Below are 57,671 nucleotides of genomic sequence, written 5' to 3'. Positions count from 1 at the left end.
ATCGGCAAGCAATCGGTCAGCTGGATCGCATACGGGTATTATAATCCCGTTATTATAACAGCGACTCAGCGAACGCTTATTCCGCTTCGGGAAACAGCCGACGAATTCGGCGCAGAGCTTACTTACGATGCGAAGACGAAGAGCGTAGAGCTCTATGATGAAGCAACGGACACTACAATTCTAATAAAAAATAACAGTGATTCGGCGGTCGTTAACGGCAAAACCGTCAAATGGTCATTCCCGGTCACCGTCGTTGACGGCACAACTTATGTCCCTGCGCGCGACCTGGCCTCGGCTCTGGGCGCAAAGCTGAAATGGTCGGAAATTTATGAAGACGAGAAAGTATTTACGATCGAAAGGGAAATATAAGCAGGAGCACGAAAGCTTAGCAGAAGTGGTCCGGAACAATGCAAATGAGCAGAGGTGAACCAGCATGGAAAAATTAAGCACGGATGCCGAATTTCGAGAAGAGATTGCCGGCGATAAGCTGACGATCGCGGTATTCAAAGCAAACTGGTGCAAGGATTGCCACTTTATTGATCCGTTTATGCCGGATGTAGAGCGTAGGTACGAGGGACGGGTCCGGTTCGTTGAGCTTGACCGCGATGATCTGCCCGATCTATGCTCCGAGTTGAATATTTTAGGCATTCCGAGTTTTATTGCTTTCCGAAGCGGCAAAGAGCTGATCCGCTTCGTGAGCAAGCTGCGCAAGACGCGCGAGGAGATCGAACAATTCATCGAACGCGCCTTACAGGTCAGCGACGCGCTAAGCCAGTCTTAAACGAGAGGTCCGCGCTGCGGGAAGCATTTCGCTTCCGCGGCGCGGACTTTTCTTTACCGCGTAGACGTTTCTGATTGAGTTTGTTCACATGTTTGTTCCCACGGGCTATCCGCACGGAAGTTTCACATTTTCAACATGGCTTTTGCGATTTTTTATGGCTATAATTGATCTGTTATTAATTCGTGAAAATAGGTGATTTATGATGGTAACCGGCCGTTTTCGCGCGCTTGCTCTCGCTGCGTGCATCGGAATGCTTCTTGTACTGCTCGCCGGGGCGCTTGTTACGAATACGGAATCAGGACGCGGCTGCGGCGATGATTGGCCGCTGTGCCATGGTAAATTTATACCGGCTTATACGCTGGAATCCATGATCGAATATTCCCACCGTCTCGTTAGCGGCCTGGAAGGGCTTCTGGTTCTTGCCGTAAGCCTCTCCGTCTATTCCAAGTATAGAAAAAACCGCGAAGCGTTCAAGGAGCCGTTATTTTATTCGGGGACAGCCTTGCTCTTCACCGTTATCCAAGCGCTGATGGGCGCCGCAGCCGTCATGTGGCCGCAATCACCGCCCATATTGGCCATTCATTTCGGGATATCCTTAATCGCCTTTGCCGCGACGCTGCTGCTGGTCGTATGGTCATACCGTGTGCGCAGAGGCATGGAAGCCGTATACCGGGTGCCGAGCTCCATTTATCCGCGGGCATTGGCTACAGCCGTTTATTGCTATTTTGTCGTTTATCTGGGCGCCTACATCCGGCATACGGATTCGGCGGGAGGCTGCGAAGGCTGGCCGCTGTGCAACGGACAAGTTATACCGGAGCTTGAAGGCGCGACAGGCGCCGTATTCATTCACAGAGTTGCTGCACTCATTCTAGGCTTTGCCATTGCCGGTTTGTACTTTCATATTCGTAGAGTAAGCCATGGATCTGCCGGCTTGACGAAATCGTCGGCTTGGTCGCTGGCGCTGGTCGTTATTCAGGTGTTAAGCGGAGCCCTGCTTACCGCTACGATTGGAGACAAGGACTGGTTTGTGTTTACGAGTCTTCTGCATAACTTAATTATAACCGGCTTGTTCGGGATCCTGCTTGATATGGTCATTCGTTCATGGCGACTTAGGGAAGGGCGTGTACAATAGTGAGTTTTTCGAATTTACGTGAGTTTTTAAACATGTTGAAGCGCGAGAATGATCTGGCGATCATTGATGCTCCGGTTGATCCTCATTTAGAGGTTGCTGAAATCCATCGCCGCGTTATTGACGCTGGAGGACCGGCCCTGCTGTTCACGAATGTGAAAGGAAGCCTGTTCCCGATCGTCACGAATTTATTCGGAACGAGCCGCCGGGTCGACCTGGCGTTCGGTCCCCGCCCAGAAGCGCTCATGAAGCAAATTGTCGGAGCGGTTGACCGCGTTCTGCCGCCGACGCCAAAGGCGATATGGGGCGAGAGAAATTTAATATGGGACATGCTGAAGGTAGGGATTAAAGAAGTTCCTTCCGGAAATGCTCCGATACTGCAATCCTGCAAGCGGGATAATCCGCTTGCAGGATTGCCTGCGATTACAAGCTGGCAGGAGGACGGCGGACCGTTTATTACGCTGCCGCTTGTGTATACCGAGCATCCGGAGCACCGGAAACAGCATAATCTTGGCATGTACCGCATGCAAATTTTTGATGATTCGACAACGGGCATGCATTGGCAAATTCATAAAGGCGGCGGCTTCCATTATCATGAGGCGGAGAAGCGTAATGAAGCGCTTCCGGTATCCGTATTTCTCGGCGGGCCTCCCGCGTTGATCGCATCCGCCATCGCTCCCGTTCCTGAGCATTTGCCGGAGCTGCTGCTCGCATCATTGATCATCGGAGGAAAGCTCCCCGTTGTGAAAGACCCGAACGGCCCGCACCGCATCCCGTCGGAAGCGGAATTCGTGTTGAGCGGGCATGTGCCGCCGCATGCGAGAAAACCTGAGGGACCGTTCGGCGATCATTACGGCTATTATTCGCTTACACATGATTTCCCGGTCTTTAACGTCAGCCATATGTGGCATCGCAAGGATGCGATATACCCGGCGACCGTAGTCGGCAAGCCCCGGCAGGAAGATTACTACATGGGCGAGTTTCTGCAGAAGCTGCTGTCGCCTGCGTTCCCGATGGCGATGCCCGGAGTGAAAGATTTATGGACGTATGCCGAGACGGGCTTCCATGCGCTTGCCGCGGCTATCGTTAGGGAAAGCTATTCAAGAGAAGCGTTGGCATCGGCTTTCCGTATTCTTGGCGAAGGACAGCTGACATTAACCAAGTTCCTTATGGTAACCAATCAGCAAGTGCGGCTCGAGAACTTTGCTTCGCTGCTCGAAACGGTTCTGGAGCGGTTCCGTCCGGAGAGCGATTTATTTATTTTTGACAAAACGTCGCATGATACGCTTGATTATACGGGCGGCAAGCTTAATCACGGCAGCAAAGCGGTCATGCTCGGCGTAGGCGATCCGGTGCGCGAGCTTCCAAGCGAGTATGAGGAAGGGACGATTCCGGAAATAACGGCGGCAAAGCCTTATTGCCGCGGGTGCTTAGTCGTATCGGGCGCCTCCTATGAGGAAGAGCCTAAGCTGGCCGAGCGGCTGCTGGCGCGTCTGGCGGAGAAGCATACCGCATGGCCGCTCGTCATCCTGGCAGACGATGCCGAGATCGCTGCAGCGCAGACACCGTTTCTATGGACGGTGTTTACCCGATTTAATCCGGCGGATGATATGTATGCGAATTCGGATATCCGACGCCACCATTTCGGCTACAAGCTGCCGATCGTGATCGACGCGAGAATGAAGCCGGGTTATCCGGATGAGCTGTTCCCGCGCGAGGATATCGTAAAGCTCGTAGATAACCGTTGGAGCGAATATAAGCTGTAAACCCGGCGGCAATTTTCGATTAAGCGATATAACGAACTATTCAGCCTTTAAATTTCGATAGAAGGGGACGGTTCCTGTATGCTGCGATTCCTGTTTGGCGAGCCTCAAAGTGAAGCGAAAGGGAAGCTTGCGGAAACATTCCTTCAAATGGAACAATTTGTTTCCATCTTATCCAAGAAAGCGCAGGCGGGCGGCGACAGCGGCCATAAGCTGCGCAAGTTCGAGATCTGGACGCTTGGCTTGAAATCGTCGCTCGACGAGCTGGAGCAAAGCCATTACGCCGCACTGCATTTTCAACATCAAATCAGCTCTTCTTCCGTGAATCAAATGACAGAAGTGGAGAGGATGAATTATAATCGGTATATCTATTTTGACAAAAACGGTTTCATTCGCGTATTCTCCTTGCTGGACAAGCTTGGCACGCTGCTGAATGAGCTTCTCGACATGCGGACGGAAAGGATCAAGCCTCACTTCTCCTATTTCACCGTGCTGCGTCAGATGAGAGAGAAGAAGGTCCATCCGGAGCTGACATGGAAGCTGAATGAAGTGAAGGAGAAGTACAAGGAGCCGATGAACAGGCTGCGCAAACGGAGAAATACCGAAATTCATTACATGAATTCGGAGATGCAGGACGATCTGATTCAAAGTCACCGTATGTATGGAGAAGAGGTCCAGTTGGAAAATATCGCGGAGCAATCGGCGGATTTAACGCAGGGTCTGTATCTCGCGATGGAGTCTCTGCTGCTTACTTTTCAATACGCATGCGGACTTATGCGGAAAAAGCAACCATAATCCCGGTGGGGGAGGAAGGCTCGTGGAGCTGAAGGGCAGGACGGCATTAGTGACGGGCAGCGCTAAGGGACTTGGCAAAAAAACGGCGATTCAGCTTGCCGAACAGGGCTGCAATATCATCGTCAATTATTATGAGAGCGAGCTTGAAGCGCAGCAGGTGAAGCAGCATATTGAGCAGTTCGGCGTAAAGGCCATTACCGTGCAAGCGGACATTGCGACGACGGCAGGGGTAGACAAGCTCGCTGCGGAAGCGGAACGCTTCTCCGGCGGCGTGGACATCCTCGTGAACAATGCCGGCCCATTCATCCGGCAGAGAAGGCTGTTCAGCGAATATGACGAAGCGAGTATCATCCGATTATTACACGGCAATTTATTGGGAGTGATGCTGCTCGACCATCGCATGCTGGAAGGCATGCGCAAGAGAAGATGGGGAAGAGTCATTCATTTCGGCTTCGGCCATGCGGGAGAGGCGAGAGCGTGGCCGCACCGTGCGGTCTATGCAGCTGCGAAGACGGGGCTCGTGTCCTTCACGAAGTCGCTGGCCGTTGAGGAGGCGCCGTTCGGCATTACGGTGAACCTGATCGGTCCCGGAGACATTCGAGGCGCGAATAAGGAACGCTCCATTGACGAGGTGGAGAATGAATTTGATCCGGAATCGCCGATGGGCCGTCCGGGCGCCGGCGAGGACGTCTCGCGCGTCGTGCTGTTCTTGTGCGAGGAGAGATCGAACTTCCTGACAGGTAACGTGATCGATGTGACAGGCGGCTACGATCCGATCCGGGCCAATATAAAAGGGCTGTAAAAAGAGTCTTATCGCATGCAACCAGCACTGCCGGCTGCACCGATAAGACTCTTTACCATTCGAACGTACAATTAGAACACTTGAACGACTTCGACTACGCCTTCAACCTCTTCCAGAAGCGCGCGCTCGATACCCGCTTTAAGCGTGATCGTCGAGCTCGGACAGCTTCCGCAGGCGCCCATCAGGCGAAGCTTGATGATGCCGCCCTCGACATCAACCAATTCTACGTCGCCTCCGTCACGCTGCAGAAACGGGCGAAGCTTATCTAATACGTCCAAGACTTCATCGTACATCGTATCTTGTGTTTGTTCACTCATTGCAATCATCTCCTTTCTCCCCTATTATAGTACAAAGCGAAGCAATTGAAAATGGATAGTAACTAAGTAAAGTTAGGTGATGCAGCATGTTAAAACCAATGATCGAATTTTGCGCCAGCAATATGCATCATGGGACCGATAAAATCATGAAATTGCTACAGCAAAACGACGAATATGAAGTGACGGAATACGGTTGCCTCGGCAATTGCGGCGAATGCTACTTGTTTCCATTCGCGCTTGTCGACGGTACGATCGTGTCGGCTGAAACGGCGGATGAGCTGTACGATAACATATTGAAGGCTCTCGACCAGCAGCAAGCCGACCGCGACGCGCTCGACAAGCTGATGGACGATTTATGATATGAACAAGGTCAGCCGAGATGTCGCTTTGAGCGCCATAATACGCCGCTCTTGACGAGGCGCGGCACTCGGCCCATAATCGGCGTTCCGCCCATGATGCCGAACCCGCTTTTCTTGCCCAGCGAGCCGAGAACGCCCTTGAGTCTTATTTTTCCAAGACGGGGCGTTTTGTCCTGCCAGATAGCGTGAAGCACTTCTGCGATTTGCTTGCCTTGAGCGCCCGCGGCTTGGCCGCTGGGGGATAAGGGAAGCGCGGCGCAATCTCCGACAATATACACATCCCGATAAGCAGGCAATTGATGGAGTTCATTGACCATTAGTCTTCCCGTTTTATCCTTCGGCAAATCCAATCGCTGGACGAGAGGCACCGGTTGAATGCCTGCCGTCCATACGGTTACGTCGGTGTAGATGGGGGAAGCGGAATTCGCATCGTGCAGAATGCCGCCCTCGAGCCTTGTCAGCGACACATTTCCCCGCATCTCTACGTTATGCTCATAGAACCAATCCGCCACAAAAGACTGAAGCTTCCCCGGAAATGCCGATAACACGCTAGGTCCGCGGTCCAAAATACGAATATTCAGGTCCGGCCGGCTTTCACGCAATTCGGCGGCCACTTCTACGCCGCTCAATCCGCCGCCGACAATGGATACTTGACCGTACGGCTTTACATCGCCCAATAAAGAGTACGTTCTTCTCGCTGCCGAGAACGTTTGGATGCTTGTGGAGTATTGCTCCGCTCCTTCAATGCCGTGATATTTGTCCGTGCAGCCCAGTCCGATGACAAGCCAATCGTATTCCAGCGGGTCCTGATCTTCCAGGAAGACGAGCTTCCGTTCCATATCTACATCGTTAATCTCTCCGTAAGCATGCGATATTCTCGGGTCAACCGGAAATTTGACGCGCAGCTCCAGATCGGATACCGTTCCGGCCGCAAGCGCGTAATATTCCGTTTTTAACCCTTGAAACGGCATGCGGTCTACAAGGACGATCGCTACGTCATGCGGCATTTGATTTTCCAATAATTCATTCGCGATGGCGAGCCCGCCATAACCTCCGCCCAAAATAACAAGTTTTCTCATATGATTCCAACACTCCACGACTGTAGAAGATAACTTTATGTTGCGCTTCCGCCAAGCGGATTACTCACTCGTACACCTTAATTTCATTGTAAAAAGTATCGCGCTCGACAGGAATGCGGCCAGCGCCCTTGATCAGCCAGATCAGGTCTTCGCGCGTAATGCCTTCCGGCGTAAGCGCACCGGCGGCATGGCTGATTTTTTCCTTCACGATCGTTCCGTGCGCGTCCGATGCACCCATCGTTAAGGCCACCTGCGTCAATTGAACGCCGATGTTGATGAAATAGGCTTTAATATGCTGGAAGTTATCAAGCATCAAGCGGCTGATAGCGATCGTCTTCAGATCTTCGAACGCGGAATTGCGGCGGCGGATGCCTGCTCTCGGATTGATTGGCTGCATCGACAACGGGATAAACACAAGGAAACCGTTCGTTTCATCCTGCAGCTCGCGAAGCTGCATCAAGTGGCGGATCCGGTCCTCCTTCGATTCGATCGAACCGTACAGCATCGTCGTATGAGTACGAAGTCCAAGCTCATGCGCCGTCCGGTGCACCTGCAGGTATTGGGATACGTCCGCTTTGTCAACGCGCATTTTTTTGCGGTAATGGTCGGATAAAATTTCCGCGCCGCCGCCCGTCAGCGACTGCAGACCGGCTTTCATCAGCTCCTGCAGCACCTCCTTGTAGCTAAGGCCGCTTATGCGCGAGAAAAAGTCGATCTCTGCCGCCGTGTACGCTTTAAGCGTTACTTCCGGGAAGCGCTCCTTCAGCGCTTTGAGCGAATCGACATAGTATTGGAACGGAACATGGGGATTGTGGCCGCCGACGATGTGAAATTCACGAACGCCCGGGTGAAAATGCTTCTCAACGTATTCGATCATTTGCTGTCCGCTCAGCGTATACGAGCCTTCTTCGCCTTCATCCTTACGAAAGTTGCAGAAAGCGCAGTGGGCTTCGCATACATTGGTAAAGTACAGACTCATATTTTCGATAAAATAAACCTTTTTTCCGTTTTTGCGCAGCGCGACTTCATTTGCCAATTGTCCGATCGTAAGCAGATCATCCGATTGATATAAGAAAACGCCATCCTCCAGCGATAGACGCTGGCCATGACGCACTTTTTCAATGATTTGCTGCATTTGCTTATCTTCTGTCGGGATTACGACGTTCATGGCGGAGCCTCCTTGAGTAGATAGTTTGTGAAAAAAATAACTTGCGATTCCGATTAAGAAGCTGTAACTATTATAAACCTCCTAACTGGCATGGGCAATAAGAAAAGTTAAGGACAAGGAATATCATGGAAGAAAGCGCAGTTGGGCGCACCTCTCTTGAGCAGAAGAGTAAACTGGGGTATACTATAAACAAGTAAGTGAACGTCTTAGGGTTGATTAGAAGATAATGGAGGGATGTAGCATGATCACGATCAGTGAGCTTGCATCTGACAAAATAAAAGAAATGCTTGAGCAGGAAGAAACGCCGGATTTGTTTTTACGGATCGGCGTGAAGGAAGGCGGCTGCAGCGGCTTCTCCTACGGCATGGGGTTTGACGATGAAGAGCACGAGGGCGACCAGGCGATAGATATGCAAGGGCTGAAGGTCGTCGTCGATCAGGACAGCATCAAATATTTGAACGGCCTGGTCATCGACTTCAAAGAATCCGCGATGGGCGGCGGATTTACGATTGAGAATCCGAACGCGAGCGCGACATGCGGCTGCGGTTCGTCGTTCCGTACGGCAACCGATGCCGGCAAGCCTGCGGCCGCTGGCGAGTGCTGAGCAAATGCAAGAAGGGCTGTTCCGACAGGCGATATGCCTGCGGGACGGCCCGTTTTTATGTGCGGCGGGTAAAGGCGTCGAAGCCCGCCGCTTTGACCTGCTTGGGATTAAAGTATCTATCCTAACAGGTTAATGAATTTGACTTATGAATTGTAATCGGGGGGACGAATTACTATATGAAGAAGAAGCTGATGATCTCAGCGCTTTTGCTTTTCCCGGTTCTGGTTTGCCTTCCGTTTCTGTTGGGGTATTTGGAATATGACAGGCAGAAGGTCGATAACGCCCACGCGGAACCGTTTATCCGCAGCCTGACCGAGGCCGTTCAGCGGCAGGATACGATTTCAATGGCCGATATCGCTTCATTCGAATGGGATAAAATGTATATGTTTCCTCCTTATATGCCAAGGGATGAGATGGAGAAGGTGGTCGGCCGCAAGTGGACGCCGGATCATAGCTATTTGGGACATTTGCTGCACCGTTCGAGCTTTGGCGAACATCCGCTAACCGACGACAGTCTCCATAAGCTCGTTTTCGTTCATGGCCGAAAGGTCGTTCTGGATGTTACGCTGGACCGCATGACGGCGGACTTTACGGCGGCAAGTCGGGTGACGGAGCGCAGCGATTCCGAATTTACCGTCGTCCGGAACGAGGTTATTTTAATCGTACCGAAGGATTCGAATCAAGCGAAAACCAGTAATCGGGGGGAGAGACGCGGGACAGGCTGAGCTTACGGTCGGCGGACTGCGCCTGCAGCTCAGCCGTAACGAGCTGGAGAGGCTGGGCCGCAAAGTCGAGCAACTTTATATTTTCTTATCGCAAGCAGAAGTTATATGAAGAGCATGACTCGCGGCGCTTCCGCTTCATAATTATGTTCCGCCATATCACAAGGCTTTTAAGCTTTGTGGTTTTTGGCATGCGTATGTCCGCGGCTCCGCATAAAATCGCCAAAACAGTCCACATTAAAAGGGAATATTAAGAAGCGGGGCGAGGTGCGGCAGGACGATTTTTCGGCGACTAAATCGCGCAGGGATGATGAAGAAGCCAGCCCAAACGGGCAATGAACCGGAAGCTTTCGCAAAGCGGCACGAGGAGCCTTCGCTGCAGCACATTTTAGACGAATTTAAGGATTGTATCGATTTTGTTCATCAAACCATTCTTCCTGGAATATTCCGGCGAATTGGATATCAGTAAGGATAAGGACCGGCAAAAGCTCGAGCAGCAAATGACGGCATACGTTCTTGCAGATGCGGAAGCCATGGTTGCCTTGATGCAGAAGAACAAGGTGGACAGCCTCGGTCTGGGCAAGCAGATTAGAAACAGCATGAGCTATAAGGAATGGAGCAAGTTCAATTGGGATGAAGCGTATCCCGCCATGAAGGTGAAGGTCATGGGGAAGTGATCATTAAGGATTTCGGAAAATTTAAATAAAAATAAAGGACCTCCCCGGCGCTATTCCGGGTGAGGTCCTTCTTGCTTCGGCGTATTACTTCATACCTGAAATCGAATAGTTCTCGATAATATGCTTCTGGAAGAAGATGAAAATAATGATGATCGGCACAACCATGAACGTCGAGCCGGCCATCTGAAGCGCATAATTACCGCCGTATTGCCCCTTCAGCAGGGAGAGGCCGACCGACAGCGTATAAAGCTTCTCGTCATTGGCGATAATGAGCGGCCAAAGGAAGCTGTTCCAGCCTCCGATGAAGGCCAGAATGCCTTGAACGGCGAGAATCGGCTTAGAGATGGGAAGAACGATTTGCAGAAACGTTCTGAACTCGCCCGCTCCGTCCAGCCTTGTCGCTTCGAGCAGCTCGTCGGGGATCGTGGACATGAACTGCCGGAACAGGAAGATGCCGAATGCGCCGACCAGTCCGGGCAATACGACCCCGATCATCGTATTGGTCAGCTGCATTTCGTTCAATATCAAGTAGACCGGGATCATCGTGACCTGGCCTGGAATCATCATCGTGGCAAGCACGAGATAGAACAGCTTATCCTTCGCTTTGAACTTATATTTGGCAAAACCGAAGCCGGCCATTGCGTTCAGGAAAAGTCCGAAAAAGGAGAAAAGGACAATAATGAACGTGTTTTTTAAATAGACGCCAAAGTTCAGATTTTCGAACAGGTTTTTAAAGTTTTCCGTTGTAAACCGTTCCGGCCACAGCGTTGGGGGAATATTTTGTATTTCGCCTTCGTGCTTGAAAGAAGAGAGAATCATCCATATGAATGGCAAGATAACCAATATTCCGCCGACGGCAAGGGTGATGCCAAGAATCCACTTGAGCGCTTTCTCACCGCTTGCGGGTTTTGCGGGTTTTGCGGCTTTTGCTTGCGAGCTCATCCATTTCACCTCCATTCGGATTAAAGATCCGTTTCTTTGCTTTGGAATCGGAATTGAACCAGCGTGATGACAATAATTGCAATAAACAGAACAAAGGAACCTGCCGCCGCGTATCCGAAGTCGCTTAGCTGGAATCCGTTACGGTAAATGAACAGCGCGACGGAGGTCGTACTGTCCAGCGGACCGCCGTTCGTCATTATGAACGGCTCCTCGAAAAATTGCAGCCAGCCGATCATGGTCGTGATGGAAACGAAGAAAATGGCGAAACGGAGCATTGGAATCGTAATGTTCGTAAGCTGCTTCCAAGTACTGGCGCCGTCAAGCTGCGCCGCCTCGTAATACGTTTTGGGAATACCCTGCAGCGCAGCGATGAAGATAATCATGTTAAGCCCGATTCCTCTCCACAGCGCCATGAGAATCAATGAAATTTTGGCCATGATCGGGTCCTGAAGCCAAGGAACGGCGGGCAATTGAACCCATTCCAGCAAATAGTTAAATAAGCCGAAGATGGGGTTATAGAGAAAGCCCCATACGACGGCGACTGCCACGACGTTCGTTACCGAGGGCATATAAAAAATGACGCGGAATACTTTAAATATCCGATTCGCGCCGTAATTAATCATAATCGCGATGGCGAGCGAACATAGAATGACGAATGGAACACCGAATACGACGTAAAATAAAGTATTGAGTATGGCTTTTATAAAAATGGGATCGGTAATAACGTCCGCATAGTTTTTGAGTCCAACGAATGAAATAGTAGACCAGTCGGCAAGACCGGCCAGGTCCATATCCGTAAAACTGATTATTAATGCGACAAGTATGGGAAGCAGAGAAAATACGGTTAGCAAAATTAGCGTTGGAGCGATGAAAAAATAAGGTGCCTTGCTGTGAGTGATCCCTTTCATGAACGACCCTTCCTTTGCTATGAGCGCCAGCCGCTGAAGAACTAAGATGGAATAACCGGCAGCGTCTTCTTTCAAGAAGAACGCTACCGGCTTGCGGCGATCATTAGTTAGTCAAAATATCCTCGGACTTGGCGTTAAAGCTGTCCAATTCCTTCTGTACGTCTTCTTTGCCGCGATAAATTTTCTCGAATGTCGTAAGAACGTTTTGGGCGATTTCTTCCCACTCCTTAATGACCGGCATCGGCTCCGCATTTTTCATTTGCTCGCCGATTACTTTTACGTTCGGATCCGCGTTTAACGCTTCATCTTCCCAAGCTTTTTTCGTTGCCGGCATGGATGTCGTGAGCTCCATCCATTTCAGCTGCGTCTCCGGTTTACTCATGTAAGCCAGAAACTTCAAGGCTTCATCTTTATGCTTGGTATGCTGGAATACCGACAGGTTGGAGCCGCCCAGCGACGACAGGTTATTTTCTTTCTTCGGCAGAACGGCTGTCGCCCATTTGCCCTTCAATTCAGGCGCTTGATCGTTGATCAATTTAATCATCCAAGGTCCGCTAATGAACATCGGCAAAATCCCTTCGCCCTTGAACGCAGGAATAATATCCATTCCCAGATCGATCGGAGCCGAGCCTTCCTGGAAGAAGCTGTTCAAATAATTAACCGCTTCAACGAATTCCGGCTGGTTGAATTGCGGTTTGCCGTCCTCGATCAGCTTCGAACCATTCTGGCGGGCAAACATGAATAATAGCGATTGTTCATTGACATCAAGGCTGATTCCGTACTTGTTGCCGCCGCGGGCTCTAAGCTTCGCAGCCGCGTCCTTCAGCTCATCCCATGTTTGGGGCGCATCGTCATAACCTGCTTCTTGAAGAAGGTCTGTGCGGTAATAGAGGAAACGCGTATCGATATACCAAGGCACGCCTACTGTTTTATCTTCATATTTTGTCGTGGCGATCGAGCCTGGGTAGAAGTTTTCTTCGGCAAGCTCAGGGTATTGTTCTACGTAAGGTTTCAAATCCATAAGAGCGTTGGCAGAAGCGAATTCAGGAATCCAGGTCGTACCCATTTGAAGCACATCCGGCCCTTTCTTCGAAGCAACGGCCGTTAACAGCTTGTCATGCGCCGTATCCCATGGGAGCGCTTGTACGTTAATTTTAATATTCGGATTCTCGCTCTCGAACTGCTTGGCGATCTTCGGAAGCGATTTAGCTTCCTCGCCCATGCCCCATACGTTGAGGGTAACCTTCTCGTCCCCCGTTCCTTCCGCCGTGTCGTTCGTATTGGCGCCGCAGCCAGTCAGGACGCCTGCGAGTAGCATGGAGCCGGCAAGTGCGGTTGCTAATGATTTTTTAAGCATTTTATAATTCCTCCCGGGTGATGAAGTTCTTTTAAGTACTATGCAGTGATCGAGTACAAGTTATTCACATAACAGCTAAGAACCGGTGTATTTTATGAATATTTCCTTCGCCTATTCCGCTGCTTGCACCTCCAGTCTTCAAAAGCCGTTTATGCATCCGTTTCTCATTCAATGTATAGGATGAGAAACGTTTCGATTCATAAAATACAATGATCTTAAGACAATTAAAACCCAACCCTCTACCGGATTCGAAACGTTTCGAATTCATTATAGAGCATGTTGAAATCGTATTCAACCCCTTTTTATTTTCGGATCAAAATGTTATCCTCTCAAAATATAAACGTTTCGATTTATCGTTTTATACAATTGACGGTTCGTTTTTTATTGTTTATAATCCAAATCAGTTGATTTCGAAACGTTTCGACACCAAAAGCCGGATTTTAGAAATTTTTAGGTTGTAAAGTTAGCAGAAAAAGCAAACAGTAACGATAGAAGAAGCTCGGAATGCACGGGAGGACGTTTCTGATGAACAAACAGCTGGTTACTCTTCTGGAGAAGATGACATTGGACGAGAAGATCGGACAGCTGCTGCAGCTTGCGGCAAATAGAATGGGAGTGTTTGCATGAAAGCCTTAGCGGATTCGATGGAAAAAATGTTGCGGCTGGAGGCCGGTGATATCCGGTTTGATTTTCTGAACAGCGGCGATTTAGGCGCGGCCTTTCACAAAACGACGATGCTTAATCAGGTTATCGCTAACCCGGTTGACGGCTCGATGGGCAATATTTATATCCGTCTTCACAGCGATGACGGCATAGCCTATTCGCCTCTGCTCGGCGTCCGCTCTTCGAGCCGTTTGTCGGCGTGGGAAGGACGGATGATGTGGGAGGGCACCGTATTTGGCGGCATAGCTTACAAAGTAATCTTCAAGCTGGCGCAGGGCGGAATTTGGTTCTGGGATGTGCAGGTTGACCGGCATGACGAAGCGGTTATCGACGTGATATACGGCCAGGATATCGGGTTGGCTGATAAAGGAGCCGTTCGTACAAACGAAGCTTATATGTCCCAGTACGTCGACAACAAGGTTTTCCAGGCTGACGGAAAGGGTTGCGTCCTTTGCTTCCGGCAGAACCAGCCCCAGCAGCGGGGCGCGTTTCCGTATATGCAGCACGGTTCAATGACCGGGGCGGCAGGCTACTCGACGGACGGCTTTCAATTTTTTGGATTAACCTACAAAGAAACGGATGAGCCCGAAGCGCTGAAGCGGGAATCGCTTGCGAACGAAGTTTATCAATATGAATTTACTTATGCAGCGCTACAATCGCCTCGGGTAACGCTTGATGCGCAGCAGCGCTTCGTATTCTACGGAATATTTAAAGAGGATCATCCATCGACGATCGAATACTTGGAATATCAAGATGAAATAGAGGCGGCTTGGAAAGAAGTACAGGCGGAAAGCGCCGCAGCTGCTAAGCCCGTTCGGCAAACCGCGATAGCCGCCGCAATCGGCGCTCCGCTGCGTACGCTAGCGATGACGGACGAGGAGGTTGAAGCCGGCTTCTCTCAGCGCCGCCAGGAGGAACGGCGGAACGGCAAGCTGCTGTCATTTTTTACAAACACGCATGAGCATGTCGTGCTGAAGGAGAAGGAGCTCTTCGTAGAGCGTCCGCACGGCCATATTCTAATGTCAGGCGGCAATGACCGGATGACGGATAACGTCATGACGACCACTTCTTATATGTACGGTATATTTAATTCGCAGCTGCTTGCCGGAAATACGAATTTCCACAAAATGATGACGAATGCGCGCAATGCCTTGAATGTATTGAAAACCTCCGGACAGCGCATTTATGTTCAGATGGAAGGCAAATACCGGCTGCTGACGATGCCGTCTTTGTTTGAGATCGGGTTCAACTACGCGCGCTGGCATTATAAAACGGACGCCGACACCTTGATTATAACGAATTATACGACCGTCGATTCGCCGGAAGTCCGTCTTCACGTTCGTTCCGCAAGCGGCCGGACTTACCGTTATTTGGTAACCAATCAAGTATCTATGAACGTGAACGAATATGAATTGCCGTATCTCATGGAGTGGGAAGGCAACGTGCTGACTTTCCAAGCCGATCCGGCTTCCATGAGCAAAAACGTGTTTCCGAAGCTGCGGTACACGCTGCAGGTGACAGGCGCGGGCATGAACGTCGCGGATGAAAGCTTGCTGGCAGACGGAGTCCAGGCAGGCGCCGCTTCCCTCGTCGTGCTTGAACTGGACGAAAGCAAGGAATGGACGATAACGATGCAGGGCCTTATCCACGGAGAGGAGCTTCCATTCGCGGAGCGGGAAGCGGCGACGGAAATTGAACGATACCGGAGTTTCTTCAGTCAGGTGATGAACGGCTTCCGCCTCTCCCGCGATGGCGTGGGAGCTTCGGCTGACCTGGACAAGATGAACGCACTGGCATGGTGGTATACCCATAATATGCTCGTCCATTATTCCGTGCCGCACGGCTTGGAGCAGTATGGCGGAGCCGCATGGGGAACGCGGGACGTCTGCCAGGGGCCGACCGAATATTTTATGGCCACCCACAAGTATGAGCGGGTAGCCGAAATTTTAAAGACGGTCTACTCCCATCAGTACGAGGACGACGGCAATTGGCCGCAATGGTTCATGTTCGACCGTTATTACCGTATCCAGCAGGAGGAGAGCCACGGCGACATAATCGTCTGGCCGCTCAAGGTGCTTGGCGATTATTTGGCCGCAACGAAGGATTATGGCATTTTAAGCGAGCTTGCGCCTTATTCCGTGCGGCATACCGGCGAGTTTACGGCTCATTCCGCGACGCTGCTCGACCATGCGCTGAAGGAAATCGATTATATCAAAAATCATTTCCTGCATGATACCCATTTGTCCTCCTATGGCGACGGGGATTGGGACGATACGCTCCAGCCGGCGAATGCGCAGCTGAAGCAAAACATGATCAGCAGTTGGACCGTCGCATTGACCTATCAGGTCATTGCCCAATTCGCAAGCGTGCTTGCGGAAGTAGATGCGTCAGTTGCCGCTGATCTGAAGCAGCTGGCTGCGGATATTCAAACGGATTTCAATCGATATATGCTGCAGAAGGATGTCATTCCCGGCTTCGTGTATATGGAGAAGCCCGGTCAAGCCGAGCTGATGCTGCATCCGACGGATAAAACGACCGGCATCCAGTACCGACTTCTGCCGATGACCCGCAGCATAATCGGCGAGCTGCTGACCGGAGAGCAGGCAGAGGCGCATTACCGGATTATTAAAGACCGGCTTTATTGTCCCGACGGCGTTCGTCTCATGAATCGTCCTGCACATTATACGGGCGGTATAAGCACCAACTTCAAGAGAGCGGAGCAAGCGGCCAACTTCGGCAGGGAGATCGGCCTGCAGTACGTGCATGCCCATATCCGTTATGTGGAGGCGATGGCTAAGCTCGGCAAGTCCGGCGAAGTATGGCAAGGCCTTATGATGATTAACCCGGTCGGCCTTCTCGATGTCGTTCCTAATGCGGAGCTCCGCCAGAGCAATGCTTACTTCAGCAGCTCCGACGGAAAGTTCAACAACCGTTACGATGCGCAGGAGCGTTTCGGAGAGTTGAAGGACGGCGCCGTGCCGGTGAAGGGCGGCTGGCGGATCTATTCCAGCGGCCCGGGGATCTATATGAATCAGCTCATTTCGAACGCGCTCGGCATCCGGCAGCTTGAGGGCGACCTGGTTATCGATCCGGTCCTGCCGGCAGGCTTAGACGGACTGCGGTTCGAATTCGAATGGGCGGGCTATCCGGTAACCTTCCTGTATTCGCTCGGGAAGGAAGAGAGGGTAAGACGGGTATCGGTCAACGGCGCGGATGTGCAGCTGCAGCCGGTTGCCAACCGTTACCGCGAAGGCGGCGTTCGAATCAGCTCCGGGCTGTTGAAGGCGGCGTTGAAGGATGATGGTAATTTAATTGAAGTCTTTAAGTAAACGATACGGACTGGCGGCCTTATAAGAACCGCCGGTCCTTTGAAATTTCATGTGTGGATAAATTTACGCTTATTAGGGTCATGAGAATAGGAGCGATTGCTGTGGTGAGTATTAAAGATATCGCTAAACAGGCGGGTGTCTCGATTTCGACGGTTTCGTATGCCCTTAACGGCAGCCGCAAAGTTACGGATGAGACGACCGCCCGGATTTTGGCCGTGGCCAAGGAGCTGAACTATATTCCGAATGCCGCTGCGAGGACGTTGAAGACGAGGGAAACGAAAATTGTGGGAGTCTTTCTTACCGATTTCAGCGGCGCTTTCTATGGCGACCTGCTGCAGGGAACAAAGGAAACGTTAACGCAGAAGGGGTATGATTTGATTGTGTGCAGCGGCAAGCAATCGCATCGGATGCTGCCGGAGCGGATGATCGACGGCGCCATCATTTTGGACGAAACCTTTGACAGCGAGGAGCTAATCAACTACGCGAACCGGGGGCATAAACTGGTCGTGCTGGATCGGGAGCTGCGCCATAAGAACGTCAATCAGGTGCTTCTCGACAACAAAGCAGGGGCAACGCTTGCGGCTGAATATTTGATCGGGCTCGGCCACCGGAGGATTTATGCGGTGACAGGACCGGCGGGCTCCTATGATTCGAGACAGCGGCTTCAGGCCGTCAAGCAATCGGCGGAACGCACGGAAGGCCTGACGTTCAGCATCATAGAAGGCGATTTTAATAAAGCGGCGGGCGAGCGCGCAGCGAAACAGATCCTCTCGGATACAGGCGGCATTGCGGCCGTGTTCTGCTTCAATGACGAAATGGCGGTCGGCATGTATAATTATTTGGCATCGGCACATCCAGAGGTCAGGATCGGCGAGCATATTCATATCGTCGGGTTCGATAATATGGAGCTGGCCGAATACACGCATCCCCGCCTTGCTACGATCGATTATTCCAAGCATAAGTGGGGCGCGCTCGCGGCCGAGCAGTTGATCAAGCTGATTACGGGCCAACCCGTCGATAACGAACGTATTTACGTCACCCTCGTCAGAGGGGAATCCGCACGCCAAGTGCGGCCAAATTGAAAAAGAGGCCTTTGATTCCGCGGACCGTGAAATCAATGGCCTTTTCATTTTGAATCCGATTCCTTCAAAAGCTCAAGCAGCTTATGCAAACAGGAAGCTCCGCGCAGCTGATTGAGGTTCATCTGGTTTAAGAAATGAAGCGACTCCCGCGCGGTTTTGATCGCATTTTCGACATGGTTATCATCGATTTCCTTAATAATTCTTTTGATAATGTCAAGGGACCATACGGCGGCCTTCAGCGTGCGGATGATCAGGATTTGCCGGACATTCGCCGGACTGAAGGATCGGTAGCCGTTCTCCTTGTCGCGTTCTATCGCGATGAGCCCCATCTTCTCCCAGTGCCGGATCGCCGAGCTTGGTATCATGGTTAGTTCGGACACCTCGCCGATCGTCATTCCTTTCTTTCTCCTGCCCGGCTGAACGGTATGAATTTCTTCCGATTCCAGCGCCTTAATCGTTTTCTCGGCAATCAATTTATCTTGATAGAGCGCTGCCTGCGAGCCGCTCATAAGCCACAGCGCCTCGTCTGTCTCTCCGCGTATGATCTTCTTCATCACCTTCGATGTCAGCTGCATCCCGAAGCCGTCGTTCATCGCGCGTATACATTCAAAATAGCCGACATGCACCTGCGTATAGATCCGGTAGCCGTTCGCTCCCCGTTCAACGGGAGGAATGATTTTCCAATCCTCGTAATGGCGCAAAGCGGTTGTGCTAATGTGCAGTTTCCGCGCGATATCAATCGGACGAATGTTCATGAAATCAACTCCTGGCTTCTCTTAAAAACATTAAACTCCATCGTTATGCTTTTGTCAAACTATTCGCGTCTTTTATGGGTGAAATCTGAATAACCTTCCCATTTGCATCAATGTAGTACGCTTGTAGAAAACAGCAACAAATCACGAAACAGGAGGAGATTATGAAAGAAGCTATCGTTATTAAGGGAGCAAGGGAAAACAATTTGAAAAATATGACGCTCTCGATTCCAAAATATAAGCTGGTCGTGCTTACGGGGCCATCGGGCTCCGGCAAATCGACGCTCGCCATGGACACGCTGCAGAGGGAATGTCAGCGGCAGTACATGGAGTCAATGGGCATGGTTGCGGATTCGGTCAGCAAGCCGAAGGTAGAGTCCATCGCGGGCCTCTCCCCGTCGATCAGCGTCGGCCAGCACGTCACGAACCGAAATCCGCGGTCGACGGTGGGAACGGTGACGGATATTCATCATTTTTTGAGATTTGTTTATTCGAGATTAGGCGAAAGAATTTGCCCTTCCTGCGAAGAAAGAATTCCTCCGTCCTTTCACGATGCCGTCGATCTGGGTTCGGCAGACGAAGAGGAGGAGCATGAAGGACAATACATCCATTGTCCGCACTGCAATGCGACAATCGAGAGGCTGGGCATGGCTCATTTCTCTTTCAACAAGCCGGAGGGAGCATGTGAAGACTGCGGCGGACTGGGCCATGTGGCGAGCCTGAATCTGGATGCCGTTTTTAATCAGGAGCTCAGCTTTAAGGGAGGCTGCGTCACCTTCCTTTACGACAGCATCATCGAGTATTATTCCTATACGCTGGTTGCGGCCGCCAAGCATTACGGCTTTGAATTTGACCCGGATATGCCGCTAAAGGATTTTTCCCCCGCGCAAAGAGATCTGCTGTATTACGGCGTGGAAAGCGGGCAGTTCATGCGCCATTATCCGGATGCCAAGCTTCCAAAGACTGTATCCGGGGGGAAATTCGAAGGCATCGTTACCGGCATGTGGCGCCGTTATAAGGAAAAGGACGGGGAGCAGGCCGGTATGGAGAAGGAAGGGGATTTCTTCCGGCAGCGGACCTGCAGCAGCTGCGGCGGGGCCCGGTTTAAACAGGAAATCCGCAGGATTACGGTCGCTGGCGCATCGATCTCAGACGTATCGGCATGGCAGCTCGCGGAGGTGCTGACATGGTTGGACAGGCTTCGGGACGCGATTCCAGCCGAAGGCCGACATCTTATCGAGCCAGTCCTCGTTGAAATGCCCGAACGGGTAAGGCGGATTATTAATGTCGGACTCGGTTATCTGTCACTTGATCGTCAGACGGTTACGTTATCCGGAGGCGAAGCGCAGCGGCTCAGATTGGCGCAGCTGCTCGGCTCGGGATTAACCGGCGTATTGTATATTTTGGATGAGCCGACGACGGGTCTGCATCCGCGGGATACGGCCGGTCTCATTCATGTGCTTCAACAGCTTCGCGATCTTGGAAATACGGTGCTCGTCATCGAGCATGACGTGGAGGTGATGCGCGCGGCCGACCATATTATCGATATCGGGCCGGGAGCGGGGTACCTTGGCGGAAATGTCGTAGGGGAGGGCAGCCTCGAGGAGCTGATGGCAAGTCCAACCTCTGTGACGGGCGCTTATTTGAGAGAGGAGAGCGGCCCTCCGCCGGAACGAAGAAGAAGGAAGGGCAACGGCAGGCATCTAACGATACCTAATGCGCATGCCCGCAACCTGAAGCATATTCATGTCAGCTTTCCGCTTGGCACGTTAATTTCCGTAACGGGCGTATCAGGCTCCGGCAAATCGACGCTGCTGTTCGACCTGCTTGCACAAGCCGGCGAAGCGGGGCAACACGCGCCGGAAGGCTGCGACGGCATTACCGGCTTCGAGCATGCCGGCAGCATGATCATGGTTGATCAGTCGCCGATTGGAAGGATGCAGCGTTCGAACATTGCGACTTACACGGACGTATTCACGCAGCTTCGCAATTTGTATGCCGGCTTGCCGGAGGCGAAGCGGCTCAAGCTGACCTCGAAGCATTTTTCCTTCAATACCCCGGGCGGAAGATGCGAGGCCTGCCAAGGGCTGGGCATGGTCGCGGTCGATATGAGCTTTCTGCCGAATCTGGAGGTGAAATGTCCGTCCTGCAAGGGCAAAAGGTTTAAGGACGAGGTGCTGCGAGTGACATTTGAAGGCTGCTCGATTTCCGATCTTCTGAACATGACGGTCCAGGAAAGTCTGAAGGTGCTGAAAGGCAGAGAAAAAATCGCCGGCATGATCGAGCTGCTGTGCGAGGTCGGACTCGGCTATTTACAGTGGGGGCAATCGGTGAAAACCTTGTCGGGAGGAGAAGGACAGCGGATTAAGCTGGCGAAGGAGCTCGGCAAAAAAACAAAGACGCATACGTTATACCTGCTGGACGAACCGACGACGGGACTGCACCCGTCAGATGTGCGGCAGCTGCAGGTTCTATTAGATAAGCTTGTTGATGCCGGGAACACGGTCATCGTCGTAGAACATTCTCTGGAGCTGATCCGGGAGTCGGACTGGGTTATAGATATAGGTCCCGACGGCGGCGAGGCAGGCGGCGAGCTCGTGGCGGAAGGCACGCCGGAGCAGGTGTCGATGGCCAGCGGCTCCTATACGGGGAAATTTCTGAAAACAGCGCTTGCCGGCGGCTTCTAGCGGCGCGATAAGAAGAAGGCCGCCGGGCATACAGCCCGGCGGCCTCTCCTTCTATTAAATGCTGCAGGTTAATTCTTTTAACCGCTCATTCACATTGGAATATCCAAAGGTTACAGCCGGTCTCCAAACCGGTAGCCGAAGCCGTATACCGTCTGAATGTAAGTCGGGTTCGCGGGATCGTCCTCGATCTTTCGGCGAATCCGGCTGATATGGGCATCCACGGTCCTCTCGTCATTGAGAAAATCGTCCTCGAGCGCTGACTGCAGCAGCTGCAGCCGGCTGTAGACGATGCCCGGCTTGGCGGCCAGCGTGAGCAGCAGCTTGAATTCCGTCGGTGTAAGCTGGACCTCCTTGCCTTTGTACGATACCCGGCAGTGCGCTTCGGAAATGGACAGCTCACCGCGCTGAATAGACGGGGGCTCCGCCGAAGGGACGTTATCGCGGCCCTCCAGCCTGCGAATCACGGAACGGATGCGGGCAGACAGCTCGCGCAGGGAGAAAGGCTTCGTCATATAATCATCGGCGCCAATTTCCAGTCCGATAACCTTGTCCGCCTCTTCCGCGCGCGCCGTTACCATGATGACGCCTGCGCGGCTCCATTTGCGGAGCTCCTTGCATACGTCGATTCCGTTCATCTCCGGAAGCATCCAGTCGAGCACGACGACGGCCGGCTGGTGCTCCTTTGCTTTATTCAAAGCTTCTTTGCCCGTCAGAGCGGTTACGATATGGTACCCCTCCTGACGCAGGAAAGGCTCCATAAATTCCAGCACCTTCACTTCATCGTCCACAAGCAGCAATGTATGCGGCATATCTGTCCACCTCGATTAACTTATATAGATTTGTTATTCCCAGTATACACGCTGTTCCCGCTTATCAGGCATATTTCATGGAACGGGTACAGCTTCGTCATAAGTTCACAACATGACCCGGATATAATGATCTCATTAACGGAATGGATGGTGGTTATTGATCATGGAACAACACAAAGAGCAGAAGGGAAGAGTCCGATTCTTCCGCGGCGCCTTCCTAATCTTCGCTTGGTTATTCGTCGCTTGCATCATCGTACAAACCTTCATCGCAGGCATGGCGCTTTTCAGCGATTCGAGCGCTTGGAAGATGCATGCGACATTCGTTCATTTGTTCGAATACTTGCCGGTGCTGATGCTGATCTGCTCGTTTGCCGGCCAGGTGCCGGTCCGGCTGCGCTGGTTAAGCGGAGCTCTGTTCGTCCTTATATTCGCCCAATATTTCACCGCAAACGTCCCAGGGGCCGGCGCGGTTCATCCGGTGCTGGCGCTGCTCATGTTCTGGCTCTCGATCTATGTTGCCAGAAAAGGTGGGACATCGCAATGAGAAAGCTCAGTGCGGCCTTGATAGGCATGGCACTTGGCAGCAAAGCCGGTATCGTTCTCTCTTCGCTTATCGGTGTCGCACCTCATTAGCGGAAAGAACCGATGGACTTCTTATTCTTGTAATAAAAGGGAAAGGGGCTGTTCCCAAGGTGAAAACCTTGAGGAACAGCCCCTTCCTTCTTTCAACGCGCATTAATGGGACGGTACGAATTCTACGTCGATCTGGATCACCTCGGACCTGCTGCCGATCCGTACGGGCGGTCCCCAAGTGCCAAAGCCGGACGATACGATGGCGTGCAATCCGCCTTTCTTCAAATATCCCCAATCCAGCTCGAACAAACGCCTCGTAATCAAATGATTCGGCATCATTTGGCCGCGATGCGTATGGCCGGACAAGGAGATATCGATGCCGTGCTCGGCAGCCTTCGCTATGTCCGAGGGCTGATGGTCCAGCAGAATTAGCGGAAGCGAAGGATCAAGCGCAGCGACAAGCTCTCGAATCGGCAGCCTTTCCTCGCCTCCGAAGCCTGCCGAGGCTTTATCTTTGCGGCCGACCACGTAGAAGCTGCCGTCTATCAGCGCCGCTTCGTCCATTAGGACGCGAATTCCGATGGCATCCATAGCCGCGATGAATTCGGGAACCTTGCGGCCGATATATTCATGGTTGCCGGTCACTGCGTAAACGCCTAGCGGCGCTTTCAGCTTGCCGAGGACGTCTGACATATTTTTACGAATAAACGGTTCGATGTCGTCGTCCAGAATATCGCCCGGAAGCAGGATGAGATCGGGCTTGATTTGCTCCACCTTCTCGATCAGCCGCCGCAAATGGCGGTTGCCCACGATCGTGCCAAGATGAAGATCGGATGCCATTGCGATCGTCAGCTTGTTGAAGCCTCCTGCTTGCTTCGGAACCTGCAGCGCATATTTTCGGATAACCGGATTCCACGCATTCCAGGAGCCGCGCAGGATGAGCACCGCCATTAATAGGATGGCAATGCCTCCTACCCCGATAATGTATGCGGATTTGGAAGCGCCTGCCGCTCTTAGAAGAAGGGCGGTCACGTCGGCAGCCGGCAGGATGAGGACGGCGTACTGCAGCACGGCGAACCAATAGGAGCCGATGAGCTTCAGCGCTTCCGCTAGCGGCCTAAGCGGGGCGCGATACGCTGCACGGCCGATAAAGTAGGAGAAAGCGATGACCGAGAGGCAGATCCAATATATGCCGGCGAGCTCTTGGCGAGCATCTAATAAAGTAGAAAGAAACAGCCAGCCGTTCCATCCGATAAAGAAGGTAATGCCGCTGTAGACAAGCAATATGCTAAATAAAATCACAATTAATCGCGGTTTCATCGAATCGACACTCCTTAATCTATCATCTATCAGAAATAAAGGCTGAACCTACTATAGCATAATCGGAATCTTGCAGCCAAATGGTCAGTAATGGCAGGGAAATGATTGCTAATCAGCCTCCGATTATTTACGATAGTTAGTATCGGATTCAAATATGGACGGGCGGATATCGGAAACTCGGTATGACGAAGCCCGCAGCAGACGGATAAAACGGCCTTTGCTTCATCAAAAGTTGAAGGAGGAACATGTAAATGGAAAAACCAGTTATGTTAAAGGAGCGGTTTGATCGGGCAGTCCAATTTATAAAGGAGTCGGCAAGGCCGCTTGAACGCGCATTATTTGCTTATGAATTCGAGGCAGGCTCTTCCGAGGAGGCGCTGCGGGAGCTGGCTGCTTTTCAAAATTCGGACGGCGGCTTCGGGCACGGCCTGGAGCCGGATGTGCGGTTGGCGGCTTCCTCGGTGCTGGCTACTTCAGTCGCCTTGCAACATCTGACATCGCTGAAGGCAAGCTGCCATTCTCCGCTCGTTCAGGGAGCAATCCGCTATCTGGTTTCTTCCTACGATACGGTTCAAAAGCACGGCTGGGACATTGTGCCGGCAGAGGCGGAGACAGCTCCCCGCGCACCGTGGTGGAACTATAACGCTGCGCATGACGGCTGGGGCAATCCGGCGATTGAGCTGGTCGGCTATTTTCACGCTTATTCCTCGCTTGTGCCGGCTTCGCTGCTTGATGAGCTTACGCAGCACGCGATCACGTATATGAACGAGAAATCCTCGCGGAACGATTTTCACGAGCTGCTCTGCTGCCTCCGCTTCGCTGAGCTTGTACCGGCGTCCATTCTTGACGAGGTGAAACCGGCCATGGATGAAATGGTGCGGAACTGCGTTACGACCGATCCCCGGCAGTGGGACGGTTATTGCTTGTCGCCGGTTCAGGCTGCGGAGACGCAATCGTCGCTATATTACGGTCAACTGCGCGACAGTGTGTTCCCCTATTTGAGTCATTTGCTTGCTCAGCAGCACTCTGACGGATCATGGTCCCCATCATGGGGCTGGGCGGAATTTCAAGACGTGTGGCCGCGGGCCGAACGGGACTGGAAAGGCGTTATTACGCTTGATGCGTTGCGCAGGCTGAAAGCCTATGGTATCGTTTCGTCATAGTAAACGAATGGCGCCGGACTGACGCGCATTCGATGAATGGAGAGAATATCCGGATGAAATCGCTAGTGCTTGCAGAAAAACCGAGCGTCGCCAAGGAAATCGCCCGTGTGCTCGGCTGCAGTCAGAAGAATAAAAGTTATATCGAGGGGCCTCATTATGTCGTAACCTGGGCGCTGGGCCATTTAGTAACGTTGGCAGAGCCCGAAGAATACGATCCGAAGTATAAAACATGGAACCTGGAGGATTTGCCTCTGCTTCCTCCGAAAATGAATTTAAAAATAATGAAAGAAACCTCTCACCAGTTCCGGGCAGTGGCTCAGCTGTGCAAACGGCAGGATATCGGCGAGCTTATCATCGCGACGGATGCCGGGCGCGAGGGCGAGCTTGTTGCCCGTTGGATTATGGAGCTCGTCCATTGGCGCAAGCCGTTCAAGCGTTTATGGATTTCGTCGCAGACGGATAAAGCGATCAAAGACGGCTTTAACGGCTTGAAGCCGGGCAAGGATTATAACAATCTGTATGCCTCGGCCGTATGCCGGGCAGAAGCGGACTGGCTGATCGGCTTAAACGTGACCAGGGCGCTGACAACCAAATATAATGCGCAGCTGGCTGCGGGCCGTGTCCAGACCCCGACGCTGTCGATCCTGATGGAGAGGGAGCAGGACATTCAGTCGTTTCAATCGCAGCCCTATTGGAACGTTACGGCTGACTTCGGCCCGTTCGCCGCGCTGTGGCGCGAGCAGGACGCTCATGACGGCCGGATATGGGACCGCGAGGAAGCCGACCTTGCGGCATCCCGCATTCAGAATGGGGCCGCCAAGGTGGATAAGCTGCGTACGGTAGAGAAAACGGAGCCCCATCCGCAAGCTTATGATTTGACCGAGCTTCAGCGGGATGCGAATAAGCGGCTCGGCTTCTCCGCCAAGCAGACCTCGAACGTGCTGCAGAAGCTATACGAGCAGCATAAGCTGGTAACTTATCCGCGGACAGATTCACGTTATTTGTCCGGCGATATGGTACCGACCTTGAAGGGACGGCTGGAAAGCATAGCCGTCGGACCTTACTCGCAGCTTGCCCGAAGACTGCTGAGGGGAACGCTGCCGGTTACGAAGCGGATCGTCGACGACAGCAAGGTCACGGACCATCACGCCATTATTCCGACGGAGCAATTCGTTAATTTGGCTGTGCTGAGCAGTGAAGAACGCAGGCTGTACGACTTGATTGTCAGAAGGTTCATCGCCCTGTTCTACGGACCTTACCGTTATGACGAGACGAGCGTCGTGCTTGTTGTCGGGAAAGACCGCTTCTATGCGAAAGGCAAAATCGAGAAGGACAAAGGCTGGAAGGAAATCTATCAGTCCGATGCCAGCGCGGACGAAGAGGAGGACGACGACGGAGACGCTTCAGGACAAAGCTATGCTGACCGTCAGCCGGCGCAGCTGCTGCCGCCGCTTTCGCTTGGGCAGACGCTTCCGGTCAAGCAAGGAAGGGTGCGAGAGCTTCGTACGATGCCGCCTTCCCGTTATACGGAAGCGACACTTCTCACGCGCATGGAGAAGCATGGCTTGGGAACGCCCGCTACTCGCGCGGATATTATCGAAAAACTATTGAGTACGGATACGATCACGCGATCGCAGAATAAACTGATGCCGACAGGTAAAGGAAAGCAGCTGGTAGAGCTTGTTGTTGATGAGCTCAGAAGCCCGGAATTGACTGCGAAGTGGGAACGCGACTTGGAGGCGATCGCCAAAGGGAAAGGCGATCCTGCGGCATTCATGAGGGGCATCCGCGAGCAAGCGGGGAAGTGGGTATCCGAGGTGATCGCCGAGACGAAGGAATACAAGCCTCATAATCTGACGCATTCCCGGTGCCCGGAGTGCGGGAAGCCGCTGCTTGAGGTGAAGGGAAAGCGGGGCAAATCGCTTTCATGCTCGGACCGCGAATGCGGATACCGGCGCTCGGCGGAGCCGGTATTGTTGAATAAGCGCTGTCCGCAATGCCATAAGAAAATGGAGATCCGTGACGGCAAAGCAGGGAAATTCGCCCAGTGCAAGCCGTGTAACGTTATCGAACTGCTTGGCGACAAGCAGGGCGGCAAAGTTAACCGCAAGCAGAATCAACAGCTGATTAAGCAATACAGCGATAATACGACGTTGTCGGGCAGCCTTGCCGATAAGCTGAAGGCGGCGCTCGAGAAAAAATCGGATTCATAAAACCCTCGTACACACAAGACAAGCGAAGCTCCCGATGACGCTTGTCTTTTTCTATTTATATAGCAAAACGATTCTCGCCAAAAAAGGCTCCTAACCTCGGTCATTCATCCAAGAGACAGGTAGTGCGCCGTCATATGCTATGGAGGAAGCGGTAGGAAAGGAGATTGAAGGCAATGGGTGAACAAAAGGGCAGGTCGCTTGCTAGCAAGTGGGTGAAAACGGCGGCGTTGCTGTCGCATCCCGATATTGCCCCGCATATACCTCCAACGTCAAGATTTACGGCGGATCATTTGAGACGTATGCTGGAAGAACATCAGATGGTTGTTGTGAAACCGGTGAAAGGAGCCGGCGGACACGGCGTCATTAAAGTTACGCGGAATGCTGCCGGCTATTATGCCTATACTTATTATTCGCAGACGAAACGTTTTACTAGTTTTAAAGCGTTAGTAGGCGCTCTTAATAGACAACGGAGAGGCCGGGCATATCTCATTCAGAAAGGGATAAATCTGGCTACCGTTAACGGCAGGCCGATCGATTACCGCGTAAAATACGTAAAAACGGAAAAGGGCTGGGTATACCGCTCCATGGTCGGGAGGATCGCGAGACAAGGACTATTCGTTACCAACCTATGCCGCGGCGGCAGGATGGTTACAGCCGCGCAGGGGATCAGCAAATCGATTTCGTCTTCACAGGTTTCAGCGAAAAAGACCAAAATGCGCGAGCTGACCGTGCTGGCAACCAGCGTGCTGGAAACGAAATATCCGGGGATCGGACAGCTTGGCTTCGATTACGGAATTGATAAGCAAGGGGATATTTGGATATTCGAGGTTAATACCAGGCCGCATTGACCATTTACTTCATTCTATTTAATTTGAATAAATATAACCTATGATAAAGCTACGCCCCCTCAAACGGGGCGTATTTATCATTGGCTCATCTTACGGCGGTGATATATTCTATTAATAGAGTCATAGAATCTCATTAAAGTTTTTTATAGAAATGGGTAAAATTTGGATTGTGGATAACTGTATCCACATTATACATGCTGATTTTCCTCAATAATCGACGTATATACACATGCTATGCACATCGTATCCACAATGATATGTGAATAACAGGGACTGTTGTCCTCCGGAATAGTGCCATGCTACTATGAGGAAGCAATAACCAAAGTATGGAAGAAAGGGTGTGTAGTAATGGAGCTACTATCGGACGAAATGCTGGTAGATACTTATTATGCAGCTATCCAATTTGAATTGGAGCCAGAATTTATTCGAATGTTAGCTATCGAATTGAAGCGAAGGCATGTCAATCCGGAAAACTACAAGGCTACCGCATAGCAGGTAGTTCGGAACAAGAAATCTATTGCCACTCCGTAACCGTAACCTCAGTTGTTTGCATACAAGACGAACAAAATAGGATATGCTTGCAAATTCCGGTATCTCGCACATCATCACCGCTTAATTGCAGCTCATAATCGATCGGCTCATAAGGAGCATAAGGGCCTGCCAGGTCCGACAATCGACCACAATCCACCACCGTACCATTACAAGCTGTGCAGCTTCCTTGCAGCGGTTGAATTCCGTTGCAAACCGGACAAAACATAAGGGTATCCTCCTCGGCGCATCGCGCATATGTATGCCATAGGCGCTTGCAAAGTAATTCCAAGGTTAGGATACCCTTTTGTTTATTTTTTAATATACATGCAGCTAAAGGATCGCGCGTAACATCTGCCTCTTACATTTGCCGTTTCCGCTTCTATAATTACAGCTTCATGTTACTGCTGTGACCGGGGGACAGCTTAGCGCCCGGATCCACATAAACCTTAGCGTTATTAATTGCGGTCGGGGCTTCGCCGAAGCCAACGGCAATCAGCTTAAGCTTGCCCGGGTACGTCGTAATATCCCCCGCGGCGAATATCCCGGATATATTCGTCTCCATGCGCGTATCCACGACGATAGAGCCGCCTTGAATTTGGATGCCCCAATCGGCGATCGGGCCGAGCGAGGAGACGAAGCCGAAGTTTACAATAACGGCGTCGACATCCAGTTCGTATGTCTCTTTCGATTTCACATCGGATAACGTTACTCGACGGATGCTGTTATCGCCGTGCAAAGCGGTTATTTCTTTTGGCGTATGCACGTTCACTTTCGAATTCATCAGCTTCTCCACGCTGTGCTCATGGGCGCGGAATTTATCCCGGCGATGAATCAGCGTTACGTTCTTGGCGATCGGTTCCAGCATTAAAGCCCAATCGACCGCTGAATCGCCGCCTCCGCTTATTAATACATTTTGACCCTTAAACCGCTGCAAATCGCCGACGAAATAATGAAGATTCTTTTTCTCATACAGCGCTGCCTCCGGCAGCTCCAGACGGCGCGGCTCGAAAGCGCCTACACCGGCCGTGATAATAACGGCTTTCGCGAAGTGGGTTGTTTTGTTCGTTATGATTTCGAAGAGGCGTTCGTCACGCTTGATGACATTCTCCACCTTCTCCTCCAAGCATATTTCCGGTTTGAAAAGATCAATCTGCTCGATCAGCCGGTCAACCAGTTCCTGCGCTGTAACCTTTGGAAATCCGGCGACGTCGTATATATACTTTTCTGGATAGAGCGCTGCGAGCTGTCCTCCAAGCTGCGGCATGCTTTCGATCAGCTTGACGGATGCTTGGCGCATTCCACCGTAGAATGCAGCGAACAAACCGGCAGGGCCGCCTCCGATAATAACGATATCGACAGGGGTTGCGGATGTTTCAGCGTTAGACATAAGTGCCACCTCCATGTAATAAACTTTACGGTTTTAATTATAAACTTTTGGACGGGGAGAGGGAAATAATTAATTTGTATAGAGTTCTAAACAATTTCGTATATTTTGCCCTTGAACTTTTCGTGAAAACTATGTAATATTTCTGATGTATGTTAAGCGTAGAACTGGCTGCAAAAACTGGTGAAACCTGTCAATTTGCGTCACGAGACTCATTGTAAAAACGGCTTTAAAAGGACACACTGAACTTATAAAGATTATATTCGGTTTAGCTTGTGTAATTTTTCACAATATAAAAAGACACTAGGAATGGATGGGATTATACGATGAGTAACATACCTAAAATTGTGATTCTTGGAGCAGGCTACGGCGGCATACTGACCGCGCTTCGCTTGCAAAAAGAACTAAATTACAATGAAGCTGACGTCACCCTGGTTAATAAACATGACTATCATTATATTACGACGCATCTGCACATGCCGGCTGCCGGCACGGATAATCCGGAGAACGCCCGCGTAAGCATTTCCAAATTAATCGATGAATTTAAAATTGATTTCGTTAAATCGACGGTCGTTCAGATTCGTCCGCAAGATAAAAAAGTCATCCTGGAAGACGGCACCTTGTCTTATGATTACCTGGTGATCGGCCTTGGCGGCGAGCCGGAGACCTTCGGCATTCCCGGCCTGGGCGAGCATGCGATGAACATTCGCAGCATTAACTCGGTCCGTCTAATCCGAGAGCATATCGAATATCAATTCGCACGCTATAAGCGCGAGCCGCACCGTACGGATTATTTGACATTTGTCGTCGGCGGCGCCGGCTTTACCGGCATCGAATTCGTCGGCGAGCTGTCCGACCGCATTCCTGAGCTGTGCAAGCAGTTCGACGTGGATCCGGCTTTGGTTAAAATTTATAATATTGAAGCGGCGCCGACCGCGCTTCCCGGCTTCGATCCCGAGCTTGTCGAATATGGCATGGACGTATTGACGAAGAAGGGCGTTACCTTCCGTATCGGTACCGCGATCAAGGAATGCACGCCGGAAGGCGTTGTTGTCGGCGAAGGCGAGGAAATTAAATCCTCGACCGTCATCTGGACGGGCGGCATCCGCGGTAACCGTCTGATTGAAGAAGCCGGATTCGAAACGATGCGCGGCCGCGTGAAGGTGGATGAATTTCTGCGCTCGCCGGGTAATGAGAATGTTTATATCGTCGGCGACAACTCGCTGATGTTCAATCCGGAAGGCCGACCGTATCCGCCCACTGCTCAGATCGCGATGCAGCAAGGCGTCGTATGCGCGCATAATCTTGTCGCTTCGATCCGCAATCAACCGCTTAAAGGCTTTACGTTCAGCAACAAAGGCACGGTTGCATCGCTCGGCAAGGGCGAAGCGATCGGGATTGCGTTCGGCAAGAAATACAAAGGCCGTACGGCCGCTTGGTTGAAGAAGCTGATCGACCTGCGCTATTTATTCATTATCGGCGGCATTCCGCTCGTTCTCCGTAAAGGAAAATTTCTGTAATGAGGCATTGCAGCGTACAAGTCCGCGGTCTGTTAACGAGAGAAGAGCTTGATCGTTACAACGCCTTGATGGAGGTCGGTTCCTTTCTAGAATCGCAAAATCGGTATGACTTGGCCTATACGGTGCAAAAGGAAGTTGACCTGCTCATTCAGCCGGCAATCGAGCGGCTGAAGGATAAAGGCCGTGCCCGTGACAAAGCGACGCAGGAATATTTGGCGGCGAAAGAGCAAAACGAAAACGACGATAACGAGATAGAATAACGATCATAAATGCATGAACTCCCGATTGAGAAACGGCCGTAAGGTTGTTCACTCGAGGGAGTTTTTTCGTTTGCGGATTCAAATTGATGGAAAAATAACAAAACTGCAAAAAAAAACACAAGGGCAATTAAGGTAAATAGAAGTAAAATGATAGGTAGGATAAAGCAAAGCGGAGGGATATCCGGACAAATCTTTATGAAAGCGCATTCTTTATATGAAGAAGGAGGAACCTAATGATTGCCCGGTGGCGTGCAAGATTAGAAGGCGAGGCGTTCCGCAGAACCGTGTTCATGAAGCTGCTGCTTTCATTTATGTGCATTCTGATGATTCCAGTCATTATCGGAGCATTATTATACAACAAGATGGAGCAAGTCTTAATCGACAATGCTAACGAATCCAATCAGGTGCTGCTCGAGCAGACTCGTTTATCGATCGACAGCAGAATGAATGAAGTCGATCAGTTGTCCGCTCAGATTGCGTTTAATCCGACTCTGCAGCTGTTATTGTACGAAGATTCCAATCAGGAATCGATCGATGAATACACCTACATAGAACTGATCAAAAACTTGAAACGTTATCGTACCCTAAGTCCTTACATCGATGATTATTATGTGTATTTGAAGCACTCAGACCAAATTCTATCTTCGAGCATCAGGACCGATCCCCATTTGTTCTATAACCATATCCAAACCTATCGCAATCGCAGCGATAAACAAATGATAGATTTGCTGTCAAGTTACCATCTGAAAGCCTACTTGCCATCCGAACCGATTACCTATAGCTTGAAGCAGCGGAATATGATTACGTCGGTTACCTCGCTGCCTATGGGCGAAGAAACGGATGTCCGGGGCGCGCTTGTGGTCATGATCGATGAATCGGAATTATTAGGGCTGTTAAAAAAAACGGATAAAAGAAATACGGAATTTTATATCTTGAACGAAGAGCTGGAAGTGTTATGCGCGACGTCGCCGGCCTCCAGCGCAATTACAAGCATCCTGCCGGAGCTCTCTGCGCAGCATGGCGATTTCAACGCCGAATTGAACGGGAAAAGCGTGATGATTTCTTATACGAAATCCGGCCAAAATAACTGGACCTATATCTCCGTCTTGCCCAAGGATATCCTATTGTCCAAGGTCAACGAAACCAAATCGCTGGCAGGTCTGCTTGTAATGGTTTGTTTCACCGCGGGACTTGCGTGCTCCTATTATTTTGCTTACAAAAATCACCGGCCGATCCGCGAGCTTATCCAGACTATTTTACAAGGAAAAAACATGCCGGACATTGAGATCAAAAACGAAATCACATTTATAAAAAACGAATTAATGACGTCTATCGACGAAGAGAAAAAAATGCGGCTCCTCCTGGTTCAGCAAGCGCCTGTCATTCAATCGGATTTTATATCCCGGCTGATCAAAGGTTATGTAGATACAAAATCATTGACGGCCAATGACCTTGAATTTATGGATGTGCGCTTTAATCATCGTTTTTTCGGCGTTGTGCTTATCCAGATTGACGACTGCCGCCGGTTTATTCAGGAGGATACGGAGCGGGAATGGACGCTTATGCGATTCATCTTGATTAATCTAAGCAATGAGCTTCTGTCGGAATTCGGGTACGCCATCGAGCTGGAACGAAGCCGGGTCGGCATTATGCTCAATCACGCCCAATCCAAGGCCGAAAGCGGCAATGATTTGGATGCGGTTCTAAATCAACTGCACAAACAAATGGAACTGAAATTCAAAATAAACGTTACGATCGCGGTCAGCAGCCTGAAGCATGGAATCGATCAAATCGCGGTTGCTTACGGAGAAGCGGTTACGGCGCTTGAATATAACCTGCTGCCTGGTCAAAGCTCGGTTATTTATTACGGGGAAGTAAAAGATACGGAGCATCATTATTTCTATTATTCGCTTGAAACGGAATCGCAATTGATGAATTACGCCAAAAGCGGGGACTACGGCAGCGTTGCGAAAGTGCTGGACCATGTGTTCGAAATCAATTTCAAGACGCGGGCCATCTCGCCCGAAATGGGAAAGTGCTTGTTCTTCGAGCAGATGAATACCGTTTTAAAGCTGTTTTACGCTCTGAATATGGATGACAAGCTGTTCTTCGGCGGAGAAGGGGATCCCGTCAAATATATAACGAGGATCGGCTCGGCGGATAAAATGAACGAAACGCTGAAACAGTTGTATAAGGCGATATGCGACAAAGTGGAGGAGGAAAGGACGGACCACAGCGAACAATTGATTACAAAAATCAGGCGGTTCATTCAGGAGCAATATGCCAGCAATGATCTCAGCCTGACGAGCATAGCGGATTATTGCGGTTTGAATCCATCGTACTTATCCACTTTCTATAAGAAACAAAGCGGACATAATTTGACCGAGTATATTACTTCCTTGCGAATCAAGCGCGCGAAGGCATATCTGGAGGAAGGGGAGTGGACCGTATCCCAGATCGCGCTTATGGTCGGTTTCTCTAATGACATCGGATTAATTCGCGTCTTCAAAAAGTCGGAAGGCATTACGCCGGGCAAATACAGAGAAATATTCAGAGCAAAGGGCATAAAAACACGGGCATTCTTTAATATAGACAGTTGATGTGAAAATCGGATAACCGCTAATCTGGGCATCCGTCAGCCTCTCTATAATTATCGCCATATCCATGGAACCGCATATGCCTTTACGATGGAATCAGCCGACCGAAGGGCTGCTTCATGGATTTGGTTCAATCCTATCATTGAGAGGAGATTGTAAAGCTTATGGGGGGAAAAAGAGGGCTCATCTCGTATTTCATGGTTTTCATATCTTTAGCCGTGCTGCTGGCGGCGTGCTCAGGCGGCAACAATAACCCAGACGATACGAACGCAAAGGACGCGCCTAAACCGAATGATAACAACGCGGGGAAAGAAATGGAAGCGGTTAATTATCCGGAAGGCTTGTCGTATTGGGTTTCGCTTAACCCGAACGCTTCCGCTACGATGGCTAATCTGGGCGAAAGCAAAATATACCGGCAGCTGGAGAAAGTGACGGGCACCAAAGTGGAATGGATTCATCCCGCCGGCGAAGGGGCCCAAATCGAAGAGCAATTTAATCTGATGCTCGCTTCGAAGAAGCTTCCGGACGTGATCGAGAGAAACTGGCTGACCGTATCGCGCGGCCCGGACGACGCGATCAAAACCGGCACGATTTTGCGCCTGAACGAACTGATTGAGGAACACGCGCCTAACTTAACGAAATATTTAAATGAACATCCCGAAATCAAAAAAATGATCATGACGGACGAAGGCAACATTTATTCCTTCCCGTTCATTCGCGGGCATGAGAAGCTGATGGTGTTTTTTGGCCCGATTCTAAGAAAAGACATGCTGGATAAGACCGGACTGGAAGTGCCGGCAACGATTGATGAGTGGGAGAAGGTGCTTGAGGCCTTCAAGGAGCTTAACAACGGCGAGCCGCCATTCGTCCACACGATTCCCAATATACAAGTCGGTCAAGCGTTCATTGGCGCTTTCGGCATTCCGCTCGAATTCTATAATGATAACGGCGTCGTCAAATACGGATCGATGCAGCCGGAATACAAGGATTTTCTGACCGTCATGAACCGCTGGTATAAGAAAGGACTGCTTGATCCCGACTTTGCCGCGATGGACACGAAGCTGATGGATTCCAAGGTGACGACGGGCAAGACGCTTGCATTCGTCAGCTATACGGGCAGCGGCATCGGCAAATTTATGGGTCTCATGAAGGATGACCCTGAGTTTGAGCTCATATCGGCCCCTTACCCAACGCTGAACAAAGGCGAAAACGCAATATGGGGACAGAGGGACTTCCCTTATACGGGGATCGGAGCGGCAATTACGAAAACGGCGAAAAATCCGGAGCAAATCGTCAAGTGGCTGGATTACGCTTACGGACCCGAAGGACATAATTTGTTCAACTTCGGCATCGAGGGCGAAAGCTATACCATGATCGACGGCAAACAGGTTTACACCGATGTGATTATGAAAAATCCGGACGACCTTCCGATTACCCAGGCGATGGCGCAGTATTTCCGCGCGTCCTACAATGGACCGTTCGTGCAGGATCCCGGTTATATCGAGCAATATCTGGAGCTGCCTTCCCAGAAGGAAGCACTTGTGAATTGGGAGAAGGCAAAATCGGATATGAAGCTGCCTCTAACTACGCCAAACGCGGAAGAAGGCAGGAAGATAGCCTCCATTATGACGGATTTAAAGGTGTTCCATGAAGAAATGCTGTTGAAATTCATTATGGGAACGGAACCGCTCGACAAGTTCGACGAATACGTCGAAACTCTGAAAGCCATGGGAATCGAAGAAGTACTGAAGCTGGAGCAAGCGGCCTTGGATCGCTACTTAAAGAGATAAGGCTGTCCGCGCCGGGAATTCTCCCGGTGCGGATCTACTCTAAGGGATGAAAGGAAGGAGTCTGGATATGGCGGACATCGGAACGGACAGTACGGCAGCCCCTTTCGGAGGCATCAATGCCCGTATGAGCTTCGGACAACGCGTGAGAAAGGATTTTGCGAAAAATAAGTTGATCTATATGATGTTAAGCCCGGCGATCTTGTACTTCCTGATCTTTCATTACGGACCGATGTACGGCATGCAAATCGCCTTTAAAGATTATACTGTCCATTTAGGCTTCTGGGGCAGCCCATGGGCAGGTCTGGATAATTTCAAAGAATTTTTTTCCAGCTATTATTTCGGCCGGATCTTGAAGAACACCATATTGCTGAGCTTGTACAGCTTGATCTTCGCATTTCCCGCAGGCATTATTCTGGCGCTGCTGCTAAACGAAATCAGGTCCAGCTGGTTTAAGAGATCGGTACAAACGATTACGTATATGCCGCATTTTATTTCGCTCGTTGTCGTCGTAGGAATCATGTTTGATTTTCTGGCAAGGGACGGACTGGTCAATCATATGCTGACAAGCATGTTCGGCATCGAACCGATTGCTTTTATGCGGGAAGCAGGCTGGTTCAGAATCTTGTATATCGGTTCCGGCATATGGCAGAACATTGGCTGGAGCTCTATCATCTTTCTGGCTTCCATCGCCTCCATTGATCCTTCCATCTACGAAGCCGCCAAAATTGACGGTGCGGGCCGCTGGAAGCAAACCTGGCATGTCACGCTTCCCGGTATTGCGCCGACGATTATTATTCTGCTTATTCTTAATATTGGCCAGCTGCTTTCGGTCGGCAACGAAAAGATTCTGCTGATGTATAATCCCATTACGTACGAAACGGCGGATGTCATCGGAACTTATACGTACCGCAAAGGGATTCTGGAAACCGACTACAGCTACGCGGCTGCCGTTGGCATGTTTAACGCCATCATTAGCTTTACGCTGCTGGTTGTCGCGAACGGCGTCTCCAGGAAGACGAGCGAAACCAAAATATGGTAAGGAGAATGGACTATGAAAGTAACGTCCGGAGAACGTGTATTCGGCGTATTTAATATGCTGTTTTTATTTTTGCTGTCCTTAACTTCGTTGTATCCTTTAATATTTGTTCTGTTCGCGTCGTTCAGCGATCCTGCGCAGCTCGTCCAGTCAAGGGGGATTCTGCTGTTTCCTAAAGGCTTTAATCTGGACGCATACCGAATGGTTTTTATGAATCCCGCTATCGGTACGGCCTATTTGAATACGATGTTTTATGTCCTTGTCGGAACGACGGTTAACATCATCTTGTCTTCGATGGCAGCGTACGGCTTGTCGAGACGCGATGTCATGTGGAAAAACGGGATCATGTTTATGATCGTGTTTACGATGTTTTTTGAAGGAGGATTAATTCCTGCCTTTCTGCTTGTCAATGATCTCGGTTTGCTGGATACCCGATGGGCGCTTATTATTCCGACCGCGATCAGCGCCTTTAATCTGATTATTATGAGAACGGCCTTCCAAGCCGTTCCAGTGGAGCTTGAGGAGTCCGCTAGACTGGATGGGGCTAACGATTTCCGGATTTGCTGGTCGGTCGTGATTCCGCTTTCCTTGCCGGTTATTGCCGTAATGTTGTTGTTCTATGGGGTTTCGCACTGGAATTCATGGTTCTCGGCGATGATTTATTTGCAGGACCGCGCCTTATTCCCGCTGCAGCTTATCCTTCGCGATATTCTGATCGCCAATGACACGTCGCGCATGATGACGGATATCAGCTCAAGTGACCAGATGCCAATCGGGGAAACGATTAAATATGCGACGATTATCGTTGCGACCGTTCCCATCCTTTGCGTATATCCATTCCTGCAGAAATATTTTGTGAAGGGTGTCATGATCGGGGCGATTAAGGGGTAGGGAGTTAACGGAATACTCAAGCTGGATGGGGGAGCGGCGGCCGCTTCCTCCGTCCGCTCTCCGCAATAAAATACTAAATCTTCAGAAACTCGCTAAACTTGGCGCCATCAAGAAAATTGCCGACGTAGAAATCACCGAAATCCGCATAACGGGCGCTAACCTCGTCAAAGCGCATTTCATAGATCAGCTTCTTGAATTGAAGCGCATCGTCCGCGAACAGCGTTACGCCCCATTCCCAGTTGTCGAAACCCACGGAGCCGGTAATGATTTGTTTCACCTTGCCCGCGTACTGGCGGCCGATCATGCCGTGGCTGCGCATCAGCGCGCGGCGCTCGTCCATGCCAAGCATGTACCAGTTGTCGCCGCCCTCGCGACGTTTGTTCATCGGATAGAAGCAGATGTGATTCGCTTTAGGCAGCGTCGGCTTCAATCTTGCGAGGATATCCGGATTTTGCATCGGATCGGTGCCCGGCTGCGCCATGTAGTTGCTAAGCTCCACGATGCTTACGTATGAATGTACCGGATAAGTGAAGCTGGAGAACGTCGTTTTGTTGAATGCCGTCTCGACCGCGTTCAGCTCCTCCAGCGATTCGCGCAAAAACATGAATACGAAATCGGCCTTCTGCCCGACGATGGAATATACCGCCGTGCTTCCTTGCTTCCGTTCTTCATCCTCTGCCCACTGCTGCAAAAAAGTTTGCAGCTCGTCCAGGGCGCGGCTGCGTTCGGCCTCGTCGGCTAAGCGCCAAGCGGTCCAGTCGATGCTGCGGAAATCATGCAGCGCGTACCAGCCTTCCAGCGTTTGTGCTGCTTCACTCATTGGATAAATGCTCCTTTCAAGCTCCTATTTGATGCTGCAACTATTGTATCGTAATGTGGCGGATGGGAGCAAATGGCGGTCTTGTGACATTTGTCCTCCGCTAATTGACTTCCCCGACGCCTTTCATTAAACTTAAAAACGAGAATCTGAAAGGGGAAGTTTGGATGCTTCAGTTAATGATAGCGACGGTGCTGTTTATGGTCATGATGTTCGGCATCGGCTTTATATTGAATATGCTGTTAAAAACAACGTGGTTTCCGATCTATTTATTCATACTCGTTCTTATACCGCTTGGCATTTGGGCGCCATGGGATAAGTCGGCAACAGCGACGATAGAAAACTTTGCCCATTATACGATCGTAGATTACATTCCGGTTATCGGCGCATTGGTCGGCGCATACATAAGCGGCTGGGCGATTCAGACGCTTCGCAAGGGCGGCTACAAAATGTTCTAGCTTTCGCAAGTTTAACGGAAATCCCTCATTCGGGGGATTTTTCTATTTTTCGACCCGACCCTCAAAGGTCTTTTTATGCTAGAATAATAGAATGAAAGAATGCAGGGGATGGAGTAGATGCAATGCGCATCCATAATATTTTGCAATACACGGAACACCACCGATATTACATATTTCGTGATTTTTCGCTTAGCAGTCTCGATTATAAGATGCTGTCGCTAATCTATCAGCCGATGATTGGCGCTTTTGCGGTCGCCTTTTATCAGCAGCTGTACCATGGCATCGCGGAGGGGCGTTCCGGTTATTCGTCCTTGGAGCCTCAGAGGAGGCTGTTTTTAGGATTGGGGCTGGAAATGAACGAACGCGGCCGCAGGCATTTAATCGAGCAGGCATCGAAGCTGGAAGCCGTCGGCCTGCTGCAGACATCGCGGCTCGGCTTGTCTGACCAAGCGGACGTTATCTACGAATACGAGCTGGCCGAGCCGCTGTCGCCGGCAGAATTTTTCCGCAATATGCATTTAACCATGCTGCTGCGCGATAAGATCGGCAAATATGCGGTTATATCGCTCCGGGAATCCTTTGGCGCGAACGAACCGGACGAGCTGGCGGATGCCGAGATGACGAAAGAAAATATTTCGGTGCCTTTCTACGAATTGTTTAAGCTGAACATGCAATCGGTAGACGATGAGCTGGAGCAGGCGTTAACGGAGGTTGCGCCTTCGAGGCAATCGGCGGAACGGCAGACGCTTGCGACGGCGGCCATTCCATACGGCGAGATTATTTTGCGTTTTCCCCGCAACTCGGCGAACCGGCGTTATGTGGAGCGGCTGCGCAGCGACGAGGAGCAGATGGCGCAGGTCAATTATGTCGCGTATAAGTACAGCTTAACCGTCGCGGATCTATGCCGGCTTCTCGATGAAGACGGCATCTTCAGCGAAGGCGGCGGCTTAAATGTTGATGAGCTGCAGCTAAGAGCCAATCAGCTGTACAGGCAGGATAAGAAGCGCGAAGGCGATCGCCAGCGGACGCTGGCCAGAACGCAGTTCACCCGCGGCGAACCTGAGGAATCCGATGAAATGACGGAAGAATACGAGGTTCTGGAGCAAGATTTTCTGCAGGTGCCGAATCAGCTGCTGGGACGCTGCGATATTCAGCAATATAACATGCTGATGCGCAATGAGCCGCATACCCGGTTCCTTCAGCGGTTCTTTCCCGGCGCGGTGCCGGATTGGATCGAGCGCGCATTTGAGCGGATTGATTTGAATTATAAGCTCGCGGCGCCTGTCATTAATGTTCTTATTCATTATGTGATCGGGGCGAACGAGGCGCAGCGGGTAACGAAGACGTTCCTCGATGCCGTGGCTTCCAATATGCTGGTGAAGCAAATCGATACATTCGAGAAAGCGGTCCAGTACGTAAGAGAGCAAGCGCAGGTGGAGCAGGAGAAAGAAAGGCGCAAGGATGCGGCCGCAAGCTACGGCGGGGCCGGAGGAGGCGCTTACGCAGGCAAGGGCGGCAGCCGGACAGGCAATCGCGGCGCCTCGCGCAAGCCCGCGATTCCGATCGTGCAGGACGGCCAAGCCGGCTCGGCCGTATCGGCCGATGAGCTTGAGGAGCTTCGGAAGCTGGCGCGCAAGCTGGATGGCAAATAATTGGAGCGGGGTGAGCAGACGATGGAGTCATTGGGCGAAATGTTGAAGACTTGGCCGACTGGCCGGGCCATTACGGAGCAGGCGGAGCAGAAGCTGACGGAGCTGCTCGCTGATCCTCTGGTGGAGAAGCTTAGGGCGAAGCATCCGGAGCTGGACGAGCATACGATTAAGATCAATCTGAATCGCGTATACCAATACGTTAAGGAATTTAAAAGCTGTTCCAATTGCCCCGGGCTGGACAATTGTCCGAATGATTTCGAGGGGCATTACACGATGCTCAGCTGCGATACGGTGAACGGCTATCCTCAGCTCTACGACCGGAAGGTCGCTTGTAAGAAATTTACGGCCAGACAGAAGGAAGACCATGTCCGCAGCCGGATTCGCAGCTTCTATGTCGACGAGAAGGCGCTTCAGAGAGGGTATTCCTCCGATGAAATTCTGACGAATGATCTGGAGCGGGCGAAGGCTGTCGGTCAGGTGCTGCGCTACATTGACCGGACGAAGGAGCATGGCCTGCAGGAGGAGGGGCTGTATCTTGCCGGCCGCTTCGGGACGGGCAAAACCTTCTTGATGTGTTACATGCTGCAAGAGCTGGCGAAGGCCGGTTACTCCGGCGTTATCGTCTATATGCCGGACTTTGTCGAGGATCTGAAGTCGCTCATGCACGAGCCGGGCAAGCTGAAGGATACGGTCGAGATGATGAAGGAGACGGATCTCCTTATTTTCGACGATATGGGAGCGGAGAATTTAAATCCGTGGGTGCGCGATCATGTCCTGGGCGCCATTCTTAATTATCGGATGCAGCGGAAGCCGACCTTCTATACGTCCAATTATGAGCTGGATGCGCTGGAGCGTCATTTCAGCTTCACTAGCAAGGACGGCGACGAGCTGCATAAGGGCCAGCGGATCATGGACCGCATAAGGCCGTATGTGGAGGTTGTGATGGTCGCGGGCGAGAATAAGCGCGGACGGAAATAATGGATAGATGTAAAGCTTTAGCCAGCTGATTCCTGCAAGAAGGATGAGGCGGCTGAGGCTTTTTTTTATTTATTGTAACCCCATTCAATTGTAACCCCATTCAACTTATATGCTGGATTCTGTCCAATTTCAAATGTGAATACTCGTGTCCGAGGCTGTACAAAATCCAGTATAGCGAGAACGAGCGGTGGTATGGTGTTGCTGCGTACGTTGCTGGGTATAACTCGAGGGGCGTTATTTACACTTCACTTATAAGTAAACTTTATAAGATTGATTAGTTTTTGAAATTAAGTATTGACAGCTAATGGAGTGCGCTGGTAATATTCATCCATAATCAACTAAACAGGTAGGAATAATGGTTTAACGACCGGACGAACCGGAGTAAACACCTATTTGACGGTAGAACGTTTGAGATATCTGACTCGCGTTTCTACGAGCCTGTCATATCAATTAAGGGGTGTATGGAATGTTGAATAAGCTTACTCTCGTTCGTCCATTTGTTATCCTTATTGCATTAGTTCTTGTACTCGCAGCTTGCGGCCAAGGAGGCGGCAATTCAGAAAATAATCATACAAATCAGCCAGCTGACGTGACGAATTCGGCGGCAACGGAAGTGCCGGCGGGCGGAAAGCCCAAGCCGCCGGTTGAACTGTTGAACGTATCCTATGATCCAACTCGCGAGCTGTACGTTGAATTTAACGAATCTTTCGCCAAGCATTGGAAAGCGGAGACGGGCCAAGAGGTTACGGTTAAGCAATCGCATGGCGGTTCGGGCAAGCAGGCCCGCGCCGTCATTGACGGGTTGAAAGCCGATGTCGTTACGTTGGCGCTGGGCTACGATATAGATGCGATAGCTGAACCGGGGCTGATCGATGCGGATTGGCAGTCGAAATTCGAGCATAACAGCTCGCCGTATACATCGACCATCGTATTTCTCGTTCGCAAAGGAAATCCGAAGGGCATTAAAGATTGGAACGATTTGATTAAGGATAAAGTTGAGGTTATTACGCCGAATCCGAAAACGTCGGGCGGAGCGCGTTGGAACTATCTTGCCGCATGGGGTTACGCCCTCAAGCAGAATGGCGGCGACGAAGCAAAAGCGCAGGAGTTTGTTGCCGAGTTATTCAAGCATGTTCCGGTGCTCGATTCAGGTGCTCGCGGTGCTACAACGACCTTCGTTGAACGCGGGATCGGCGACGTCCTGCTCGCTTGGGAGAATGAAGCCTTCCTGTCGATCAATGAGCTTGGTCCTGATAAATTCGAAATCGTTTATCCGTCTCTAAGCATACTTGCGGAGCCACCGGTAGCGGTTGTAGATAAAGTTGCAGACGAACGCGGAACACGCGAAGCGGCAGAAGCATACCTGCAATTTTTGTACACGGAAGAAGGACAGGAAATCGCTGCAAAAAACTATTACCGTCCGATTTCCGAGACGGTTGCAGCGAAATATGCCGGGCAATTCCAATCACTTGAGCTGCTAACGATCGATCAGGATTTTGACGGATGGAAGGAAGCGCAGACGAAGCATTTTGCCGACGGGGGCATTTTTGACCAAATTTATTCACCGGGCTCGTAACGCCATGAGGAAGATTGGAGCTGACTTCACATGAAAGGTTCCAAGCCCCGTAATCGCAATGTTCTGCCGGGTTTTGGACTGTCACTGGGCTTCACCTTGTTTTATTTAAGCACCGTCGTATTGATCCCGCTGGCCACCGTTTTCTATCGGACGGCAGAGCTCAGCTGGACTGAATTCTGGGATACGGTAACGGGCGCGAGGGTGCTCGCGTCTTATCGGGTCACCTTCATGACGGCCTTCTGTGCTGGTCTGGTTAATGCGGTGTTTGGCCTCGTCGTGGCATGGGTGCTCGTAAGGTACCGTTTTCCGGGCAAAAAACTGATCGACAGCCTGGTGGATTTGCCGTTTGCCCTGCCGACGGCGGTTGCCGGCATCGCGTTAACCGCGATCTATGCGCCGAACGGATGGATTGGCTCGCTGTTAGAGCCGCTTGGCGTCAAGGTCGCCTATTCTCCGATCGGCATTACGATCGCGCTTATTTTTATCGGTTTGCCGTTCGTCGTTCGTACCGTACAGCCCGTGCTGCAGGATATGGAGAAGGAAACGGAAGAAGCTGCGGTCATGCTGGGGGCTTACAGGCTTCGGACGTTCCGGAAGGTGATCCTGCCCGAGCTCCTGCCGGCGCTGTTAACCGGGTTCGCGCTCGCTTTCGCAAGAGGCATCGGCGAATACGGCTCGGTCGTCTTCATCTCCGGCAATATGCCGCTGAAGACCGAAATAACGCCGCTGCTCATTATAACGAAACTGGAGCAATACGATTACGCGGGAGCTACAGCGATCGCGCTTGTCATGCTCGTCGTATCCTTCCTGATGCTGCTTGTCATTAATTTGCTGCAGTGGCGAATGAACCGGCGTACCGTTTCAGAATAAAAGGGGGGATGGACAATGGCCGGAGCCATAACGGTACACACGTCGGAGGAAGCCTCGAGGCGGCCGCAGCATATTACGGAATCAGGCCCTGTCAGGTGGATCCTCATCGGCATCGCGTTTATCTTTCTCGGATTCGTCGTCCTGCTGCCGCTCGTTTCCGTATTCGTCGAAGCCTTCAAGAAGGGGGCCGGCGTCTATTTCGATTCCATAACGGAGCCCGACGCTTTATCGGCATTAAAGCTGACGCTGCTAGTTGCCGTCATCGCCGTCCCGATCAATACGATCTTCGGGATCGTGGCTGCCTGGGTGATCAGTAAGTTCCGTTTCCGCGGCAAAAACCTGGTAATTACGCTCGTTGATTTACCGTTTGCCGTATCGCCCGTCATTTCAGGCCTCATCTATGTGCTGCTCTTCGGCGCACAGGGCTTGCTGGGCCCTTGGCTTGACGAGAGAGGCATCCAAATTATATTTGCGGTACCCGGCATCGTCTTGGCGACGGTCTTCGTCACGGTTCCGTTTGTCGCCCGAGAGCTGATTCCGCTCATGCAAGCGCAGGGCGTTCAGGAGGAGGAAGCGGCGGCAAGCCTCGGAGCCAAAGGGTGGCAGATCTTCTGGCGGGTAACGATTCCGAATATCAAATGGGGTTTATTATACGGCGCCATCCTGTGCAATGCCAGAGCGATGGGCGAGTTTGGCGCCGTATCCGTCGTATCCGGCCATATTCGCGGAGAAACGAATACGCTGCCGCTGCATATTGAAATTTTGTACAATGAGTACCAATTTTCAGCTTCGTTCGCAGTCGCGTCACTACTCGTTATGCTGGCTGTCGTGACGCTGATCGTGAAGAGCATGGTGGAATGGAAGTCGAGCCGGCAGCGGCCGATAGAAGACAATTCTTAATTCATTCAATTTTATTTCATGGAGGGGTTTCGAATGGCAAAACCGTTAGAAGTGGATCAGCAATGGCTGGAGCGAATCGCGGATCAGGTGAGCGGACTGCAGTATGGTCAAGTTACGATTACCGTGCATGACGGACGGATCGTTCAGATCGACCGGACGGAAAGAACGCGGTACGACGGACCCTCCCAGAAGAACAACCCGTCCGGACCGCAGAAGGAGGCGGAGCAGCGCGATTATCAGCCTTCAGGGGAAGTGCTTCGTTTCATACAATAGCTATTGTTCCGCCGCATCAAAAAAGCTCCATGCCCGGGAAGTGCCCGGGGCATGGAACTTTCGCGTTCCAAACAAAAAGGAGCAGCGCGCTGCTCCATTTCATTACGAGATGATGAATTTGACAATAACAGCCACGGCGAAAATAACGGTCATAAAACCGAGCATGCCGCCAAAGCCGAAAACAACATCCATCAGGTCGTGGCGAGGTTCTTCGTTAATATGCTCGCGCGGATCTCTTACGTGCTCCATCGTTGACGTCCTCCTTGAAAAATCCCGATTGCTTCAATTACAGCCGTGAAATTAGTATACCCAATCTTCCGAACAGTTGTAAAGCAATTACCGGTGACAATTGTAAGACAAAATATCGTTCATCTATGCTAAAATGTGATCAGTATGACACGGCAGTCGGAGGCGAGAGCATGGAAGAGCAGCATACGGATCAGCGGCAGGCCGAGAAGCGGCTTGCGGAAGCAAAAGAGACGATACGGAACAAATTAGCTTTGCTCCCGGATCAACCGGGCTGTTATTTGATGAAGAACGGCGACGGCGTTATTATTTACGTCGGCAAGGCGAAGGTGCTCAAGAACCGGGTACGGTCTTATTTTAACGGCAGCCACAACGGGAAAACGCAGCGTCTCGTTTCGGAAATACGCGATTTTGAATTTATAGTCACGTCGAGCAACATGGAGGCGCTCATTCTTGAGTGCAATCTGATTAAGCAGCATCACCCGCGCTACAACGTCCTGCTGAAGGACGACAAAACCTTTCCTTATATTAAAATTACGAACGAGAAGCACCCGAAGCTGGAAATTACAAGGCGCATCGTCAAGGACAAGGGCAAATATTTCGGCCCGTACCCGAATGCATATGCGGCGCAGCAGACGAAGAAGCTGCTGGACCGTTTGTATCCGCTCCGCAAATGCAAGACTTTGCCGGATAAGGTGTGTCTTTATTATCATATCGGGCAATGTATTGCGCCCTGCGAGTTTGAGGTGGAGCAATCGGAGTATGACCGGATGACGCAGGAAATTACCCGGTTCCTGAACGGCGGCCAGGACGTTGTGAAGGCCGAGCTCCAGCGCAAGATGGAGGAGGCGGCCGAGCAGCTCGAATTCGAGCGGGCCAAGGAGCTTCGCGACCAGCTTGTCGCCATTGACGAAGTGATGGAGAAGCAGAAGATTACGATGTCGGATGCGCTTGACCGCGACATCTTCGGCTATGCGGTAGACAAAGGCTGGATGTGCGTTCAAATTCTGTATATGCGCAAAGGAAAGCTGATCGAACGCCGAGCCTCGACCTTCCCCTATTACGGGGAGGAATACGATGATTTCATGACGTTCGTGACCCAATATTACAGCGATAATCCGGCGCTGCCGAAGCAGATCTTGCTGCCGCTGCCGCCGGAGCTGGAGAAGCCGGAAACCGAAATCGAAGCCGAAGTGGAGGAGCCGGCCGCCTCGAGAGCTGACGAAGTGATCGCTTCGCTGCACAGCTGGTTGAAGGTGAAGGTGCTGATGCCGCAGAGAGGGCGCAAGAGCGAGGTTGTGACGATGGCAACCGATAACGCGAAGGTCATGCTGGAGGAGAAGTTCCGTTTGATCGAGCGGGACGAAGAGCGAAGCGTTAAGGCATCGGAGTCGTTAGCCGGCTGGCTGGGCCTTGAGGAAGTGCGCCGCATCGAGGCGTTCGATAACTCGAACATTCAAGGGACGAACCCGGTATCCGCGATGGTCGTCTTCACGGACGGCAAGCCGGACCGGAAGGAATACCGCAAATTCAAGGTCAAAACGGTACAGGGGCCCGACGATTACGATACGATGCGCGAGGTGATAAGAAGGCGCTATGAGAGGGTGCTTAAGGAAAATTTAACTCCGCCCGATCTCATCGTCGTCGACGGAGGCAAGGGACAAATCTCGGCTGCGCTTGACGTATTGGAGAACGAGCTGGGGCTGTTTATCCCCGTATGCGGCTTGGTCAAGGATGCGAAGCATAAGACGGCGCAACTGATGACGGGAGATCCTGCAGAGATTGTGCCGCTGCCGCGCGACAGCCAGGAGTTTTATTTGCTTCAGCGCATTCAGGACGAGGTTCACCGGTTCGCCATTACGTTCCACCGCGAGCAGCGCGGCAAGTCGATGGTCGAGTCGAAGCTCGATTCGATTCCCGGCATCGGCGAGAAGCGGCGGAAGCTGCTGCTGAAGCATTTTGGCTCGGTCAAAAAAATAAGAGAGGCCTCAGTCGAAGACTTTAGGCCCCTCTCGATCGGTGAAAAATTAGCTTCGCAAATTATAGCTGCTCTAAAGGAGGAGCCGTCCTGATGGACGGTTTCTTTTCTTTTTTGCCGCTCAAATATTTGATCGCATAGGCAATCGGCACCGGCAGCACCGTGAAGAAGACGGCCGATACGATATTCGGAGCCGAGCCGATCGTGAGCAATGAAAAACCGACGGCGGCGCTGTTAAAGATCGCATGCGTGAACATCGAGGTGATCAAGCCGTATCTGACAAAAATAAAGCTGAATACGAGCCCGATGATCATAAGCTCGATGAGCCGTGTCGATGACGGGTAGAACGGGTACATCACATGGCCGAGCGCCCAGAAGAACGTGGGCAGCAGCGCTGCCGCAAACGTATTTTTGAACCATCTGCGGAACAAGCCGATCCCGAAAAACCGGAAAACCGCCTCTTCGGAAATCGCGGCCGCCCAAGCGAGAACGGGCATCAGCCATAGAATTCCCATATTATACGGGGACTGAGTGACATCGGTCGTATCCCATGTGCCGATCGTAAATTTTAACCCGATAAAAATGACGGATTGCATCGCGAACAGGATGACCGCGAATAAATAGGACAATCCCATGCTTCGCCATACGTAGTCGCCGTAGCCTTTCTGACCGAACCTCGGCCACAGGCTGCGCCCCTGAGCCTTCCAAAGACCGTCGCCGGCTATGAGCGAGACGTAGATGGAACCGGCCATCGGTATCGTAAGCACGATCGTGAATATAGCCGTGAAAGCAACCGTCTGATCGGCCATTCCGCTCTCGCCAAGCGATGCCCGGATGCCGTCTAGAATATTAAAATTCATGATGATGTACGTTATAAAATAAATGATGGTCAAAATGATACCGTACTTGAATGAAGTGAATTTACGGTACAGCACGGCGTAAATAATGGCAAGGATGCCAAGGATGAAGCTCATAAACAAATAGCCGAAGCCGGTAAGGAAGCCCGCCAGCCGATCCTGTTCCTTCACGTATGCGATATAATCGGGAGGCGCAATAAAGGCCGGCTTATATTCGGTTACGATGGTTCGGCTGTCTATGGAAATCGCGCTTATATCTACGTTGAGAGCGGCATCCTTGATGACGTAGCCTGAAGGCTTTACGTTCCAGTCCCCGTTCTCGAGTAATTTGCCCTCCTGCAGTTCTGCCTCGCGGAAGCCCTGTTTCGACAAGAACTGATCCGCTTCTGCAGCCAGATCGAACTTGGAGAGCGATTGCCCGTCGATAAGGAGATTCCAGGATACGATCTTTCCGCTTTGCATATGTACATATACGAAGCCGCTTCCGCCCTCTTCAAACTTCAAATCCACCTGATACGTATCCGTCGGGAAGCGGGAGTCATATTGGTCGCTGTACGTCTTGATCAGATTTTCCTTGGACAAATATCCATTCATCAATTTGTCGGTTTGATGAACGGCCTTAGCCGATTTGACGGTTAAACCCGTTTCCTGTCCGGCGAAGGCTGCGGCCTGCTTCTCCGCTTCGTTTTTCTCGATGACGTCGGTGTTGTACTCGCCGGATGAAATGGAAGCGATCGTCGGGATGACATCCAAACTTACATAAATGACGAAGCATGCGACCGCCGCCCACCAAAAACGCCGCCATTCCTTCGGCTTAATTGAATCAATCATTAGTTCACCTCGGAGGTCTGTATTGTAAACATCTTATTTCATTACCTTATCATATTAATCCCTGAATTATCCAATGAAAAAGATCGTTTCTTTCAAAAAGAAGCGAAATAACGATGTCCATCAAGCCAGATGCTCGCTGCGCCTTGACATTGCCCGTTTTTGCTCTTTTTTCGCTTCTTATGTCCCTTAAGTCAGCTTTATATCTGGACGGCTTTGGGATTATAATCGTAAACGTCATACAAATTAAATAGTACAGCCGAATTTCCGCAGGAAAACGGGGGAACCATAAAGCTGTCGCGAACAATGAATAGGTTGCATTCAGGGCTATTCTCAAGCGGCGGCATGGGGTGAATTTTAGCTCGGGAGACCATCTCTTGAAACGCTAAATAGGGCTGCCTGTCCAGGCCCGAATCCGTCAGCTAACCTCGTAGGCGTATTGGAACAGGACTCTCATCGCATCCGGCACTGAGTATCCAGTGCTTTTTTTTGTGCTTGGAAATGCTTGCGAGAAGCCCTAAACATGCTGATAAAGAAGGTTATACGATGAAAGCGATTTGGAAGGTGTTCAAAGGTTCTCCGCCCCGGATTCTGGTCAGCGGCTTCGCGTTTATTATTTTGCTGGGAGCTTTCTTGCTATCGATGCCGTTTGCTTCCGCAAAGGGAGAAAGGCTGCCGTTTATTGACGCGTTGTTTACGGCTACTTCTGCGACATGCGTCACCGGTTTGGTCGTAGTCGATACGGGAACCTATTTCTCGGTGCCGGGCCAGATCATCCTCATGTGCCTCTTTCAACTGGGCGGCCTTGGATTTATGACGATGGCCACGCTGGTAGCGCTTGTCCTGCGCAAGAAGATTTCATTGCGCGAACGGCTCATTTTACAGGAGGCGATGAATCAGTCGAGCATGGAAGGCATCATTCGGTTAATCAGGCGGGTGATTATCTATTCGCTTTCGATCGAACTAATCGGCGCAACTCTATTTGCCTCGCGTTTTGCATTCGATATGCCTTTGGGCAAAGCGATTTATTTTGGCTTATTTCATGCCATATCCGCATTTAACAATGCAGGCTTCGATATATTCGGCGATTATCGAAGCATGACCCTGTATGTATCGGATCCGATTGTGAACATAACCGCGATTTTTCTCGTCGTAACCGGCGGTCTTGGTTTTATCGTCATGTCGGAATTAATGGAATTGCGCAATAAGCGCAAGCTGTCTCTGCACAGTAAAGTCGTATTGTCGATGACGGGGTCATTGATTTTGATCGGTACGGTCATTATATTTATTTTCGAGTTTTCCAATCATCTCACTTTAGGAACGCTCGATTGGGGCGGGAAAATGGGGTCGTCGATATTTCAAGCCGTCATGCCGAGGACAGCCGGATTCAATTCGCTTGATCTGACGGTGCTTCGTCAAGCGACACAATTTCTTATCATCATCCTGATGTTTATCGGCGCGTCCCCGGGATCGACCGGCGGGGGGATTAAGACGACAACCTTTGCTGTCCTGTTCGGCGCCGTCTTCGCGATGATTCGCGGACGCGAAGATATTGTGCTATTCCGCCACCGCTTGGGGAAAGACAGGATCTTCAAGGCGCTTACCATTACCATGCTGTGTCTTGTTCTTGTTATAGTCGTGACGATGCTGTTATCCACACTAGAGGATCAACCTTTTCTGGTCATTTTATTTGAAGCAACCTCCGCATTTGCGACCGTAGGGCTATCGCTCGGCTTAACGTCGGAGCTTAGCGAGACGGGAAAGATCATTATTGCAATAACGATGTTTGCCGGGCGGCTTGGCCCGTTAACGCTTGCTTACGCGCTTGGTCCTCGCACAGAAAAAGAATTGTACCGGCATCCGGAAGGAAAAATTACGATTGGTTAGGAGACATCGCAGGTGGGGAACAAAAAAAATCAGTTTGTTATTGTAGGTTTAGGAAGATTCGGTTCAAGCTTAGGGCGGGAGCTCGTCGGGCTTGGTCATGAAGTGCTTGGAATCGATAAGGATGAAGAAGCGGTTCAGGATATGAGCAATTTGCTTACCTTTGCCGTTACCGCCGATTGCACGGATGAGGAGACGCTGCGTTCGCTGGGAGTCCGTAACTTCGACTGCGGCGTCGTAGCGATCGGCGACGATATTCAAGCTAGCATTCTTACGACCATTTTATTGAAGGATCTAGGCGTGAAGAAGGTCGTTGCGAAGGCGATGACCGAACTGCACGGTAGAGTGCTCGAGAAAATCGGCGTGGACCGCGTCGTCTATCCGGAACGCGATATGGGCATACGGGTGGCGCATCAGCTTGTATCTCCAAACCTGCTGGACTATATTGAGCTATCCAAGGATTATACGATCGCGGAGCTTGCTGTACCGAAATGCTTGAACGGCAAGTCGCTGCATGACCTTAATCCGCGCGCGAAATTCGGCTGCAGCATCGTTGCGATCAATAAACCAGGCGGTATTATTATCGCGCCCACAGCCGCAGACGTACTGACGGAGCGGGATGTGATGGTTGTTATCGGGACGAATGATCAAATTGAACATTTCGAGGCTACGGTTATCCGATAAACCGTCCGGCCGGGGATGTGTCAGCCCTATATTGGAAAAAATAAGGACAGCAGCCTCTTATAAGCTGCTGTCCTTCTGCTTTGGCAGGCGCGCAGGCAATTCACTCATCCATAAACGAACGGATGGGCTTAACGCGGCGGAGTCGGCATGAATAAGCGACGTTGTGCGCTTCGTATCCTGAAGCTCCCGAATGGGGACGATGATCAGCTCGTTATCCTCCAGCAGCTCTTGGCGCATATAGGAATGCGGAAGCAGCGTAGCCGCTCTGCAGGTATGCAGCAAACGCAGAATAGCCTCGAAGGAATCGATCTCCATGCGGACATCCGGCTGAAGATGGTATTTATCGAACAGTTCATCCGTTAAGAGCCGGTACCAGGTGCCTTTGGAGAAAAGGATCATCGGCATGCCCGTTAAATCCTGAATGCCGAGCGTGCCTTTATTCGTAATGACTTGATTCCGGGGAAGGACCAGCGATAGATGATCCTCGAACAGAGGGATGCATCTAAGCGTGGAGTCTTCAATACTGGACGCGACGATACCGATGTCAGCCTTGTGATCGCGGACAAGCGAGACGATTTCATGCGTTTTGCCGGTTACCGCCTTAATCTCGATTTCCGGATGCCCGGACGTTAAGGATTGAATGAGGTCGGGCAGCGTCGTCTGCAGCGTCGTTAAGCTGGCGCCGATCGTCAGCGTCGTATACCCGGTTGTCGTGAATTCGGATACGTTCTGCAAATATTTGCGGTGGAGCTGCCGGAGCTCAAGCGCATATTCGTAGGTAAGCTGTCCGATGCGGGTCAACTCGAGCCGTTTGCCGATACGGCGGAACAGCGGCGAGCCGATTTCCTGCTCGAGCTTTCCTATTTTGCGCGATAAGGCGGGTTGGGATAAATTGAGCAAGGACGATGCCTTATTCATGCTTGATTGCTCCACGATTACGGTGAACACATGCATCTCTTCATTCATTACAGGTGCTCCTTATGTCGATTTGTTATAAGAAATTATAAAAAATAAGCAATACCATTATAAGCTGAAAAGGAGTAGGATGGGAAGTGTGGCTAAATATGTGTCGAGTTTTGTTGACGGAGGTACATGCTGGGGTTACAATGTAGAATGATTTGTTCAGAAAATGCAAGAGAGTACTTACAGTTTTGAAAGGAGAAGGAATGACATGAAAGGAAATTCGTATTTCTCGCGCAAGCTTCACTCGCTTCTCGGGATCATTCCGCTCGGCGGTTTTATCGTCGTGCACGGTCTGACCAACTACCAGGCGTTTGAACGCGGCCCCGAAGGCTTCGCCAAAGGCGTGCATTTTATCAACAGCTTGCCGGTGCTGCCGCTGCTCGAGATTTTCGGCATTTACCTCCCGCTATTGTTCCACGGCATTTACGGCTTATACGTCGCCTACCAGTCGGACTCGAATACGGGACGCTTTAAATACGGCCGGAACTGGGCGTTTACCGCGCAGCGGATTACGGGGGTAATTACCTTTGTATTCGTATTCTGGCATGTATACCAAACGAGGTTGCAGATTTATCTAGGTCATCTGACGCACGAGGAGCTTGGCTCGACGATGAATTTAATCGCCAGCAGTCCCGTTTATTTCGTCCTTTATTTGATCGGCGTATTGGCAGCCGTATTTCATTTCAGCAACGGGCTTTGGGCGTTTCTCGTCAGCTGGGGAATTACGGTCGGACCTAAGGCGCAGCGTATTTCCTCTTATATCTGCATGGGCGTTTTTGTTATCGTTTCCGCGTTGTTCATACTTTCGCTCATCGCGTTCGGCGGTGACGAATTTAAGGAAGCTGCGAATGCCGCAACGGCATTTACGAATATCGGTTAGTTTGTAGACAAGGAGCGAAACGTAATGGCAAAAAATAAAATTATCATCGTTGGCGGCGGTCTGGCCGGCTTGATGGCTACCATTAAAGCGGCAGAAGCAGGCGTGCACGTTGATCTGTTTTCTCTTGTGCCGGTCAAACGTTCCCATTCCGTATGCGCGCAAGGCGGGATCAATGGCGCGGTTAATACGAAAGGGGAAGGCGACTCCCCGTGGGAGCATTTTGACGATACGGTGTACGGCGGCGACTTCCTGGCGAATCAGCCTCCGGTCAAAGCAATGTGTGACGCGGCGCCGGGCATTATTCACTTGATGGACCGGATGGGCGTTATGTTCAGCCGGACGTCCGAGGGCTTGCTCGACTTCCGCCGTTTCGGCGGCACGAAGCATTCGCGTACGGCATTCGCGGGCGCTACGACAGGACAACAGCTGCTGTACGCTCTCGATGAGCAGGTACGCCGCTGGGAAGCAGCCGGCTTGGTTAACAAATTCGAGCATTGGGAATTCCTTGGCGCAGTCGTAGACGACGACGGCGTATGCCGCGGCGTATCGGCTCAGGACCTGCGTTCGATGGAGATTCATACGGTTCGCGCGGATGCGGTCATTTTGGCATCAGGCGGTCCCGGCATTATTTTCGGCAAAACAACGAACTCGGTTATCAATACAGGTACCGCTGCCAGCGCGGTTTATCAGCAGGGCGTTCACTACGCGAACGGCGAGTTTATCCAAATCCACCCGACTGCCATTCCCGGCGACGACAAGCTTCGTTTGATGTCGGAATCGGCTCGCGGCGAAGGCGGACGGATCTGGACCTATAAAGACGGCAAGCCCTGGTATTTCCTGGAAGAGAAGTACCCGGCTTACGGCAACCTGGTGCCCCGCGATATCGCGACTCGTGAAATATTCAGCGTATGCGTTGACCAGAAGCTCGGCATTAACGGGGAGAATATGGTTTACCTTGACCTTTCCCATAAGGATCCGAAGGAGCTGGACGTTAAGCTCGGCGGCATCATTGAAATTTATGAGAAGTTCATGGGCGATGATCCGCGTAAAATTCCGATGAAGATTTTCCCGGCCGTTCACTACTCGATGGGCGGCATGTGGGTCGACTACAACCAGATGACGAACATTCCGGGCTTGTTCGCAGCCGGCGAGTGCGAGTATCAATACCATGGCGCTAATCGTCTGGGCGCGAACTCGCTGCTGTCCGCCATTTATGGCGGCATGGTCGCCGGACCGAAAGCCGTGGAGTACATCAAAGGGCTTAAGAAGTCGGCCGAAGACATTTCATCCTCCGTATTTGACCGCGACGCGAAGCGTCATGCGGACAAATACAACAGCATTCTCAATATGAACGGCAACGAAAATGCATACGTCATTCACAAAGAGCTGGGCGAATGGATGACGAACAATATGACGGTCGTTCGCTTCAACGATAAGCTGGAGCAGACGATCCACAAAATCAAAGAGCTCAAACAGCGTTATGCCAAAATCAATATCAACGATACGGCGAGCTGGAACAATGCCGGCGTAGCCTTTACTCGTCAATTATGGAATATGCTTGAGCTTTCCGAAGCGATGACGCTGGGCGCCCTTATGCGTAACGAAAGCCGCGGAGCGCACTACAAGCCGGAATTCCCGGACCGCGACGACGATCAGTTCATGAAGTCGACGATTGCGAAATGGACGGCGGAAGGCCCGCAAATTTCGTACGAGGACATCGACGTAAGCCTGATCAAGCCTCGTAAACGCGACTATTCGAGCGATAAGAAGAAAGGAGAATAACGATGGCTGACACGACTGTCGCAACAAAAACGGTTAAGTTTATCATCACGCGTCAAGATACTCCTGATTCGAAGCCGTATACGGAAGAATTTGAAATTCCATACCGCCCTAACATGAACGTGATCAGCGGCCTGATGGAAATTCAGCGCAATCCGAAAAAAACGGACGGATCGAACACGGCGCCGGTTTGCTGGGACTCCAACTGCCTGGAAGAAGTGTGCGGCGCCTGCTCCATGGTCATTAACGGCAAGCCGCGCCAAGCATGCAGCGCGCTCGTCGATAAGCTGGAGCAGCCGATTCGCCTGGAGCCTATGCGCACCTTTCCGGTTGTCCGCGACCTTGTCATTAACCGCGAGCGTATGTTCGGCGCTCTGAAGCGCGTGAAAGCATGGATTCCGATCGACGGTACGTACGATCTTGGTCCTGGTCCGCGCATGGCCGAGACGAAGCGCCAATGGGCGTACGAGCTGTCCAAATGCATGACCTGCGGCGTTTGTCTGGAGGCTTGCCCGAATGTCAACGACCGTAACAGCTTTATCGGCCCTGCGGCGATCTCCCAGGTTCGGTTGTTCAATGCGCACCCGACTGGCGAAATGAACAAGGAAGAGCGCCTGGACGCCTTGATGACCGACGGCGGCATTGAAGGCTGCGGCAACTCGCAGAACTGCGTGCGCTCTTGTCCGAAAGGCATTCCGCTGACGACTTCGATTGCCGCAATTAACAAAGATACGACTAAGCATCTTTTCAAAAAATGGCTTGGCATGTAAGCAGACCGTCTTACTGGACCCCCGACTTGTTCGCGGGGTTCTTTTTTATGGCGGGTCTTGAAAGTGCGCGAGATTTTAGCATGAATTATTGGCATGTTATGTGAACATTAGTTGCGAGCACGATAAGTGAGTATGAATTACATGCATCTATAATGAGTATGAGTTTGTGTAATGAATAACCTGAATGTAATGTGAGAACGATTTTCGTAAAAAACGTTGATATTGATAATTATTATCAATAATAAAGAATGAAGAGTCATTTGTCAATGCAGGTGGAGAGGGAAAGCAGCATGCCTGCCCATGTGAAGCGTACAGCACGAATGAGCGGCACTTCTGCCGTTAGAAGGGTAGATGAGAAGTGAATCACGTGAATGAACGGCAGAAGTGCCGTTGAATGAGCCTACGTGGAGCGAAACGCGCGAATGAG

General features: G+C 51.2%; 51 protein-coding genes and 1 riboswitch (1 of these 52 cut by a window edge). Of the genes, 37 read left to right on the top strand and 14 right to left on the bottom strand.

Annotated elements, in window-relative coordinates; translation table 11 throughout:
- From H581_RS0128355 to H581_RS0128330, 6 genes are all read left to right on the top strand, one after another.
- Positions 1-369, top strand: partial view of a copper amine oxidase N-terminal domain-containing protein gene (locus tag H581_RS0128355; protein WP_029192213.1) — the end only. Its footprint begins 1,236 nt before the window's first position; the window shows 369 of its 1,605 coding nt (coding positions 1,237-1,605); its start codon lies off the left edge, out of view; it ends in the stop codon at positions 367-369.
- Positions 370-433: 64 nt separating this feature from the next.
- On the top strand, positions 434-781 hold the full coding sequence (locus tag H581_RS0128350; protein ID WP_029192212.1) for a thioredoxin family protein: 348 nt from the start codon (positions 434-436) through the stop codon (positions 779-781).
- 199 nt (positions 782-980) lie between these two features.
- The gene (locus tag H581_RS0128345) at positions 981-1,913 is read left to right on the top strand and encodes a COX15/CtaA family protein (RefSeq protein ID WP_342663461.1); all 933 of its coding nucleotides are present in this window, start codon (positions 981-983) and stop codon (positions 1,911-1,913) included.
- A complete protein-coding gene (locus H581_RS0128340; RefSeq protein WP_029192210.1) occupies positions 1,913-3,676 on the top strand; it encodes a UbiD family decarboxylase in 1,764 nt (587 codons plus the stop codon). The genes H581_RS0128345 and H581_RS0128340 overlap by 1 nt, the downstream gene beginning before the upstream one ends.
- Before the next feature lie 78 nt (positions 3,677-3,754).
- Entirely contained in the window at positions 3,755-4,468 is a 714-nt protein-coding gene (locus tag H581_RS0128335) for a Cthe_2314 family HEPN domain-containing protein (protein WP_029192209.1), read from the top strand.
- Positions 4,469-4,496: 28 nt separating this feature from the next.
- Positions 4,497-5,270, top strand: coding sequence for an SDR family oxidoreductase (locus H581_RS0128330; protein WP_029192208.1), 774 nt, complete (start codon positions 4,497-4,499; stop codon positions 5,268-5,270).
- 71 nt (positions 5,271-5,341) lie between these two features.
- On the opposite strand, the gene H581_RS0128325 is transcribed toward H581_RS0128330, so the two are convergent.
- Complete coding sequence (locus H581_RS0128325) at positions 5,342-5,587, bottom strand: NifU family protein (RefSeq protein ID WP_029192207.1); 246 nt, start codon at positions 5,585-5,587, stop codon at positions 5,342-5,344.
- Positions 5,588-5,673: 86 nt separating this feature from the next.
- Between H581_RS0128325 and H581_RS0128320 the strand changes: the two genes are divergently transcribed.
- Complete coding sequence (locus H581_RS0128320) at positions 5,674-5,946, top strand: YuzB family protein (protein WP_029192206.1); 273 nt, start codon at positions 5,674-5,676, stop codon at positions 5,944-5,946.
- Positions 5,947-5,957: 11 nt separating this feature from the next.
- Here H581_RS0128320 and H581_RS0128315 read toward each other — a convergent pair whose 3' ends face one another.
- Complete coding sequence (locus H581_RS0128315) at positions 5,958-7,025, bottom strand: NAD(P)/FAD-dependent oxidoreductase (RefSeq protein WP_029192205.1); 1,068 nt, start codon at positions 7,023-7,025, stop codon at positions 5,958-5,960.
- Between the two features lie 64 nt (positions 7,026-7,089).
- Positions 7,090-8,193 (bottom strand): aminofutalosine synthase MqnE, encoded by a 1,104-nt coding sequence (gene mqnE / locus H581_RS0128310; RefSeq protein WP_029192204.1) that lies wholly within the window; start codon positions 8,191-8,193, stop codon positions 7,090-7,092.
- A 241-nt stretch (positions 8,194-8,434) separates the two neighbouring features.
- On the opposite strand from mqnE, the gene erpA reads away from it, so the two are divergent.
- The 3 genes from erpA (at position 8,435) to H581_RS0128295 (ending at position 10,196) form a co-directional block, all read left to right on the top strand.
- Positions 8,435-8,797, top strand: coding sequence for an iron-sulfur cluster insertion protein ErpA (gene erpA / locus H581_RS0128305; protein ID WP_029192203.1), 363 nt, complete (start codon positions 8,435-8,437; stop codon positions 8,795-8,797).
- Positions 8,798-8,973: 176 nt separating this feature from the next.
- A complete protein-coding gene (locus H581_RS0128300; protein ID WP_029192202.1) occupies positions 8,974-9,522 on the top strand; it encodes a hypothetical protein in 549 nt (182 codons plus the stop codon).
- A 413-nt stretch (positions 9,523-9,935) separates the two neighbouring features.
- Positions 9,936-10,196, top strand: coding sequence for a Ger(x)C family spore germination C-terminal domain-containing protein (locus tag H581_RS0128295; RefSeq protein WP_029192201.1), 261 nt, complete (start codon positions 9,936-9,938; stop codon positions 10,194-10,196).
- Positions 10,197-10,280: 84 nt separating this feature from the next.
- Here the strand turns inward: H581_RS0128295 and H581_RS0128290 are convergent, their stop codons facing one another.
- The 3 genes from H581_RS0128290 to H581_RS0128280 all read right to left on the bottom strand — a co-directional run bounded on the left by H581_RS0128290 (position 10,281) and on the right by H581_RS0128280 (position 13,403).
- A complete protein-coding gene (locus H581_RS0128290; RefSeq protein ID WP_029192200.1) occupies positions 10,281-11,138 on the bottom strand; it encodes a carbohydrate ABC transporter permease in 858 nt (285 codons plus the stop codon).
- A 20-nt stretch (positions 11,139-11,158) separates the two neighbouring features.
- The gene (locus H581_RS0128285; protein ID WP_029192199.1) at positions 11,159-12,046 is read right to left on the bottom strand and encodes a carbohydrate ABC transporter permease; all 888 of its coding nucleotides are present in this window, start codon (positions 12,044-12,046) and stop codon (positions 11,159-11,161) included.
- Positions 12,047-12,149: 103 nt separating this feature from the next.
- Entirely contained in the window at positions 12,150-13,403 is a 1,254-nt protein-coding gene (locus H581_RS0128280) for a sugar ABC transporter substrate-binding protein (protein WP_029192198.1), read from the bottom strand.
- 623 nt (positions 13,404-14,026) lie between these two features.
- On the opposite strand from H581_RS0128280, the gene H581_RS0128265 reads away from it, so the two are divergent.
- Both H581_RS0128265 and H581_RS0128260 read left to right on the top strand, forming a co-directional pair.
- A complete protein-coding gene (locus tag H581_RS0128265) occupies positions 14,027-17,395 on the top strand; it encodes a GH36-type glycosyl hydrolase domain-containing protein (RefSeq protein WP_029192196.1) in 3,369 nt (1,122 codons plus the stop codon).
- Positions 17,396-17,496: 101 nt separating this feature from the next.
- Entirely contained in the window at positions 17,497-18,477 is a 981-nt protein-coding gene (locus H581_RS0128260) for a LacI family DNA-binding transcriptional regulator (RefSeq protein ID WP_029192195.1), read from the top strand.
- A 44-nt stretch (positions 18,478-18,521) separates the two neighbouring features.
- Here H581_RS0128260 and H581_RS0128255 read toward each other — a convergent pair whose 3' ends face one another.
- Positions 18,522-19,232, bottom strand: coding sequence for a MerR family transcriptional regulator (locus tag H581_RS0128255; RefSeq protein ID WP_029192194.1), 711 nt, complete (start codon positions 19,230-19,232; stop codon positions 18,522-18,524).
- A 161-nt stretch (positions 19,233-19,393) separates the two neighbouring features.
- On the opposite strand from H581_RS0128255, the gene uvrA reads away from it, so the two are divergent.
- Positions 19,394-21,916 carry an excinuclease ABC subunit UvrA gene (gene uvrA / locus H581_RS0128250; protein WP_029192193.1) on the top strand — a complete coding sequence of 841 codons (2,523 nt, stop codon included), beginning with the start codon at positions 19,394-19,396 and terminating at the stop codon, positions 21,914-21,916.
- A 110-nt stretch (positions 21,917-22,026) separates the two neighbouring features.
- On the opposite strand, the gene H581_RS0128245 is transcribed toward uvrA, so the two are convergent.
- Positions 22,027-22,725, bottom strand: coding sequence for a response regulator transcription factor (locus H581_RS0128245; protein WP_029192192.1), 699 nt, complete (start codon positions 22,723-22,725; stop codon positions 22,027-22,029).
- Between the two features lie 163 nt (positions 22,726-22,888).
- On the opposite strand from H581_RS0128245, the gene H581_RS0128240 reads away from it, so the two are divergent.
- Positions 22,889-23,269, top strand: coding sequence for a DUF6220 domain-containing protein (locus H581_RS0128240; protein ID WP_029192191.1), 381 nt, complete (start codon positions 22,889-22,891; stop codon positions 23,267-23,269).
- 191 nt (positions 23,270-23,460) lie between these two features.
- On the opposite strand, the gene H581_RS0128230 is transcribed toward H581_RS0128240, so the two are convergent.
- Positions 23,461-24,618 carry a metallophosphoesterase gene (locus H581_RS0128230; RefSeq protein ID WP_029192190.1) on the bottom strand — a complete coding sequence of 386 codons (1,158 nt, stop codon included), beginning with the start codon at positions 24,616-24,618 and terminating at the stop codon, positions 23,461-23,463.
- Positions 24,619-24,869: 251 nt separating this feature from the next.
- On the opposite strand from H581_RS0128230, the gene H581_RS0128225 reads away from it, so the two are divergent.
- The 4 genes from H581_RS0128225 (at position 24,870) to sda (ending at position 29,334) form a co-directional block, all read left to right on the top strand.
- A complete protein-coding gene (locus H581_RS0128225; protein ID WP_051251434.1) occupies positions 24,870-25,781 on the top strand; it encodes a hypothetical protein in 912 nt (303 codons plus the stop codon).
- Between the two features lie 53 nt (positions 25,782-25,834).
- Entirely contained in the window at positions 25,835-27,994 is a 2,160-nt protein-coding gene (locus H581_RS0128220) for a DNA topoisomerase III (RefSeq protein WP_029192188.1), read from the top strand.
- Positions 27,995-28,167: 173 nt separating this feature from the next.
- On the top strand, positions 28,168-28,842 hold the full coding sequence (locus tag H581_RS0128215; protein ID WP_029192187.1) for a YheC/YheD family protein: 675 nt from the start codon (positions 28,168-28,170) through the stop codon (positions 28,840-28,842).
- Positions 28,843-29,190: 348 nt separating this feature from the next.
- Positions 29,191-29,334: a sporulation histidine kinase inhibitor Sda gene (sda, locus tag H581_RS39410; RefSeq protein ID WP_036720453.1), complete on the top strand. Its 144-nt coding sequence runs from the start codon at positions 29,191-29,193 to the stop codon at positions 29,332-29,334.
- 424 nt (positions 29,335-29,758) lie between these two features.
- Here sda and H581_RS0128200 read toward each other — a convergent pair whose 3' ends face one another.
- Positions 29,759-30,760, bottom strand: a complete 1,002-nt coding sequence (locus H581_RS0128200) for an NAD(P)/FAD-dependent oxidoreductase (RefSeq protein ID WP_029192185.1) — start codon at positions 30,758-30,760, stop codon at positions 29,759-29,761.
- 323 nt (positions 30,761-31,083) lie between these two features.
- Here H581_RS0128200 and H581_RS0128195 point away from each other — a divergent pair, with 323 nt between their 5' ends.
- From H581_RS0128195 to H581_RS0128170, 6 genes are all read left to right on the top strand, one after another.
- The gene (locus H581_RS0128195; protein ID WP_029192184.1) at positions 31,084-32,277 is read left to right on the top strand and encodes an NAD(P)/FAD-dependent oxidoreductase; all 1,194 of its coding nucleotides are present in this window, start codon (positions 31,084-31,086) and stop codon (positions 32,275-32,277) included.
- Positions 32,277-32,537: a hypothetical protein gene (locus tag H581_RS0128190; protein WP_029192183.1), complete on the top strand. Its 261-nt coding sequence runs from the start codon at positions 32,277-32,279 to the stop codon at positions 32,535-32,537. Before H581_RS0128195 ends, H581_RS0128190 begins: the two co-directional genes overlap by 1 nt.
- Before the next feature lie 233 nt (positions 32,538-32,770).
- A complete protein-coding gene (locus H581_RS0128185; protein WP_029192182.1) occupies positions 32,771-35,137 on the top strand; it encodes a helix-turn-helix domain-containing protein in 2,367 nt (788 codons plus the stop codon).
- Positions 35,138-35,298: 161 nt separating this feature from the next.
- On the top strand, positions 35,299-36,924 hold the full coding sequence (locus H581_RS0128180) for an extracellular solute-binding protein (RefSeq protein WP_029192181.1): 1,626 nt from the start codon (positions 35,299-35,301) through the stop codon (positions 36,922-36,924).
- Between the two features lie 124 nt (positions 36,925-37,048).
- A complete protein-coding gene (locus H581_RS0128175) occupies positions 37,049-37,963 on the top strand; it encodes an ABC transporter permease (protein ID WP_156889729.1) in 915 nt (304 codons plus the stop codon).
- 12 nt (positions 37,964-37,975) lie between these two features.
- The gene (locus H581_RS0128170; RefSeq protein WP_029192179.1) at positions 37,976-38,851 is read left to right on the top strand and encodes a carbohydrate ABC transporter permease; all 876 of its coding nucleotides are present in this window, start codon (positions 37,976-37,978) and stop codon (positions 38,849-38,851) included.
- Between the two features lie 73 nt (positions 38,852-38,924).
- Here the strand turns inward: H581_RS0128170 and hemQ are convergent, their stop codons facing one another.
- Complete coding sequence (hemQ, locus tag H581_RS0128165; RefSeq protein ID WP_029192178.1) at positions 38,925-39,671, bottom strand: hydrogen peroxide-dependent heme synthase; 747 nt, start codon at positions 39,669-39,671, stop codon at positions 38,925-38,927.
- A gap of 164 nt (positions 39,672-39,835) precedes the next feature.
- Between hemQ and H581_RS0128160 the strand changes: the two genes are divergently transcribed.
- From H581_RS0128160 to H581_RS0128130, 7 genes are all read left to right on the top strand, one after another.
- Entirely contained in the window at positions 39,836-40,126 is a 291-nt protein-coding gene (locus H581_RS0128160; RefSeq protein ID WP_029192177.1) for a YuiB family protein, read from the top strand.
- Positions 40,127-40,248: 122 nt separating this feature from the next.
- The gene (locus H581_RS0128155) at positions 40,249-41,778 is read left to right on the top strand and encodes a replication initiation and membrane attachment family protein (protein ID WP_029192176.1); all 1,530 of its coding nucleotides are present in this window, start codon (positions 40,249-40,251) and stop codon (positions 41,776-41,778) included.
- Positions 41,779-41,799: 21 nt separating this feature from the next.
- Positions 41,800-42,756: a primosomal protein DnaI gene (dnaI, locus tag H581_RS0128150; protein ID WP_029192175.1), complete on the top strand. Its 957-nt coding sequence runs from the start codon at positions 41,800-41,802 to the stop codon at positions 42,754-42,756.
- A 466-nt stretch (positions 42,757-43,222) separates the two neighbouring features.
- Positions 43,223-44,332 carry a sulfate ABC transporter substrate-binding protein gene (locus tag H581_RS0128145; RefSeq protein ID WP_084134831.1) on the top strand — a complete coding sequence of 370 codons (1,110 nt, stop codon included), beginning with the start codon at positions 43,223-43,225 and terminating at the stop codon, positions 44,330-44,332.
- A gap of 30 nt (positions 44,333-44,362) precedes the next feature.
- A complete protein-coding gene (gene cysT, locus H581_RS0128140; RefSeq protein ID WP_029192173.1) occupies positions 44,363-45,202 on the top strand; it encodes a sulfate ABC transporter permease subunit CysT in 840 nt (279 codons plus the stop codon).
- A 15-nt stretch (positions 45,203-45,217) separates the two neighbouring features.
- Entirely contained in the window at positions 45,218-46,102 is an 885-nt protein-coding gene (gene cysW, locus H581_RS0128135; RefSeq protein ID WP_029192172.1) for a sulfate ABC transporter permease subunit CysW, read from the top strand.
- Between the two features lie 33 nt (positions 46,103-46,135).
- On the top strand, positions 46,136-46,375 hold the full coding sequence (locus H581_RS0128130; RefSeq protein WP_029192171.1) for a YezD family protein: 240 nt from the start codon (positions 46,136-46,138) through the stop codon (positions 46,373-46,375).
- A gap of 102 nt (positions 46,376-46,477) precedes the next feature.
- Here the strand turns inward: H581_RS0128130 and H581_RS38130 are convergent, their stop codons facing one another.
- Positions 46,478-46,624: a YqzM family protein gene (locus H581_RS38130; protein WP_156889708.1), complete on the bottom strand. Its 147-nt coding sequence runs from the start codon at positions 46,622-46,624 to the stop codon at positions 46,478-46,480.
- A 170-nt stretch (positions 46,625-46,794) separates the two neighbouring features.
- Here H581_RS38130 and uvrC point away from each other — a divergent pair, with 170 nt between their 5' ends.
- Positions 46,795-48,693, top strand: coding sequence for an excinuclease ABC subunit UvrC (uvrC, locus tag H581_RS0128120; RefSeq protein ID WP_029192170.1), 1,899 nt, complete (start codon positions 46,795-46,797; stop codon positions 48,691-48,693).
- On the opposite strand, the gene H581_RS35640 is transcribed toward uvrC, so the two are convergent.
- Positions 48,662-50,287: a CPBP family intramembrane glutamic endopeptidase gene (locus H581_RS35640; protein WP_029192169.1), complete on the bottom strand. Its 1,626-nt coding sequence runs from the start codon at positions 50,285-50,287 to the stop codon at positions 48,662-48,664. The genes uvrC and H581_RS35640 overlap by 32 nt on opposite strands.
- A 244-nt stretch (positions 50,288-50,531) precedes the next feature.
- Positions 50,532-50,736, top strand: a riboswitch (cyclic di-AMP (ydaO/yuaA leader).
- A 94-nt stretch (positions 50,737-50,830) separates the two neighbouring features.
- Here H581_RS35640 and H581_RS0128110 point away from each other — a divergent pair.
- Both H581_RS0128110 and H581_RS0128105 read left to right on the top strand, forming a co-directional pair.
- Positions 50,831-52,171: a TrkH family potassium uptake protein gene (locus H581_RS0128110; RefSeq protein ID WP_029192168.1), complete on the top strand. Its 1,341-nt coding sequence runs from the start codon at positions 50,831-50,833 to the stop codon at positions 52,169-52,171.
- 12 nt (positions 52,172-52,183) lie between these two features.
- Positions 52,184-52,852, top strand: coding sequence for a potassium channel family protein (locus tag H581_RS0128105; protein WP_029192167.1), 669 nt, complete (start codon positions 52,184-52,186; stop codon positions 52,850-52,852).
- A gap of 57 nt (positions 52,853-52,909) precedes the next feature.
- On the opposite strand, the gene H581_RS0128100 is transcribed toward H581_RS0128105, so the two are convergent.
- Entirely contained in the window at positions 52,910-53,818 is a 909-nt protein-coding gene (locus H581_RS0128100; protein WP_029192166.1) for a LysR family transcriptional regulator, read from the bottom strand.
- A 205-nt stretch (positions 53,819-54,023) separates the two neighbouring features.
- Here H581_RS0128100 and H581_RS0128095 point away from each other — a divergent pair, with 205 nt between their 5' ends.
- From H581_RS0128095 to sdhB, 3 genes are read left to right on the top strand one after another with little or no spacing between them, the layout of a single operon-like run.
- Entirely contained in the window at positions 54,024-54,695 is a 672-nt protein-coding gene (locus H581_RS0128095) for a succinate dehydrogenase cytochrome b558 subunit (protein ID WP_029192165.1), read from the top strand.
- A 24-nt stretch (positions 54,696-54,719) separates the two neighbouring features.
- The gene (sdhA, locus tag H581_RS0128090) at positions 54,720-56,477 is read left to right on the top strand and encodes a succinate dehydrogenase flavoprotein subunit (RefSeq protein WP_029192164.1); all 1,758 of its coding nucleotides are present in this window, start codon (positions 54,720-54,722) and stop codon (positions 56,475-56,477) included.
- A 2-nt stretch (positions 56,478-56,479) separates the two neighbouring features.
- Positions 56,480-57,244: a succinate dehydrogenase iron-sulfur subunit gene (gene sdhB, locus H581_RS0128085; protein WP_029192163.1), complete on the top strand. Its 765-nt coding sequence runs from the start codon at positions 56,480-56,482 to the stop codon at positions 57,242-57,244.
- The last annotated feature ends 427 nt before the right edge of the window (positions 57,245-57,671 follow it).

The sequence above is a fragment of the Paenibacillus harenae DSM 16969 genome (assembly GCF_000422465.1).
GTDB classification, from domain to species: Bacteria; Bacillota; Bacilli; order Paenibacillales; family Paenibacillaceae; genus Pristimantibacillus; species Pristimantibacillus harenae.
Note: the sequence above shows the minus strand (reverse complement) of the source record. Positions and strands in the feature narration are given on the sequence as shown.

Bases quoted from the DNA above. Each gene is read 5' to 3' on its own strand.
- H581_RS0128350 (WP_029192212.1), top strand. From the start codon at position 434: ATGGAAAAATTAAGCACGGATGCCGAATTTCGAGAAGAGATTGCCGGC.
- H581_RS0128345 (WP_342663461.1), top strand. From the start codon at position 981: ATGATGGTAACCGGCCGTTTTCGCGCGCTTGCTCTCGCTGCGTGCATC.
- H581_RS0128335 (WP_029192209.1), top strand. From the start codon at position 3,755: ATGCTGCGATTCCTGTTTGGCGAGCCTCAAAGTGAAGCGAAAGGGAAG.
- H581_RS0128325 (WP_029192207.1), bottom strand. From the start codon at position 5,587: ATGAGTGAACAAACACAAGATACGATGTACGATGAAGTCTTGGACGTA.
- H581_RS0128320 (WP_029192206.1), top strand. From the start codon at position 5,674: ATGTTAAAACCAATGATCGAATTTTGCGCCAGCAATATGCATCATGGG.
- H581_RS0128315 (WP_029192205.1), bottom strand. From the start codon at position 7,025: ATGAGAAAACTTGTTATTTTGGGCGGAGGTTATGGCGGGCTCGCCATC.
- mqnE (WP_029192204.1), bottom strand. From the start codon at position 8,193: ATGAACGTCGTAATCCCGACAGAAGATAAGCAAATGCAGCAAATCATT.
- erpA (WP_029192203.1), top strand. From the start codon at position 8,435: ATGATCACGATCAGTGAGCTTGCATCTGACAAAATAAAAGAAATGCTT.
- H581_RS0128300 (WP_029192202.1), top strand. From the start codon at position 8,974: ATGAAGAAGAAGCTGATGATCTCAGCGCTTTTGCTTTTCCCGGTTCTG.
- H581_RS0128290 (WP_029192200.1), bottom strand. From the start codon at position 11,138: ATGAGCTCGCAAGCAAAAGCCGCAAAACCCGCAAAACCCGCAAGCGGT.
- H581_RS0128285 (WP_029192199.1), bottom strand. From the start codon at position 12,046: ATGAAAGGGATCACTCACAGCAAGGCACCTTATTTTTTCATCGCTCCA.
- H581_RS0128280 (WP_029192198.1), bottom strand. From the start codon at position 13,403: ATGCTTAAAAAATCATTAGCAACCGCACTTGCCGGCTCCATGCTACTC.
- H581_RS0128265 (WP_029192196.1), top strand. From the start codon at position 14,027: ATGAAAGCCTTAGCGGATTCGATGGAAAAAATGTTGCGGCTGGAGGCC.
- H581_RS0128255 (WP_029192194.1), bottom strand. From the start codon at position 19,232: ATGAACATTCGTCCGATTGATATCGCGCGGAAACTGCACATTAGCACA.
- uvrA (WP_029192193.1), top strand. From the start codon at position 19,394: ATGAAAGAAGCTATCGTTATTAAGGGAGCAAGGGAAAACAATTTGAAA.
- H581_RS0128245 (WP_029192192.1), bottom strand. From the start codon at position 22,725: ATGCCGCATACATTGCTGCTTGTGGACGATGAAGTGAAGGTGCTGGAA.
- H581_RS0128240 (WP_029192191.1), top strand. From the start codon at position 22,889: ATGGAACAACACAAAGAGCAGAAGGGAAGAGTCCGATTCTTCCGCGGC.
- H581_RS0128230 (WP_029192190.1), bottom strand. From the start codon at position 24,618: ATGAAACCGCGATTAATTGTGATTTTATTTAGCATATTGCTTGTCTAC.
- H581_RS0128225 (WP_051251434.1), top strand. From the start codon at position 24,870: ATGGAAAAACCAGTTATGTTAAAGGAGCGGTTTGATCGGGCAGTCCAA.
- H581_RS0128220 (WP_029192188.1), top strand. From the start codon at position 25,835: ATGAAATCGCTAGTGCTTGCAGAAAAACCGAGCGTCGCCAAGGAAATC.
- H581_RS0128215 (WP_029192187.1), top strand. From the start codon at position 28,168: ATGGGTGAACAAAAGGGCAGGTCGCTTGCTAGCAAGTGGGTGAAAACG.
- sda (WP_036720453.1), top strand. From the start codon at position 29,191: ATGGAGCTACTATCGGACGAAATGCTGGTAGATACTTATTATGCAGCT.
- H581_RS0128200 (WP_029192185.1), bottom strand. From the start codon at position 30,760: ATGTCTAACGCTGAAACATCCGCAACCCCTGTCGATATCGTTATTATC.
- H581_RS0128195 (WP_029192184.1), top strand. From the start codon at position 31,084: ATGAGTAACATACCTAAAATTGTGATTCTTGGAGCAGGCTACGGCGGC.
- H581_RS0128190 (WP_029192183.1), top strand. From the start codon at position 32,277: ATGAGGCATTGCAGCGTACAAGTCCGCGGTCTGTTAACGAGAGAAGAG.
- H581_RS0128185 (WP_029192182.1), top strand. From the start codon at position 32,771: ATGATTGCCCGGTGGCGTGCAAGATTAGAAGGCGAGGCGTTCCGCAGA.
- H581_RS0128180 (WP_029192181.1), top strand. From the start codon at position 35,299: ATGGGGGGAAAAAGAGGGCTCATCTCGTATTTCATGGTTTTCATATCT.
- H581_RS0128175 (WP_156889729.1), top strand. From the start codon at position 37,049: ATGAGCTTCGGACAACGCGTGAGAAAGGATTTTGCGAAAAATAAGTTG.
- H581_RS0128170 (WP_029192179.1), top strand. From the start codon at position 37,976: ATGAAAGTAACGTCCGGAGAACGTGTATTCGGCGTATTTAATATGCTG.
- hemQ (WP_029192178.1), bottom strand. From the start codon at position 39,671: ATGAGTGAAGCAGCACAAACGCTGGAAGGCTGGTACGCGCTGCATGAT.
- H581_RS0128160 (WP_029192177.1), top strand. From the start codon at position 39,836: ATGCTTCAGTTAATGATAGCGACGGTGCTGTTTATGGTCATGATGTTC.
- H581_RS0128155 (WP_029192176.1), top strand. From the start codon at position 40,249: ATGCGCATCCATAATATTTTGCAATACACGGAACACCACCGATATTAC.
- dnaI (WP_029192175.1), top strand. From the start codon at position 41,800: ATGGAGTCATTGGGCGAAATGTTGAAGACTTGGCCGACTGGCCGGGCC.
- H581_RS0128145 (WP_084134831.1), top strand. From the start codon at position 43,223: ATGTTGAATAAGCTTACTCTCGTTCGTCCATTTGTTATCCTTATTGCA.
- cysT (WP_029192173.1), top strand. From the start codon at position 44,363: ATGAAAGGTTCCAAGCCCCGTAATCGCAATGTTCTGCCGGGTTTTGGA.
- cysW (WP_029192172.1), top strand. From the start codon at position 45,218: ATGGCCGGAGCCATAACGGTACACACGTCGGAGGAAGCCTCGAGGCGG.
- H581_RS0128130 (WP_029192171.1), top strand. From the start codon at position 46,136: ATGGCAAAACCGTTAGAAGTGGATCAGCAATGGCTGGAGCGAATCGCG.
- H581_RS38130 (WP_156889708.1), bottom strand. From the start codon at position 46,624: ATGGAGCACGTAAGAGATCCGCGCGAGCATATTAACGAAGAACCTCGC.
- uvrC (WP_029192170.1), top strand. From the start codon at position 46,795: ATGGAAGAGCAGCATACGGATCAGCGGCAGGCCGAGAAGCGGCTTGCG.
- H581_RS35640 (WP_029192169.1), bottom strand. From the start codon at position 50,287: ATGATTGATTCAATTAAGCCGAAGGAATGGCGGCGTTTTTGGTGGGCG.
- H581_RS0128110 (WP_029192168.1), top strand. From the start codon at position 50,831: ATGAAAGCGATTTGGAAGGTGTTCAAAGGTTCTCCGCCCCGGATTCTG.
- H581_RS0128100 (WP_029192166.1), bottom strand. From the start codon at position 53,818: ATGAATGAAGAGATGCATGTGTTCACCGTAATCGTGGAGCAATCAAGC.
- H581_RS0128095 (WP_029192165.1), top strand. From the start codon at position 54,024: ATGAAAGGAAATTCGTATTTCTCGCGCAAGCTTCACTCGCTTCTCGGG.
- sdhA (WP_029192164.1), top strand. From the start codon at position 54,720: ATGGCAAAAAATAAAATTATCATCGTTGGCGGCGGTCTGGCCGGCTTG.
- sdhB (WP_029192163.1), top strand. From the start codon at position 56,480: ATGGCTGACACGACTGTCGCAACAAAAACGGTTAAGTTTATCATCACG.